At 46.4% G+C, this 57,671-nt stretch carries 53 protein-coding genes and 3 pseudogenes; 26 read left to right on the top strand and 30 right to left on the bottom strand.

The genetic code is table 11. The features are described 5' to 3' along the window. Positions 1 to 83 precede the first annotated feature (83 nt). The 7 genes and pseudogenes from QT984_RS07780 to QT984_RS07750 all read left to right on the top strand — a co-directional run. The gene (locus tag QT984_RS07780; protein ID WP_333051803.1) at positions 84 to 305 is read left to right on the top strand and encodes a hypothetical protein; all 222 of its coding nucleotides are present in this window, start codon (positions 84 to 86) and stop codon (positions 303 to 305) included. Between the two features lie 147 nt (positions 306 to 452). Next, positions 453 to 770 (top strand): hypothetical protein, encoded by a 318-nt coding sequence (locus QT984_RS07775; protein WP_333051805.1) that lies wholly within the window; start codon positions 453 to 455, stop codon positions 768 to 770. A 116-nt stretch (positions 771 to 886) separates the two neighbouring features. After that, complete coding sequence (gene mtnA, locus QT984_RS07770) at positions 887 to 1,948, top strand: S-methyl-5-thioribose-1-phosphate isomerase (RefSeq protein WP_333231236.1); 1,062 nt, start codon at positions 887 to 889, stop codon at positions 1,946 to 1,948. 37 nt (positions 1,949 to 1,985) lie between these two features. Next, positions 1,986 to 2,474 (top strand): type IV pilin-like G/H family protein, encoded by a 489-nt coding sequence (locus QT984_RS07765; RefSeq protein WP_333051811.1) that lies wholly within the window; start codon positions 1,986 to 1,988, stop codon positions 2,472 to 2,474. A 3-nt stretch (positions 2,475 to 2,477) separates the two neighbouring features. Continuing rightward, entirely contained in the window at positions 2,478 to 3,332 is an 855-nt protein-coding gene (locus QT984_RS07760; RefSeq protein ID WP_333051814.1) for a rhodanese-like domain-containing protein, read from the top strand. A 216-nt stretch (positions 3,333 to 3,548) separates the two neighbouring features. Continuing rightward, positions 3,549 to 4,005: pseudogene (locus QT984_RS07755) on the top strand (transposase family protein); the annotation flags it as partial. Between the two features lie 126 nt (positions 4,006 to 4,131). Continuing rightward, positions 4,132 to 4,795, top strand: a pseudogene (locus QT984_RS07750) (ISAs1 family transposase); the annotation flags it as partial. An 80-nt stretch (positions 4,796 to 4,875) separates the two neighbouring features. Here QT984_RS07750 and QT984_RS07745 read toward each other — a convergent pair. Together QT984_RS07745 and QT984_RS07740 are read right to left on the bottom strand one after the other, a co-directional pair. Continuing rightward, the gene (locus QT984_RS07745; protein ID WP_333058643.1) at positions 4,876 to 5,838 is read right to left on the bottom strand and encodes a glycosyltransferase family 2 protein; all 963 of its coding nucleotides are present in this window, start codon (positions 5,836 to 5,838) and stop codon (positions 4,876 to 4,878) included. A gap of 53 nt (positions 5,839 to 5,891) precedes the next feature. After that, complete coding sequence (locus QT984_RS07740) at positions 5,892 to 6,041, bottom strand: hypothetical protein (protein WP_333240769.1); 150 nt, start codon at positions 6,039 to 6,041, stop codon at positions 5,892 to 5,894. A gap of 82 nt (positions 6,042 to 6,123) precedes the next feature. On the opposite strand from QT984_RS07740, the gene QT984_RS07735 reads away from it, so the two are divergent. Beyond that, positions 6,124 to 6,747 carry a TenA family protein gene (locus tag QT984_RS07735; protein ID WP_333058642.1) on the top strand — a complete coding sequence of 208 codons (624 nt, stop codon included), beginning with the start codon at positions 6,124 to 6,126 and terminating at the stop codon, positions 6,745 to 6,747. Between the two features lie 38 nt (positions 6,748 to 6,785). Here the strand turns inward: QT984_RS07735 and QT984_RS07730 are convergent, their stop codons facing one another. Both QT984_RS07730 and QT984_RS07725 read right to left on the bottom strand, forming a co-directional pair. Further along, a complete protein-coding gene (locus QT984_RS07730; RefSeq protein ID WP_333318583.1) occupies positions 6,786 to 6,941 on the bottom strand; it encodes a hypothetical protein in 156 nt (51 codons plus the stop codon). A 515-nt stretch (positions 6,942 to 7,456) separates the two neighbouring features. Continuing rightward, the gene (locus QT984_RS07725; protein ID WP_333057454.1) at positions 7,457 to 8,749 is read right to left on the bottom strand and encodes a pentapeptide repeat-containing protein; all 1,293 of its coding nucleotides are present in this window, start codon (positions 8,747 to 8,749) and stop codon (positions 7,457 to 7,459) included. A gap of 119 nt (positions 8,750 to 8,868) precedes the next feature. On the opposite strand from QT984_RS07725, the pseudogene QT984_RS07720 reads away from it, so the two are divergent. After that, positions 8,869 to 9,324, top strand: a pseudogene (locus QT984_RS07720) (aspartyl protease). A 469-nt stretch (positions 9,325 to 9,793) separates the two neighbouring features. Here QT984_RS07720 and QT984_RS07715 read toward each other — a convergent pair. Both QT984_RS07715 and QT984_RS07710 read right to left on the bottom strand, forming a co-directional pair. Further along, on the bottom strand, positions 9,794 to 10,306 hold the full coding sequence (locus QT984_RS07715; protein WP_333057456.1) for a DUF1648 domain-containing protein: 513 nt from the start codon (positions 10,304 to 10,306) through the stop codon (positions 9,794 to 9,796). A gap of 20 nt (positions 10,307 to 10,326) precedes the next feature. After that, on the bottom strand, positions 10,327 to 11,550 hold the full coding sequence (locus tag QT984_RS07710) for an RNA-guided endonuclease TnpB family protein (protein WP_333057457.1): 1,224 nt from the start codon (positions 11,548 to 11,550) through the stop codon (positions 10,327 to 10,329). A 242-nt stretch (positions 11,551 to 11,792) separates the two neighbouring features. On the opposite strand from QT984_RS07710, the gene def reads away from it, so the two are divergent. The 3 genes from def to QT984_RS07695 all read left to right on the top strand — a co-directional run bounded on the left by def (position 11,793) and on the right by QT984_RS07695 (position 14,068). After that, positions 11,793 to 12,353, top strand: a complete 561-nt coding sequence (gene def, locus QT984_RS07705; RefSeq protein WP_333057458.1) for a peptide deformylase — start codon at positions 11,793 to 11,795, stop codon at positions 12,351 to 12,353. Further along, a complete protein-coding gene (locus tag QT984_RS07700) occupies positions 12,353 to 12,553 on the top strand; it encodes a hypothetical protein (protein WP_199292547.1) in 201 nt (66 codons plus the stop codon). The genes def and QT984_RS07700 overlap by 1 nt, the downstream gene beginning before the upstream one ends. Before the next feature lie 177 nt (positions 12,554 to 12,730). After that, positions 12,731 to 14,068 (top strand): PrsW family glutamic-type intramembrane protease, encoded by a 1,338-nt coding sequence (locus QT984_RS07695; protein ID WP_333234155.1) that lies wholly within the window; start codon positions 12,731 to 12,733, stop codon positions 14,066 to 14,068. 36 nt (positions 14,069 to 14,104) lie between these two features. Here QT984_RS07695 and QT984_RS07690 read toward each other — a convergent pair whose 3' ends face one another. Continuing rightward, positions 14,105 to 14,788 carry a PEP-CTERM sorting domain-containing protein gene (locus QT984_RS07690; RefSeq protein WP_333211481.1) on the bottom strand — a complete coding sequence of 228 codons (684 nt, stop codon included), beginning with the start codon at positions 14,786 to 14,788 and terminating at the stop codon, positions 14,105 to 14,107. A gap of 511 nt (positions 14,789 to 15,299) precedes the next feature. On the opposite strand from QT984_RS07690, the gene QT984_RS07685 reads away from it, so the two are divergent. Continuing rightward, entirely contained in the window at positions 15,300 to 16,352 is a 1,053-nt protein-coding gene (locus tag QT984_RS07685; RefSeq protein ID WP_333057462.1) for a Gfo/Idh/MocA family oxidoreductase, read from the top strand. A 575-nt stretch (positions 16,353 to 16,927) separates the two neighbouring features. Here the strand turns inward: QT984_RS07685 and QT984_RS07680 are convergent. Then, on the bottom strand, positions 16,928 to 17,923 hold the full coding sequence (locus QT984_RS07680) for a GDSL-type esterase/lipase family protein (RefSeq protein WP_333057463.1): 996 nt from the start codon (positions 17,921 to 17,923) through the stop codon (positions 16,928 to 16,930). A gap of 521 nt (positions 17,924 to 18,444) precedes the next feature. Here QT984_RS07680 and btpA point away from each other — a divergent pair. The 4 genes from btpA to QT984_RS07660 all read left to right on the top strand — a co-directional run bounded on the left by btpA (position 18,445) and on the right by QT984_RS07660 (position 24,159). Then, positions 18,445 to 19,332, top strand: a complete 888-nt coding sequence (btpA, locus tag QT984_RS07675; protein WP_333057464.1) for a photosystem I biogenesis protein BtpA — start codon at positions 18,445 to 18,447, stop codon at positions 19,330 to 19,332. 93 nt (positions 19,333 to 19,425) lie between these two features. Next, positions 19,426 to 20,349: a vitamin K epoxide reductase family protein gene (locus QT984_RS07670; protein ID WP_333057495.1), complete on the top strand. Its 924-nt coding sequence runs from the start codon at positions 19,426 to 19,428 to the stop codon at positions 20,347 to 20,349. A 653-nt stretch (positions 20,350 to 21,002) separates the two neighbouring features. Beyond that, positions 21,003 to 23,138, top strand: a complete 2,136-nt coding sequence (locus QT984_RS07665) for a CHASE2 domain-containing protein (RefSeq protein WP_333234156.1) — start codon at positions 21,003 to 21,005, stop codon at positions 23,136 to 23,138. A 760-nt stretch (positions 23,139 to 23,898) separates the two neighbouring features. Next, positions 23,899 to 24,159: a hypothetical protein gene (locus QT984_RS07660; protein ID WP_333243778.1), complete on the top strand. Its 261-nt coding sequence runs from the start codon at positions 23,899 to 23,901 to the stop codon at positions 24,157 to 24,159. Between the two features lie 21 nt (positions 24,160 to 24,180). Here the strand turns inward: QT984_RS07660 and nadB are convergent, their stop codons facing one another. The 4 genes from nadB to QT984_RS07640 all read right to left on the bottom strand — a co-directional run bounded on the left by nadB (position 24,181) and on the right by QT984_RS07640 (position 28,137). Beyond that, positions 24,181 to 25,833, bottom strand: coding sequence for an L-aspartate oxidase (gene nadB / locus QT984_RS07655; RefSeq protein WP_333057468.1), 1,653 nt, complete (start codon positions 25,831 to 25,833; stop codon positions 24,181 to 24,183). Between the two features lie 308 nt (positions 25,834 to 26,141). Then, complete coding sequence (psbU, locus tag QT984_RS07650; protein ID WP_333057469.1) at positions 26,142 to 26,576, bottom strand: photosystem II complex extrinsic protein PsbU; 435 nt, start codon at positions 26,574 to 26,576, stop codon at positions 26,142 to 26,144. Positions 26,577 to 26,831: 255 nt separating this feature from the next. Further along, on the bottom strand, positions 26,832 to 27,818 hold the full coding sequence (locus QT984_RS07645; RefSeq protein WP_333057470.1) for an adenylate/guanylate cyclase domain-containing protein: 987 nt from the start codon (positions 27,816 to 27,818) through the stop codon (positions 26,832 to 26,834). Positions 27,819 to 27,906: 88 nt separating this feature from the next. Further along, positions 27,907 to 28,137 carry a hypothetical protein gene (locus tag QT984_RS07640; RefSeq protein ID WP_333057471.1) on the bottom strand — a complete coding sequence of 77 codons (231 nt, stop codon included), beginning with the start codon at positions 28,135 to 28,137 and terminating at the stop codon, positions 27,907 to 27,909. A 194-nt stretch (positions 28,138 to 28,331) separates the two neighbouring features. Here QT984_RS07640 and hisF point away from each other — a divergent pair, with 194 nt between their 5' ends. Then, positions 28,332 to 29,123 (top strand): imidazole glycerol phosphate synthase subunit HisF, encoded by a 792-nt coding sequence (gene hisF, locus QT984_RS07635; protein WP_333057472.1) that lies wholly within the window; start codon positions 28,332 to 28,334, stop codon positions 29,121 to 29,123. 433 nt (positions 29,124 to 29,556) lie between these two features. Beyond that, complete coding sequence (locus tag QT984_RS07630; RefSeq protein WP_333057473.1) at positions 29,557 to 29,898, top strand: low temperature-induced protein; 342 nt, start codon at positions 29,557 to 29,559, stop codon at positions 29,896 to 29,898. 161 nt (positions 29,899 to 30,059) lie between these two features. Here the strand turns inward: QT984_RS07630 and QT984_RS07625 are convergent, their stop codons facing one another. Next, entirely contained in the window at positions 30,060 to 31,076 is a 1,017-nt protein-coding gene (locus QT984_RS07625; RefSeq protein WP_333211490.1) for a sulfate/molybdate ABC transporter ATP-binding protein, read from the bottom strand. Between the two features lie 590 nt (positions 31,077 to 31,666). Here QT984_RS07625 and argC point away from each other — a divergent pair. Beyond that, positions 31,667 to 32,725, top strand: coding sequence for an N-acetyl-gamma-glutamyl-phosphate reductase (gene argC / locus QT984_RS07620; protein ID WP_333057475.1), 1,059 nt, complete (start codon positions 31,667 to 31,669; stop codon positions 32,723 to 32,725). 232 nt (positions 32,726 to 32,957) lie between these two features. On the opposite strand, the gene eno is transcribed toward argC, so the two are convergent. The 3 genes from eno to QT984_RS07605 all read right to left on the bottom strand — a co-directional run bounded on the left by eno (position 32,958) and on the right by QT984_RS07605 (position 36,621). Next, entirely contained in the window at positions 32,958 to 34,238 is a 1,281-nt protein-coding gene (eno, locus tag QT984_RS07615) for a phosphopyruvate hydratase (protein ID WP_445243062.1), read from the bottom strand. A 286-nt stretch (positions 34,239 to 34,524) separates the two neighbouring features. After that, positions 34,525 to 35,985, bottom strand: coding sequence for an IS200/IS605 family accessory protein TnpB-related protein (locus tag QT984_RS07610; RefSeq protein WP_333373701.1), 1,461 nt, complete (start codon positions 35,983 to 35,985; stop codon positions 34,525 to 34,527). 36 nt (positions 35,986 to 36,021) lie between these two features. Continuing rightward, entirely contained in the window at positions 36,022 to 36,621 is a 600-nt protein-coding gene (locus QT984_RS07605) for an IS607 family transposase (RefSeq protein ID WP_333274915.1), read from the bottom strand. A 150-nt stretch (positions 36,622 to 36,771) separates the two neighbouring features. Between QT984_RS07605 and QT984_RS07600 the strand changes: the two genes are divergently transcribed. Further along, positions 36,772 to 37,686, top strand: a complete 915-nt coding sequence (locus QT984_RS07600; protein WP_333373698.1) for a calcium-binding protein — start codon at positions 36,772 to 36,774, stop codon at positions 37,684 to 37,686. A gap of 152 nt (positions 37,687 to 37,838) precedes the next feature. Here the strand turns inward: QT984_RS07600 and QT984_RS07595 are convergent, their stop codons facing one another. From QT984_RS07595 to QT984_RS07585, 3 genes are all read right to left on the bottom strand, one after another. Then, positions 37,839 to 38,489: a nucleoside triphosphate pyrophosphatase gene (locus QT984_RS07595; RefSeq protein ID WP_333057479.1), complete on the bottom strand. Its 651-nt coding sequence runs from the start codon at positions 38,487 to 38,489 to the stop codon at positions 37,839 to 37,841. Between the two features lie 124 nt (positions 38,490 to 38,613). Continuing rightward, a complete protein-coding gene (psbP, locus tag QT984_RS07590) occupies positions 38,614 to 39,153 on the bottom strand; it encodes a photosystem II reaction center PsbP (RefSeq protein ID WP_333057481.1) in 540 nt (179 codons plus the stop codon). A gap of 143 nt (positions 39,154 to 39,296) precedes the next feature. Beyond that, entirely contained in the window at positions 39,297 to 39,509 is a 213-nt protein-coding gene (locus QT984_RS07585) for a high light inducible protein (protein WP_190659021.1), read from the bottom strand. 327 nt (positions 39,510 to 39,836) lie between these two features. Between QT984_RS07585 and QT984_RS07580 the strand changes: the two genes are divergently transcribed. Next, complete coding sequence (locus QT984_RS07580) at positions 39,837 to 40,448, top strand: hypothetical protein (RefSeq protein WP_333057483.1); 612 nt, start codon at positions 39,837 to 39,839, stop codon at positions 40,446 to 40,448. A gap of 263 nt (positions 40,449 to 40,711) precedes the next feature. Here the strand turns inward: QT984_RS07580 and larB are convergent, their stop codons facing one another. The 6 genes from larB to trmD all read right to left on the bottom strand — a co-directional run bounded on the left by larB (position 40,712) and on the right by trmD (position 46,309). Then, positions 40,712 to 41,515, bottom strand: coding sequence for a nickel pincer cofactor biosynthesis protein LarB (gene larB / locus QT984_RS07575; RefSeq protein ID WP_333057484.1), 804 nt, complete (start codon positions 41,513 to 41,515; stop codon positions 40,712 to 40,714). A 165-nt stretch (positions 41,516 to 41,680) separates the two neighbouring features. Next, positions 41,681 to 43,441, bottom strand: coding sequence for an ABC transporter substrate-binding protein (locus QT984_RS07570; protein WP_333057485.1), 1,761 nt, complete (start codon positions 43,439 to 43,441; stop codon positions 41,681 to 41,683). A gap of 40 nt (positions 43,442 to 43,481) precedes the next feature. After that, the gene (locus QT984_RS07565; protein WP_333057486.1) at positions 43,482 to 44,087 is read right to left on the bottom strand and encodes a PIN domain-containing protein; all 606 of its coding nucleotides are present in this window, start codon (positions 44,085 to 44,087) and stop codon (positions 43,482 to 43,484) included. Next, complete coding sequence (locus QT984_RS07560) at positions 44,062 to 44,580, bottom strand: hypothetical protein (RefSeq protein ID WP_333057487.1); 519 nt, start codon at positions 44,578 to 44,580, stop codon at positions 44,062 to 44,064. The genes QT984_RS07565 and QT984_RS07560 overlap by 26 nt, the downstream gene beginning before the upstream one ends. 33 nt (positions 44,581 to 44,613) lie before the next feature. Beyond that, positions 44,614 to 45,093, bottom strand: coding sequence for a 2-C-methyl-D-erythritol 2,4-cyclodiphosphate synthase (ispF, locus tag QT984_RS07555; RefSeq protein ID WP_333057497.1), 480 nt, complete (start codon positions 45,091 to 45,093; stop codon positions 44,614 to 44,616). A gap of 520 nt (positions 45,094 to 45,613) precedes the next feature. Continuing rightward, a complete protein-coding gene (gene trmD, locus QT984_RS07550) occupies positions 45,614 to 46,309 on the bottom strand; it encodes a tRNA (guanosine(37)-N1)-methyltransferase TrmD (protein WP_333057488.1) in 696 nt (231 codons plus the stop codon). 332 nt (positions 46,310 to 46,641) lie between these two features. Here trmD and QT984_RS07545 point away from each other — a divergent pair, with 332 nt between their 5' ends. Beyond that, the gene (locus QT984_RS07545; protein ID WP_333057489.1) at positions 46,642 to 47,535 is read left to right on the top strand and encodes a cyanophycinase; all 894 of its coding nucleotides are present in this window, start codon (positions 46,642 to 46,644) and stop codon (positions 47,533 to 47,535) included. A 335-nt stretch (positions 47,536 to 47,870) separates the two neighbouring features. After that, positions 47,871 to 50,591 (top strand): cyanophycin synthetase, encoded by a 2,721-nt coding sequence (gene cphA, locus QT984_RS07540; RefSeq protein WP_333057490.1) that lies wholly within the window; start codon positions 47,871 to 47,873, stop codon positions 50,589 to 50,591. A 104-nt stretch (positions 50,592 to 50,695) separates the two neighbouring features. On the opposite strand, the gene QT984_RS07535 is transcribed toward cphA, so the two are convergent. Together QT984_RS07535 and QT984_RS07530 are read right to left on the bottom strand one after the other, a co-directional pair. Further along, on the bottom strand, positions 50,696 to 50,857 hold the full coding sequence (locus QT984_RS07535; RefSeq protein ID WP_293247374.1) for a type II toxin-antitoxin system HicA family toxin: 162 nt from the start codon (positions 50,855 to 50,857) through the stop codon (positions 50,696 to 50,698). A gap of 20 nt (positions 50,858 to 50,877) precedes the next feature. Next, entirely contained in the window at positions 50,878 to 51,114 is a 237-nt protein-coding gene (locus QT984_RS07530) for a type II toxin-antitoxin system HicB family antitoxin (RefSeq protein ID WP_333057498.1), read from the bottom strand. Between the two features lie 367 nt (positions 51,115 to 51,481). Here QT984_RS07530 and QT984_RS07525 point away from each other — a divergent pair, with 367 nt between their 5' ends. After that, positions 51,482 to 54,904, top strand: a complete 3,423-nt coding sequence (locus tag QT984_RS07525) for a DNA methyltransferase (RefSeq protein ID WP_333373695.1) — start codon at positions 51,482 to 51,484, stop codon at positions 54,902 to 54,904. Positions 54,905 to 54,921: 17 nt separating this feature from the next. On the opposite strand, the gene QT984_RS07520 is transcribed toward QT984_RS07525, so the two are convergent. The 3 genes from QT984_RS07520 to cbiE form a co-directional block, all read right to left on the bottom strand. After that, positions 54,922 to 55,347: a type II toxin-antitoxin system VapC family toxin gene (locus tag QT984_RS07520; protein ID WP_333057492.1), complete on the bottom strand. Its 426-nt coding sequence runs from the start codon at positions 55,345 to 55,347 to the stop codon at positions 54,922 to 54,924. Further along, on the bottom strand, positions 55,344 to 55,730 hold the full coding sequence (locus tag QT984_RS07515) for a DUF433 domain-containing protein (RefSeq protein ID WP_333057493.1): 387 nt from the start codon (positions 55,728 to 55,730) through the stop codon (positions 55,344 to 55,346). The genes QT984_RS07520 and QT984_RS07515 overlap by 4 nt, the downstream gene beginning before the upstream one ends. A gap of 288 nt (positions 55,731 to 56,018) precedes the next feature. After that, positions 56,019 to 57,287, bottom strand: a complete 1,269-nt coding sequence (gene cbiE, locus QT984_RS07510; protein WP_445243061.1) for a precorrin-6y C5,15-methyltransferase (decarboxylating) subunit CbiE — start codon at positions 57,285 to 57,287, stop codon at positions 56,019 to 56,021. A gap of 79 nt (positions 57,288 to 57,366) precedes the next feature. Here cbiE and QT984_RS07505 point away from each other — a divergent pair, with 79 nt between their 5' ends. After that, complete coding sequence (locus QT984_RS07505) at positions 57,367 to 57,597, top strand: hypothetical protein (RefSeq protein ID WP_333107821.1); 231 nt, start codon at positions 57,367 to 57,369, stop codon at positions 57,595 to 57,597. Positions 57,598 to 57,671 lie beyond the last annotated feature (74 nt).

The raw sequence follows: 57,671 nt of genomic DNA, 5'->3' as shown, positions 1-57,671 counted from the left end.
AAACTATCGAGCGATAAACTCAGAAATCAAGGGGGTATCCAATAGGAAACCAAAACACAACTAATTTGAGGATAAATAATACCATGTTAATCAAACACAAGCAACTAAAAGACATCGCGAATTGGATGAAAGTAGAACATCCAGCGGAGTTACCTGAAGTGCTGCAAGGTATCTTTTTTATGGACGGGAATGTTTTACCAGACGATTGTTTGACGATGTACAGTTCAGACTGGAATGCTGACGAACGGACGTTATTGCTGCGCGTTTTTGACCAGGAATTTCTTCATGTGGTACCCGCCACGTGATTTATCCGTGGAATCAATCCAAAATCGAAAATCAAAAATCCTCAAGCCCTCGCATTTATCCGTGGGCTCAATCTAAAATCTAAAATCTAAAATCTAAAATCGATTGACCCTGTTATCTGGACATTTCATTCATCAATGGCGGGACGGATGTTAATTTATTTAGTCAAATTTTCTCGCTTCAGCTACTTGTTCCGATTCTCGGATGCAACTTTGCAGCACGGGCACATTACGCCGATAGTGTTTGGATTCTCTGTGCCGCAGTGGCTTGTAGATTTTTTGATCGATCGAGATCCAAACACTCCGAATGGAGATATCTGGCATCGCACAAACTCGTTTTTCGGCAGACCTGCTGACAATGGATATATACTTCGCAGGGTTGTAGACAAAGATGGCAATTACACCTCAGCGTTTCCAGATATGCTGTCTAAAGTGGAGAGTGATTGTTTGATCGTTGCCCAAGAGTGAAACTATTTAGGAAAACTACAAAACCCGCTTAATTAGGCGGGTTTTGTCGATCGAAGTGGCGGGAATAGTCGCCTTCATGGCATCATAGAAACTTGTCCCTCACATAATTGAAATAGATGACCCCTCAAAACTCCCCTGTTTCCCCCGTCACTTGGATGGAAGACCGAGTTCTGCTAATTGACCAAAACCGACTCCCGAAAGAATACGGTGTAGTCGAAATTAGCCGCTACGAAGATATGGCTGAGGCGATTAAAACTATGATAGTCCGAGGTGCTCCGGCGATCGGGGTTGCAGCAGCCTACGGGATGTATTTGGGGGCGCGAGAAATCGAAACGGGCGATCGTACCGAGTTTTTAACTAAACTAGAACAAGTTGGGGAGTTATTGGGTTCCACTCGTCCCACAGCAGTTAATTTGTTTTGGGCAATATCGCGAATGCTCAAAACAGCAAATCAAACTAGCGGTTCCGTCGAACAAATCCAAAAAAGTTTGTTAGAAATGGCCAAAACCATTCAAGCAGAAGACTTGCAAACTTGTAAAGATATCGGCGACAAAGGTTTAGAAGTTCTGCCAGCTACACCCGAAAAATTGAACTTACTAACTCACTGCAATGCAGGTGCATTAGCAACAGCCGGCTACGGAACTGCTTTAGGTGTATTTCGTTCTGCTTGGCGAGAAGGAAGACTTGGAAGAGTTTTTGCAGACGAAACTCGGCCCCGTCTCCAAGGTGCAAAACTGACCACTTGGGAATGCGTGCAAGAAGGAATTCCTGTCACATTAATAGCTGACAATATGGCCGCCCACTGCATGAAAGTCGGAATGATTCACGCAGTAGTTGTCGGTGCAGACAGAATTGCTGCTAACGGCGACGCCGCCAATAAAATTGGCACTTACAGTTTAGCAATTGTTGCCAAAGCTCACAACGTTCCTTTCTTTGTTGCCGCGCCTCTGTCCACAATTGATTTTGAACTTTCCGACGGCAGCCAAATCCCCATTGAAGAACGCGATCCAGTTGAAATGTATCAAGTTGGAACTACGCGAATTTGTCCTGTGGGAGTTGAATTTTACAATCCCGCTTTTGACGTAACTCCGGCGGAGTTAATATCGGGAATAATCACAGAACACGGTACGGTTGCTCCTGGGGCGTTGAAACAGTTTCAGGCAAAACAATTAGTTTAATTATATGTTTCTCAACTGCTCATTCCACCGGGTATCTGTGAAATTAAGCAGGATTTATAGCAGCCGCAACTGGCAGCTCAAAGTTGCGATCGCAGCTCTAACTCTGCCAGTTGTTTTCAGTCCAGTCTCCGAAGCTCAAGTTTCACAAACGCTTAAAGCTAAGGAATTACAAGCGAAAAACTTTGTGGGTTCGATGAATAAAGCCCAGCAAGTTTACTATGCAGAAAAAGCAGGCTTTACCAGTTCAGTTTCCAATCTATTGGTTTATCTCGGTCTCCAATTTAAACCTAACTCAGCCAATTACACCTACTCGATCGGCATGGTGAAAAAAGGTGCTGTATTTAACTACGGAGTATCGAAGCAAGCTAATCTCAAAAGTGTTGTGGGGGGAGTGTTTTTGGTGGCAAACAAGACCCAAACAATCTTGTGTATAAATGCTGCTCCTGGCAAGACTAAACCAGCTAATCCAACTAATACCAAAGGGGTTTTAGCCTGCGGTGCTAATACAGCCAAAGTTACTCAATAAATTATGTCTAATTTACTGGGTAATTTACCAAATAACTGGATAGTAAATGCAGCTTTAGCTAAGCAATTACTGGAACAAGAAGCTACTTTACTAGATGCTCGCGCACCTATTTTAAAGTGGTTTTGCCGTCTCCCACCAGCTATTCCCGTAACTTGGCAGGAATTTTCGCGATCGGACTTTCCCCACAAGGGAAAAATTATCGAAAATAACACAGTTTTAACTCAAAAACTGCAAGCAATTGGTATTTGTCAAGACAAACCTGTCATAGTCGTTGCCGATGCGGTGAAAGGGTGGGGCGAAGACGGGCGAATTGTTTGGATGTTGCGGAGTTTGGGACACGAAAAAGCAGTTTTTGTCGATGGAGGATATCGAGCTTTAATCAAAGCTGGAATTAATCGATTAAAAGCAGCAAACAATCCACCAAAAACAGGAGATTTGGTAATATCTCGCCTCTCGAATTGGGAAATTCAGCGGGATGAATTGAAAGCTATTTTAGGAGATGAGAATTTAGTCATTATTGACGCCAGAGAGCCGCGAGAATATGCAGGTAAAACGCCTTACGGAGAAAAGCGGGGCGGCCACATTCCCGGTGCGGTTCACCTCTATTACAAACAGTTAATGGATCGACAAGGAAAACTGCTGGATCGTGGGGAAATTGTCGCTATTTTGCAGCAAAAAGGAGTTTCGCAATCAACTCAAATTGTGAGTTATTGCTCCGGGGGAATTCGCTCCGCATGGTTGACTTGTGTCTTGACAAATGTGGGGTTTAATGCTAAGAATTATGCAGGTTCAATGTGGGAATGGTCGGCTTCGCCTGCAGATAGCTATCCCCTGAAAAAAATTAAAACTAGCAATTAGAAATTAGTCGTAGGGTATGTCAGTCGTAGGGCCCTAGCGTGCGTCAGAAGAGAGTCTCTCAATTATCGATAAAAGCAGGGTAAGCTCATCTAATTTGGTATAAATTGTACTTGACAAAAAGCCGCCAATAGGAGCTATATCTGTGCACCGAACTCAAACCTATAATCAAGTTTGAATCTTAACAAAGTCAATCAAGTTGAAACGGAGTCAAAGACAATGACAAAGGGTTTTGCACCTATATTGAAACTCGCTGTAAAATCTCAAGCCAAAAGAGCAGAAAAACGACATTTAACACATCTGGGCGACATCCAAGCCAATTTATTGAATTATGTAGCAGAAATCCCGGACCCCAGAGTTCAAAGAACCCAAAAACACTCATTAAAAGATATTTTAGTAATCTCTATTTTAGCAGTCATTGGCGGTGCCGAAGGTTGGGAAGACATGGAAAATTATGGCATCGCTAAACAGTAATGGTTAGAGGAATTTCTCGAATTACCCAATGGTAAGCTGTGGAGTATTTAAACCACTAACGAGGCCAGTAGGGTGCGTCAACCGTAATCAAGGCGTAAAAGCTTTGCATTTGGTCACGGCTTGGGCAAGTGAACAGCGTTTAGTTTTAGGGCAAGTTAAAGTTGAGGATCATTCCAACGAGATTACGGCAATTCCGGCACTCTTAGGAATGAGAATTAAATAACTTCCACAAGTTTGTGGGATGGGCGTCCCGCCCGTCATGAGTGGACGGGCGGGACGCCCATCCCACAATAACAATTAAAATTGTAAGTTATTTAATTCGCGATCCTTAGAGTTATTAGACCTGACCGGGGCTGACGTTAACATTGATGCGATGGGAACTCAAACCGAGATTGTGAAACAAATTCGCCACAAAAAAGCTGATTATATTGTATCTCTTAAAGCTAATCACCCCACTTTACATTCTCAGGTTAAAGAAGGGTTTGATACCAGAAGAGCTAATAACTTTGAAGGCATTAAAGTTAGTTATAACCAACAGATTGAAAAGGGACAAAATAGCACTGAAAAACGTTATGTTTTGGCTGTTCCTTTAGAGGCTTTCGGTGGTCTTTATCAACAAGACCAGTGGTCGGGACTGCAAACCATCGTCATTATTGAAAGAATCCGCCATCTTTGGAACAAAACGACTCATGAAGTCCAATTTTATCTAACTTCTCTGCCTGCGGATGCTCAACTTCTTGGTCGTGCCATTCGTCAACATTGGACTATTGAAAACCAAGTTCATTGCACTTTAGATGTCACGTTCCATGAGGATCAATGTCGGATTCGTTAAGGTTATAGTCAAGAGTAATTTGACCATCTTGAGACGGATGGCACTTAACGCTCTTAATCAGGAGAAAACATTGCAGCGTAGTCTTCGTCAAAAAATCAAACAGGCTGCTATGAATAATGATTATATGATGACTGTTCTCAACTCCTTTTGTCAAGCTTGATTGAGATGCTCTTACCCTGCTTAAATTATCTCATAAATTAGATAATTTAGGCACGATGAGTTAACCGATGTTTGCTAAAATTATTTTGGCGATCGGTGTCGATCGCCAAAACCAGCAACTTCTGCCAGCGTATAAAGCGGGCGGCCCTTCACCTCCTCATAAATACGCCCTATATACTGACCCAAAATCCCAATACTCACCAACTGCACCGCACCCAAAAAGAAAACAGCCATCATCACAATTGTCAAACCCGTTAAGGCAGAACTTGGATAAAAAAGCCGCCAATACAAAATTAAAAAAGCCATTAACACAGATATAAATGCAGCAAATAACCCCATATAAATCGAAAGTCTGAGGGGAACTTTTGAAAAAGATACTAAACCATTCATCGCCAAACTTAAAGATTTTCTGAAGGTATACTTAACCTCGCCAGCAAAACGCGGATCGCGTTCAAACTTAACCGCCGTTTGTTTAAAACCAATCCAAGCCCGCAGTCCCCGAATGTAACGATTGCGTTCTGGCATGGCGTTGAGTACATCCACCACGCACCTATCCATCAAACAAAAATCTCCGGTATCTATCGGAATATCAACATCAGCAAGATGGCGCAAAATGCGATAATACATATAAGCCGGCAACCGCTTAAACCAACCTTCTTGACGGCGTTGAGTGCGTTGAGCGTAAACAACTTGATAGCCCTGCTGCCACCGTTCTACCATATCTATAATTAGCTCTGGCGGGTCTTGTAAATCGCCGTCCATGATGACTACGACTTGACCGCTAGAAAAGTTTAAACCAGCAGTTACAGCTATTTGATGACCGAAATTGCGGGCCAAACTGAGGTAACAAATTCGCGCGTCTTTTTCGTGCAATTCTCGCAAAAGTTCGAGAGAGCGATCGCGACTGCCATCATTGATTAAAATTAATTCTACTGGGCCGTCCATTCGATCCATCACGGCACTAATTCGCCGATACAATTCCGCGAGATTTTCTTCTTCGTTATAGATAGGAATTACCAAGGAATACTTAGGTGTATCGTTCATTGCAGTTTCTGTTTAAAAATCGGCTTTTCAACCGTTAAATCAAAAGTTTCTTTTTACCCAAACACGCGGGCTGCTTCACAAGAGAGGTTCGGCACGTAATTTCGCTCTTTGAGCCAGACAACAGCAGCCCCCAAAATAGCCGCATACCAAAACTTATCTATTTTCTTAAATACGAAAAATAAAAGATACCATAAGAATGACACACGCCCAGCTCAAACATCTGTTATCATAGATGTTTAGTCAGACTATAAAAATTACAATCATAACCCATCGATTCAAAATTGCATGACAAATTCCAATTATCTTTGGCAAGCAAATCAAGACTTAAGCGAAGCTTGTCTGCAACATCCCTTTGTCAGAGGCATTGCTGACGGCAGCCTCCCCCAAAATAGTTTTGCATATTACGTTGCACAAGACGCATTTTTTCTGGGAGCCTTCGCTCGCGCTTATAGTATCGCTGCGGCAAAAGCACCCGACTGGGAGGGGTTTGAAATTCTCCACAATCTCGGTAGTGGCGTTTTAGAAGAACTTCGTTTGCATCAAGGATATGCAGCCAAATGGGGTGTAAACTTGCAAGAGGCAAAACCGGGAATCGCTACCCGCCGCTACACAGATTTTTTATTAGCGACAGCCTGGGGGAGTGGTGTAGGTTTGACAGTAGCCGCCATGACTCCTTGCTTGCGGTTGTATGCTTTTTTGGGACAGCAGCTAGCTAAACCTAATATACCGGAACACGCCTTTAGCGACTGGATTTCGACCTATAGCAGCTCGGATTTTGAGATTTTAGCAAAACGGCTGGAAAGTTTGGTCGATCGCTACGCCGAAGCTACGCCGGAAGTAGAAGCAACCTATCGCTACGCTATGCTATGCGAAAGAGACTTTTTTCAGGCAGCTTGGGAAATAGAGTAAATTAAGTTTGTGCAAAAAATATGGAAAACTATCTTAAGCTACCTACACGCAGTAAATTTAACAGCCATGTACAGCAGGAATGTAGCCAATACTGTCATAACAGCATATCCCCAACGAGGGTGACTACTCAACACTAAACCGAGTCCGATGGAGAGCGATACAATGCCGTAAGCGTAGCGATGAAGCGATTGCATAACACTGGAGTTGAGCAGTAGCGCTAAAGAGCAAAAGCCGAAATAGACGACTGTAATGCTCAGCCTTTTTCGCCCATACCACAACAAATAGCTACCGCCCAAATCAGAGCAACTTTACTAACAGCTTGCAACCACCAATAATGCAAGCAAAAATGCCCAACTATTAATGAGTATCCCTGCTAATTTTACTTGCATTCCAAAAGTCGTGAAGCCGCGCATAAGCAAAGGAAACAGCGGATAAAAAGCCCCAGAATGCTGATGCCCATCATCTGCATAGCTGTAGCCTAAATTAGCGATTTATATGTGCCATTTACCGTCCCATCAGGAAGCATATAGCAGCGACAAAAATGAATTATTCCCGGCTTTTGGATCGCTCCAAGCGCGGAATTACTTCTAACCCTAAATCAGTATTTGTCATTGCTAAAACAGCGAAAGACTGTAGATTTAAAATTAAAGTGTAGTCCGCTGCCGAGCGATCGCCAAATATATACGTAAGTACAGCCGTACAGCTAATTTTAACGTCCGAGTTTATTGGGAATCCCTTCGCAGCCGCCGGGAATAGTCTCTCTCGACTTCGAGCCGCACCAAGCGCAGCAGTAATAGCGCTGATCCTCCGACAGCCGCTTGACACCGGTGAAATCAACACGTTCCACTACAGCGCCAGTATGTTCGCCTGTTTGATAGTTGGGAAATTCGGTACGGCTGCGGGGGGATGCAGTTTGTGCCGAGCCGTAGAATAATGCGGCGGCTCTCATGTCAGCGCGAGCGAGATTGGCGTCGTACAAGACAGCGCGCGAGAGGTTGGCTTTCACTAAATCGCACTTGCTGAGATTGGCGCGGACGAGGTTGGCTTCGCTCAAATCCGTCCACCGCAAATCGGTGCCAGCCAGGTCAGCACCCGCTAACATGACATTGAGATCGATAACGCGGATACCGTGATCTCTATCTTCAGCGTAGCCGCCGTCGCCGTCAAGGATGGGGCGGCCTAAAAGCCGATCGCGCTTCAGCGGAGTAACCAATCTCGACTGCGACAAAAACCGCAGAATTTTAGCTTTACCTTCAGCATCTACACTGCTCATAATCGCAGCGGTGCGGCCTTCTGCGATCGCCCTTTCCTGCGGCCAGTCTTCCAAAAACCCTTGTTCGTCAAGGGCTAAGTCGGAAACCCCTTGAAAATAAGCATCGATCGTTTGCTGCTGCGTAATTCGATTTTGCTGAATAGTCAAATCTTTCGAGATCACGTACTGCCGCCAAGCCACATAAACGCCCAAAATTGCGATCAAAATTTGGCCCAAAGCGCCGATCAACTCGCCGAGAGCGCCGATGGCGTCCCAGTTGATTTGGATGTTGCGGCTTCCCGGTTCAGTATTACTACCGCTGAGCATCAGCAAGCCAACAATCCCAGCTAAAAGACCAAAGCAAGCGACGATCAGCGTGCGCCAAGTTGGCGGAATTACCTGTACCCAGATTTTGCCCCAACTCGGCCACATTAGCCGCAGCGATATGCCGATCGCACCGACGGCGCCAATTAAGCCCAGCCAAATGTTGTCATTGGCGAGCCCAAAAATCATCGCTGCGATCAACCCCAGCGTCAGCACTGACCCCGACTTCTCAGTAGTCGTTTGTTCCGGCTGCTGCGACAAAAAAACCTTGCGAGTAGGAGGCGGCGGCACCGGTTTTTCCGGTTCAGCAGTAACGACGATTGTCCCTGATTCTGGTGGCACAGTAGGGCTCGCACCGTTCTGACTTTCTACAGTCACGTTAGACTCAGGGCGATTGGGTTGAGAAGAGTTGTTTTCTGGTGTCATGCGTTGAGGCAAATTCTAATTTTAGCCGGTCACTAAAACGATTTTAACTAACCAAGCAGGATTCTAGATAATATTACAATATAAATCTCCACTAATTACACTCAAACAGGTAACATAATATGACACTGGTGCTGCCTAATCTGCAAGAAAAACAAAGGGGTCAAGTTGTTACAACAATCGCCGTCACGAATCGCATCGATCTAGTTATGGCTGAACGGGGATTTATTTTTGCTGAGGAAGTTCGCTCTGTTACCCTCGATAACGTTGTTGTCGATACTGGAGCAACTCTGCTTTCCTTGCCCGCTCCCATTATTAGCCAACTAGGTTTAAGACTCGTAGGAGAAAGAGATGTAGAAACATCGGCTGGCATCACAAAAAGTCGAATTTTTGCAGGAGTTCAAATTATTGTAGAGGGGAGAGAAGGCAGATTTGATTGTTGAGAATTGCCCGAAGGCGTTTCTGCTGTTTTGTTGGGCGTGATTCCAATGGAAGAACTAGGGTTAGAACCAGATTTGAAAAATCGACAGTTGCGAGTATTGCCGATGAACAATCAGCAAACATATCTGATGGGTTAGTTGAGATGCGTTTACCGTAGCACAAACCTCTCACCTGTGATTCCTATCATGTCCAGTCAATCGATTTTAGATTTTAGATTTTAGATTTTAGAATTGAAGGATTGAAGTATTGAAGTATTGAAGTATTGAAGTATTGAAGTATCGATTTTAGATTTTAAATTTTAAATTTTAAATTTTAGAATTGAAGTATTTACCTACGGATAAATTCGGGGAGGGAAGTTTATCGGCTACAGGTTTTTTATTTCTCCACGGATGAATCCGGGGGCTTGTATCCTGGATGCTTTCGGTCAATTAGCCACAATCAAAAATGTTTGTATTTAGGACTAAAATTTTGATAAAAAATTGAGTAATAAATTCCTCATTACCAAGTAATTTTCTTTGTTTTTGATATAAGAGATATTATTAATATCGGTAAAAAAATGACAAAACAACATGGTTTTTGGGTAAATACAAGTGTTTTGCCCTACATCTAGCGAGCAGAATAAGCCTTGAGCAAATACACGCCTACCGTCGAAAAAATCAAAACAACTAACCCTAAAAGTAACTCGATACTAAACCTTTGAGCATTGCCCAAAGCGACAAGAATTTGCTGCCGCACCACAAACGCCAACAGCCAGCAAATCTCCGCCTTCAGCCAAACCAAAAGGCCTCGCGCCAACAGATATTGGCGGTGAGCGTTCTCAGAAGTAATCCGTACCGGATAATTAAAAGTATGCGGATAGCGCGATATTGCAGTTAAAACCGCAAAAATAATGGCAGCCACAGCCGGCACGATCCAAATCGTTACCTTGTCGCCCCAAGCATCAGCCAGCCCCCCCAAGCCGAAATGAATCGGAATTCGATCGGGCAAAACCGCCCAAAACTTGACGATGAGCAAAACAGCCAGCAAAAGCGCGATCGCACCTAAAAGCTCTACCGCCACTAAAACGGGCGAAAGTCCCAGAGAAATAATCGGCCGTTGGTTTGGTGCGTTTCCAGTCATGGCTACGTGAACTACCCACACTAAATCGAAACGATTATAGTGTGGGCTTCTAACATCACAGAGGAATGCCTCAGAACAGACTTGCGTCCCATCTTTGGTCTTACTTCCCCTCCGTTAGCAAAAACGGCTGCTCCATCCGTCTGTAATATCCTGATGCCTTCCGCTCTAATGTTTGTTGCGGCGTTACCATCACGGTCATGACGAGTACCGCAATTAGGACAAGTCCACTCCCTAACATCAAGCGGTAACTTATCAATCTGGTAATAGCAATTAGAGCAGAGCTTGGAGCTGGGGAACCAGCGGTCAGTCTCAACCAACTTGCCACCTTTTTTCTCTAGCTTGTAAGCTAGGAAATTGATAAAGATTCCCCATCCCACATCAGATATGGCTTTAGCTAAATTGTGATTGCGTACCATGCCTTTGACATTAAGATTCTCTACTACGACAACTTGGTTTTCATTGACGAGCTTTCGCGAAAGCTTATGTAGAAAATCCTGACGGGATTTAGTTACCCGTTCGTACACTTTAGCTACCGTCTTTTTAGCTTGGTTCCTTGAATTACTTCCTTTCTGTTTTTTAGCTAGCTTTTGTTGCTTGCGTTTGAGGTTTTTCTCGTGTTTGGCTAGATGCTTAGGGCGATCATACTTAGAGACTTTGCAGCCATTGCTCGTAATAGCAAAATGAGTCAATCCCAAGTCAATTCCAATTACTTTGCCGACCGTTGAAACAGTCGGATTGTCGCCTTCACTCTCCGTCAATATTGAGGCAAAGTATTTCCCAGAAGGATTTAAACTAACCGTAACGGTTTTGATTTTTCCTTCTATGTTCCTGTGCAACTTGGCTTTAACTTTGCCGACCTTGCCAGGAAACTGAACAAACCCATCAAGTACCTTGACATTTTGAGGATACTGAATCGATTGCTTATCATGCTTTGACTTGTAGCGCGGGAACCTAGCACGACCTGCAAAAAAGTTTTTATAGGCGGTTGTGAGGTGGAGCGTTGTTGCTTGCAAAACTTGGCTGTAACATTCAGACAACCAAAGTGTTTCTTCGGCTTTCTTGAGTTTTGGTAAAAAGGCATTGAGTGCTGACTGACCAAGGCTTTTACCCGTTTCTTTATAAGTCTCAATTGACTTATTTAGACCATAGTTCCACCACCATCTGGCACAGCCAAAGTGCTGAGACAGTAGAGCTTGTTGCTCTAATGTTGGATAAAGTCGAACCTTGATGGCAGTATGCAGCATCTCATTACCTCCTTACTGTATTATACACATTCCAGTAAAATATCTACAAAAATAAAGATTTGGAGATTTCCGTACCTACAATCTCCCTGCCTTTCATCCCGCCCCTAAACTGGGTACAGTTATAGCGGGGGACTTCCCAGCAAGGAGTTAAAATTAGATTAATATTGAAAATAATAGTATTGGTTCCAATTTCATTCCCCAACAGCTTTCGTTGGGGGTTTCCAAACATCCCGCGAGGTTCTATGACGGTTCAGGTCTTGATTGAAAAGAAAAAGTTAGAAAAACCGCCCCTAACAATACACACATTAGGCGATCGCGTCCTGCGGCAGCCAGCCAAGCGCGTCAAAAGCGTCGATGCAGAAATTCGGCAGCTAGTCCGAGAAATGCTGCAAACCATGTACAGTGCGGATGGTATCGGTTTGGCCGCCCCCCAAGTCGGAGTCCACAAACAAGTAATCGTGCTCGACTGCGACCCGGAAAACCCTGCCACACCCCCAATGGTTTTGATCAACCCCACCATCAAAAGTAGCAGCGGCGATATCTGCATCTTGCAAGAAGGGTGTTTGAGCATTCCGGGAGTTTATTTAGAAGTCAAACGCCCAGAAGTCATTGAAGTCTCCTACCGCGACGAATACGGCCGCCCACAAACCCTGATAGCAACAGACTTACTGTCGAGAGCAATTCAGCACGAAATGGATCACCTCAACGGAGTGCTGTTTGTAGACAGAGTAGAAAACAAGCTCGCACTGAATGAAGCATTAGTCAAGCAGAAATTTTCGCCAAAGGCAGTAAAATCAGTATGATGGCAGGAACTCCGAAAAGTGGTTTACTATTAGCTCTTTCGTGCATCACTGCGATCGCGGCAGTCGGCTCAATTTTTGAGCTCTCATCGGGAGAAGCTCAGCTTGGCAATTTAGTCACGGGCATCATCCTCGCCCTGAGCGTACCGCTAACTGGCATATTTTTCTATGCAGCCGTTCAGGATGCCAGGGCAAATCTATAAGCAGAGTTATTAGTCATTAGTCATTAGTCAGCAGTTATTAGTAATTAGTAATTAGTAATTAGTCAGCAGCTAACAACCAATAACTGTGGAATAAAGACTGCTCAAAAATAACATCAGCTAACAGCTCGCGAGCTCATGATTAATGACTAATGACTAATGACTAATGACTCATAACTCATGACTAATGAAATCGGATTTCTGCGACAAGTGCCAGCCCAAGACGCTGTGGGAACCCCAGTATCCAAGTACCAACTTTCTGAAGAAGGGGAATTGGTTATCGGACGCGATCGCAATTGTCAAATAACTTTAGAGTCGATCGCCCACGGCATGGTTTCCCGTCGCCACGCCATGATCCGTCCCCTAACCCAGGGTACTTTGACGAGATGGGAAATTTGCGACCTTAACAGCGCTAACGGAACTTATATCAACGGAAAAAAGCTCTCTGGCTGCCAAACTTTAGAAACAGGCGATCGCATCAGTCTCGGTCTTGACGGCCCTGAATTTATATTTGAATCTCCCGTCACCCCTTACCAAAATCAACCCGGATTAAGCTCACCACAAACGGGCAATTTTGCTGGTATCGAAAAAGACGCTCTCACTTTAACTCAATTATTCCCGATCGCCTCCACGGGCAAACAATTAAGCCAAAAAGCTTACTTATATCCAGGTATCGCCACAGTTATTGTTGTCGTTTCGATGTTTGTCGCCGTTGGCAATTCCGCAGCATTCAACTTGCTGCTGTCAGCTTACCTCGCCGGTGCGGCTTACTACTTTATCTATCAACTGTGTGGCAAACACAAGCCTTGGTGGGTATTGCTTGGTTCGGCTTTAGCTACAGTCCTGATTGTGATCAGCCCCTTATTAATTGGATTTATATTAGTATTTAGAGAAATTTTGCCCGGCCGTCTGCCAATCGAAGGCGAAACAATCAGTTTTTTGCCTTTTTTGACCAGAATGTTTTTCGGGGCGGGTCTAATGGAAGAATTGCTGAAAGCCCTGCCCGTTTTGGGAGCAATGTTGCTGGGAAATTGGCTGAAAAATCCGTGGCGCGATCGAATCGGCGTGTGGGAACCTTTAGACGGAATTCTGTTAGGAAGTGCCTCAGCAGTCGGCTTTACACTGTTAGAAACTCTGGGACAGTACGTTCCCAATGTCATCCAAAATGTCACTCTGCAAGCAGGGCCCGACGCCGGACAATTAGTAGGATTGCAGTTGCTAATTCCCCGGATTTTGGGTTCCGCCGCCGGACATATGGCTTACAGCGGCTATTTGGGATATTTTATCGGTTTGAGCGCCCTCAAACCCAGGAAGCGGTGGCAAATTTTGGGCGTAGGTTATTTCAGTGCTTCGGCACTTCACGCTTTGTGGAATGCGTCGGGAGCAGCCAGCGTACTTTTGCTGGCGTTGGTGGGAGTTTTGTCCTATGCGTTTTTGGTAGCTGCGATTTTGAAAGCCAGAGCTCTGTCTCCGAATCGAGAGCAAAATTTTGCCACGAGAATATTTTCTGAAAAGTGACTGCTGACTGGTTAATTGTTGAGGTGCGATCGCACTTCAAACTGCCATTTTTTTCTTGTGTTTTAACCAGCTTAAACCTGCCAATGCTAAAGCTGTCCCCCCAGCAGTGAGAGGTTCGGGAACAGGTTCGGGTTCGGTATTCACTAAAGTGTAAGAAACCTCGGCATTGGGGGAGATATATCTAGAGTATATAACATAGCTGTCGGTGACGATCGATCCATCGTCTATATATGATTGATAGTTCACCTGTCTGTGTACTACCTCCCTACTCCACGAGCCAGAGGTAACTCCGATAGACCAATATGCCCTGCCCTCAACCCTCAAGAAAAAAGGCCCTCCTGGTTCGTCTGGAGGACTGATATAGTCTCTTATCGCACCGTCGCCGCCGCTGGCTTGCACTCCGAGAAACTGCCCTTCACGAAATACAGCTCGAACCCCTGCCAAATTATCATATTCTTTTGTGCTTCCCAACTCGGGAAAAGTAAAACCGTACATTCTTCCCTCGGAAACTGTCCCCTCGGAAATTCCTTCAATGTCTATTCCTGTAAGCAAGGAGTTATCCACCTTTAAAAAACCGCTACCTTGACCGTCAAAATTGATATTGTAGGTGAGTACGGCGGCTTGTGCTTTGTCTACTCCTGCTAATGACACCGCTGAAAACAAACTTAAAATTGTGCTAGCGATCGCACTTCCTAATCTGGGTCTTAGTTTTTGACACATTGTTTTTTTTATTAGGCTTTAGGTAAGTCTAGTTTATGGTAGTGAGCGATCGCCCGTAATTATCCCCATTCTTAAAGTAAATTTTTTTGAATTCAAAGATTGCGGAATGTAAATAACCGAACTAATACGGATGCGTCATCTGTTGTATTTGTATAATTTCTGACTTTCACTATTACTTTTGAACACAAACCAGAAAAATGTTTGATCGTAATCGCCAAATATTCCGACGGGTTTGTGTTGTTGTTGCTATGCTGCCGACGATCGTCCCGATACATATACACACTTAATAAAATTTGTCAATACGCAATTTCCAGATATTTTACCCCAGTATTCTCTCCTTGTGTATGATTCGCTTCTGCTTAATTGCCCGATGCGATAATCGCAACTGAACTTAGAAATTCTTCACAAATAGTTTGACTGTGGTACTATCTGGATGGCTGTGAGTAGCTGAGGGAAGCCAAGGGGCTTGATTCCTGTGGTGGTGGAGGAGAATCCAGGAGTGCTAGATAGGATGTCATTGGGATACGCAAACGTTTTCGGCCAGCGAAGTCAACCTGAACCCCTCCGCATTGGGGTGATTGGGGTTGGCAATATGGGCCAGCATCACACGCGAGTTCTGAGCTTGCTAAAAGATATCGAACTCGTCGGTGTTGCCGACATAAATGTAGAGCGGGGAATAGATGTAGCAAGCAAATACCGGGTTCGCTTCTTTGAAGACTACCGAGATTTGCTCGCCCACGTAGATGCAGTTTGCGTCGCCGTTCCAACTCGCCTGCATCACCCTGTGGGGATGTCTTGTCTCCAAGCGGGTGTTCACGTTTTAATTGAAAAGCCGATCGCGGCTAGCATTGCCGAAGCCGAATCTTTGGTCAACGCGGCTGCTGAGGCCCACCGGATTTTACAAGTGGGTCACATCGAGCGCTTCAATCCAGCTTTTCAGGAACTCGGCAAAGTGCTGAAAACTGAAGAGTTACTGGCATTGGAAGCTCACCGGATGAGTCCCTATTCCCAGCGGGCTAACGACGTATCGGTAGTTTTGGATTTAATGATCCACGACATCGACTTGCTCCTGGAATTGGCAGATTCCCAAGTAGTGAAGCTGACGGCCAGCGGCAGCAGGGCATCAGATTCAGGTTATTTAGACTACGTGACAGCGACGTTGAACTTTGCTAACGGCATTGTCGCCACCCTGACTGCCAGTAAGGTGACGCACCGCAAACTCCGTTCAATCGTGGCTCACTGCAAAAATTCTCTGACAGAGGCAGATTTTCTCAACAACGAAATCTTGATTCACCGGCAAACAACCGCCAATTATGTGACGGATTACGGTCAGGTGCTTTACCGTCAAGATGGGTTGATCGAGAAAGTTTACACCAGCAATATTGAACCGCTCCACGCAGAATTGGAGCATTTTATTAATTGCGTGCGGGGTGGAAATCAGCCTTCTGTGGGAGGAGAACAAGCTCTCAAAGCTCTGCGGCTTGCCAGTTCGATCGAGCAAATGGCTCTCGACGGTCAAGCTTGGTATCCGAAAGAGCTAGAGTCTACTTTGCAAGTTAGCTAAATCGAGACAAATCTTGTCGTTTCCGGGTGCTTTTACAGTTTGGGTTTGTTGTTTGTTGAAGAGAATAACTGTTCCCATGCAACCGGATTCGATGTCAGCCGATTTGACATTTGAGACGGGGGCGCGAGCATTTCGGCGAGCGCGAGCATCGAGCCGCGCTCACTCGATTCGCGCGAGCGTCGAAGGATTTTAGACTTTAGATTGACTCTGCAGATGAATCTGGGGGCTTGAACTAAGGTTTAAATTTTTTTGCTCTCCACAACACGAGTCGGGGGCAATTGTCCGTCTTGAGGTGAGGTTAGGATTTATCAGAAAATTCGGTTGAAAACCCTGTCCTTGTAGGACGGCTTTTTTCCATTGTTAAGTAAAATAACAAATCCATCTTAACAAATGAAGATGGTAGAATAACCAAATCAGACAAGATGTAAAAACCTACCCCCGGACTGGGGGAAAGTCTACGCCCAAAACATTTTTGAGGAGATATGACTACGCACTCTTTTGTGCCCAGAGTAGTCAGCCTGGGAACCCTAGCTATAGGGATATTAAGACTGAAATGTCTTAAGAATCCCCGTGCCTTAAGGCCGGAGAGTGTCAAGCCAAAAAAGAGCGGCTATTTGACGACTGATGGTTTTGCTAACTAGCTGATTTCCTTGAGGGCTCAGGTGAATGCTGTCTCGATACAAAGTGGGAAATTCGGCCGCACAATTGAAAATGGGAAGAAAATCTATGTAAGTAATTTTCTCTGTTTCTACGAGTTCGGCGAGACGCGCTCTAGCTTTGACTTCCCAGTCGCGAGGGCCCGGGCAGCCGAGTTCGCCCCGCTTGGGCGTGACGGCTAGCAAAAACTCAATGTTGGCGGATACAGCTATTTTCTGGATTTGGCGAATAGCCTCTAAGTTGCAGCCTACTACATCGCCGCTTGTGGCTCCTGGTGCTGCCAATTGGGGAGTCGGCACAGCAGGTAGCAGATAGCGGCTCAATAACTCTAGGGTAGCCGATCGGGGTTTGCGATCCGGGTAAGAGCGATCGCGCCCCACAACCAGATCGCAAGGAGCCGATGCAAACAAATCGTCCGTATTGAGCAGCAAAACCAAAGCCTTTGCCCCAAAAACACCGAACCGCTTGGCGTAAGCAAGTTGATTCCTCGGCCCCCAAGAATTGGCTGAGGCGTTGAGAACTTCAAAATTTAAATAGTTGACTTGTGAACCTAATTGTGCATCGCTCGCCAGATGCTGTACTTGCAGTCTCAAATTCCGAGCCATAATTTCCGAGATCGTATCTGTCTGATGTGTCCACCAACCGCCGTTGGCGACAGAATCTCCCAACAGCAAGACGCGCAGAGTTTCTGGAGGGGCGATCGGGGCGATCGCTCCAGTACGCATCGAATACTCGTTAATCTCAATCCGGTTGCCCAAGCGACGCACCTTCTGGTTGGGCGCCAACAAATAGCCGCACTCGGCATCGGCAATATAAATCAAGGGATTACCAAAACCCAGCAGCACCCGCAGCAGCACTTCGATTGCCGCCCCCAATCCGGAGGTGACAGCCAAAATTATGAGAACAACTTTCACCACTTAACCTCGATAGAGAAGGAAAAACCCCTGCCGACACCAAGGTATAAAAAAGAATGCAACTGCAGTCAAGCTTTCAACCCCGATTGTAGTCAGCAGATTTTAGATTAAAGATTAAAGATTAAAGCATTGACCGAAAGCATCCAGGATACAAGCCCCCGGATTCATTCCGAAAGCAGACTCAGGACCCAGAAATAAAAAACCTGTATCCGATAAACAAGGGCCCGAATTTATCTCGCGCAAGTCAATGCTTCAATTCTTTAATCTAAAATCTAAAATCTAAAATCTAAAATCGATTGACTCCTGTCTACAAGCAAGTATCCGTCTTTGAGTGAGGTGAGGTCGCCTTTGTAAAATCTAAAATCTAAAATCTAAAATCTAAACTGTTATGGCTGCGGGCTTTGAGCAACTTGGCGACCCGATTAAGTCAACCGAATCGCCCCCGTCGATATAGAATTCTAGAATATACCGTCAAAATCCGCCGTCAGCCGTCAGTGAACTTGGTGGTTTCAGGAAAATCCGTGGACTTAAAACAAATATTCAAAACGCCGAATCCCATAATCGGTGTCGTACATTTACAGCCTTTGCCAACTTCTCCCCGCTGGGGCGGAAACCTCAAAGCTATTATCGGAAGAGCCGAGCAAGAGGCTACAGCGCTGGCTTCTGGTGGCGCAAACGGTATCATTGTCGAGAACTTTTTCGACGCTCCTTTTGCCAAAGACAGCGTAGATCCGGCTGTGGTAAGTGCCATGACTCTGGTAGTTGAGAGGCTAACAAATCTCGTGACGCTGCCGATCGGCGTTAACGTGCTGCGAAACGACGCCCACAGCGCGATCGCCATCGCCTCCTGCACAGGAGCTCAATTCATCCGCGTCAACGTCCTCAACGGCATCATGGCTACAGACCAAGGCTTAATTGAAGGCCAAGCTCACCAGCTACTGCGCTACCGCCGGGAATTGGGCAGCGATGTCAAAATATTAGCAGACGTGTTAGTCAAGCACGGGCGACCCCTAGGCAGCCCCAACTTGACCACAGCCGTCCAAGAGACGATCGGGCGCGCTTTAGCCGACGCCGTAATCCTTTCCGGCTGGACAACTGGTAGCCCTCCCAATCTCGAAGACTTAGAACTCGCGAGTGCTGCTGCTGCTGGAATTCCAGTTTTCATCGGCAGCGGCGCCTCGTGGGAAAACATTTCCACCCTCATGCAGGCCGCTGACGGCGTAATCGTATCGAGTTCCCTGAAACGAAACGGCCGCATCGAGCAGCCCATCGATCCGATCCGCGTCAGTCAGTTTGTAGAAGCTGCCCGTCGCAGCTTGTCACAGAAAGAGCCCGAACAGGAAAATAGAGATGCTAATGGCTCAAGAGGGCCCACACCGGAACCGGGCAAAGTCACAAGTAAAACGTAAAATAGGAATTGTTGACTGTTGGCAGTAGTCATCAGTCATCAGTCATCAGTCATCAGTCAACAATTCCCAATTCCCAAATTACCAAATCAAAAAATGATTCGCCGACGTTCAACCCCTTGGATTCATCGCTGGTCTCGGACTGTGATGGCAGCGATCGCAGCCATAGGCGTCGTAGAAACGGCCTATCTCACGATCGCTAAATTCACCAATGGCTCGGTCATTTGTCCCACCAGCGGCTGCGACAAAGTTCTTAACAGTCCCTACGCCACAGTCTTTGGTACAGTGCCTTTAAGTTTGTTAGGCTGTCTGGCTTACCTGAGCATAGCAATCCTGGCATTGGCTCCCAAAGCTGTAAATCCCGCCACCAAGAAAGGACTGCACTCTCAACTAGAAAACAAAACTTGGCAAGCGCTATTTATCATCACCGCTGCGATGGTAATTTTCAGCAGCTATTTGATGTATTTGATGGCTTTTGAAATTCAGGAACTGTGCATTTACTGCGTCACTTCTGCCTTATTTGCGCTGTCGCTGTTTGTACTGGTGCTAGTCGGGCGCGAGTGGGAAGATATCGGGCAGTTGGTGTTTACAGGCATTTTGGTGGCAATGGTGAGTTCGATCGGCGCCTTGGGACTTTATAACAGCGTCAAATCACCTCCTCCTATTGTCTCTACCCCCGGACTTGCACCCCCTGCCGTCACTACCACCTCCGGCCCGGCCGAAATGGCTTTGGCCCGCCACCTCCGACAAATCGGCGCTAAAGAGTACGGCGCTTACTGGTGTCCCCACTGCCACGACCAAAAAATGCTGTTCGGCAAAGAAGCAGCCAAAATAATTGATTATTTTGAATGCGATCCCAGGGGGCAAAATTCCCGCGCCCAAATTTGCCAAGCGGCGGCTGCGAATGTTAAAGGTTTCCCCACTTGGGAGATTAATGGTCAGTTTTATGCAGGGACACAATCTTTGGATAAACTCGCTGATTTATCGGGTTACACCGGCCCCCGCACCTTTCAAAACTGACAGGAAAGTTGGAGATTATAGATGACAGATTTTAGATTGATTGGCCGGAAATATCCTGGTTTTTAACTTAGTTTATCGTTGGCTCCTGCGGCGAAATTAATCTAAAATCTCGCATCTATAATCAATAAAAAAATAGTAAAAATTAGTTACAACGAAAAACTTTAAAACAATTTGTGGCTCTCTAAGCTGTTCGGCATTTAAAGGGCTTGCGTAAGGTGCGTCAGCATCTAAGGTTTTCGGTTTCAGCGTAAGGGTTATAGCTGACGCACCCTACTAGCCTCGTTACTGGTTTAAATGCTCCACAGCTTAGTATTTAGAGCAGCGAATAAATACTAGAACTTTTACACAAAAACGCCAGAAACCGGGTTTCTGCTTCCAGAATGATTGTTGAAATGACATATTTTGGTGGCGAAACCCGGTTTCTGCTGTTGCAGCCCGATCGCACCGAAAAACTAAAAAATTGGATAATCTAAAATCTAAAATCGACTCGCTCGCACCGAAAAACCAAAAAATTGGATAATCTAAAATTTAAAATCTAAAATCTAAAATCGACTCGCTCGCACCGAAAAACCAAAAAATTGGATAATCTAAAATCTAAAATCTAAAATCGACTCGCCCCGGAGATGTAAAACCTATACGTAGTAGTAGTTTAGATGCTCACAGGGCGAAGCCCAAATCCCCAAAATATGCTAGAAACTATCAAAAAATGGGTCGATCGAGAACGCCGAGTATTGATTACTGCGAGTGCCGTTGCTAGTACGGTCATTTTAATGCGCTGGTTCGGATGTTTTCAGGTGTGGGAATGGGCTGCTTTCGACCAATTTGTGCGCTGGCGGCCGGCCGAACCCATTGACTCGCGCATCGTCATTGTAGAAATTAAGGAAGCTGACTTGCAAAAATACGGCTACCCAATTTCGGATGCTGTCTTGGCCCAATTGCTGCAAAAATTGCACGCTGGCAAGCCGCGGGCGATCGGCCTCGACATTTACCGAGATTTGCCAACTCAACCGGGTAACGCCGAATTGCTCAAAACTTTTAAAACTATTCCCAACTTAATCGGCATTGAATTGATGCCAGACGAAACCAGGTTGGGAGTTCGCCCACCTCCGGTACTTGAGGCGCTAGATCGAATTGGTTTCAACAACGTTGTCATCGACGCTGACTCAAAAGTGCGGCGAACTTTGCTCTACGCTTGGCCCGGAGACGGCAAAACTCATCAAAGTTTCGCACTCAGACTGGCTTTGCTTTACCTCAAAAGCGAAGGGATTTCGCCTCAACCAGCAAGAGTCAATCCTACATACTTGCAGTTAGGCAAGGGGGTTTTTCGGCCTTTTCAACCGAATGACGGTGCTTACGTTCGATCGGACAGCCGTGGCTATCAAATTTTGACCAACCTGCGCGGCCCACGAGGCAGTTTTCGCACTGCATCGATGAGCGATGTGTTATCTGGCACCGTACCTGCTGATTTTGTACGATCGCGCATTGTCTTGATCGGCTCAAATGCCCCCAGCCTCAAAGACTTTTACCAAAATTCTTACAGTTCCGGTTGGTTTAGTCCTCCCCAACAAATACCGGGAGTCGAGCTTCAGGCTCATTTCTTGAGCCAAATTTTGAGTGCAGCCATCGACGGGCGCGGGGGTATCAATGTCTGGCCAGAGGCTGCGGAGTTGCTGTGGATTTTGCTGTGGTCTTGGGCGGGAGCAAATGTGAGTTGGAATTTGCGATCGCTTGGTCGATCGGCTTACTGTTTATTAAGTATCTGTCTAGGTCTGAGTGCCAGTTTATACTTGGTATTTTTAGCCGGTTGGTGGCTACCGTTAATTCCTCCAATCGTCAGTCTTGTGGGTTCTGGTGCTGCTGTTGTGGGTTATCTGGCTCACTTGCAAGAAGAATTAAAACGGTCTAAAGAATTTTTACAATCGCTAATCGATACAATTCCCGACCCAATTTTTGTCAAAGATAGAAATCACCGCTGCGTAGTTTTGAATCAGGCATATTGTCGGTTTATTGGCTATCCTTTAGAAATTTTAACTTGCCGAACCGATTACGATTTATTTCCCCAAGCCGAAGCCGAGATATTTTGGCAGGAAAACGAATTAGTATTTCAAACTCACCAGCCGCGAGAAAATGAAGAATATTTTACTGACGCTCACGGAATTACGCATCTAATTGCGACTAAAAGATCCCTGCATAAAGATGCTGCAGGCAACCTATTTTTAGTCGGAGCAATCAGAGATATTACCGAGCGCCAACTTCGGCAAAATGCCCTAGAACAAAAAAATGCTGAGCTCAGCCACCAAGCTTATCACGATGCTCTTACCGGTTTGCCCAACCGCCAAATGTTCTACGAATGCTTGCATCAGTCTCTAGAAATAGCCTCCAGCAATCAGGAATTGGTAGCTTTACTGTTTTTAGATTTAGATGGATTTAAGTCAATCAACGACACTCTCGGACACAATGTGGGCGATTTACTCTTAAAAAAAGTTGCCAGTCGGCTCAAAAAATGCTTGCGCGGCAGCGATACAATCTCGCGGTTGGGCGGCGACGAGTTCACAGTCATTTTGCCCGTAATTCCCGGCCGTGAGGAAGCTGCGAAAGTAGCTGAAAAAATTTGCGACGCCATTATGCAGCCTTTTATGTTAGAAGAACATACAGTTTCTGTAACTACAAGTATTGGCATTAGTTTATATCCCATTGACGGTCAAGAGCCAGAGATTTTAGTTAAGAATGCCGATGTTGCGATGTATCGTGCTAAGGAACGCGGGAAAAATCAATATCACTTTTATTAATTAAGACCAGTTAAAAACATAATACAACTGTAGGTAAATTCCCCACCCCGATATTGATAAGTCATTTATAATTATTCAATTTTTTTATCTAAAATCTCAATTACTTCAGACAAAATTTGAGCAATTTTAGGTCTCAAACCTTAATTGGGCAGTGAGGGAGATACAGCATATTCGGTGGTTCGTGAAGTACACTATAAAGCTCTATTGTTGGTACATTGTTATGTAGGGTGCGGATCTGCTCATGTTTAATGAAACTTGCAGATTGACTGGTGGCGACGCACCGATGCTTACGACCCTTGTTGTGTGTACCGCATATACATGGAATATGCTGTATTATTTCAGGCGTCCCCTGTGCAGCTAACTTCAGGAAAATAGCTTGTTGATCGAGCCTTAAACCGTAAGCTTTCTAAGCTTTTTGAAACCGTTCAAAAAAATGTTTTAAGTAGTGAAATCTCACATCTCAAATCACATAAATTTAAAGTCTCTAATCTGTCATCTGTCATTAGATAGATTTACCCCAAGATAAAACTTATGAGAGCAACTTGCCGTCTCATCTGAATGTTACAAAATATTAAAATCAATCACAACCTGAAACCAAATTCAAATCGCCAAAAGCCTTAATGTAAAAAAAATTATGTAAACTTACGAAAGTTAATTAAAGTAAATGTAAAGACATCAGTGGAAATACGGAAATTGATAGATATAATAGGTGGTACACACGTGGATCTATTGCGGTGATTGGAATAAGGCGGTGAATACTATGCGTACTTTGATTCAGCTCACAACAACGGCAACCCTGGCGGTCTGCCTGCAAGTGAATATAGTCGGCACCGCCAATGCGGCTCGACTTGCCAGCAACTCAGCTAGCAATTTCACAAAAGCCCGTAGCGCGGGCAAGATCCCGACGCCATTGACCCCCAGATTTGGGACAGTGACATCAACCTCTAGGTTTGGAAATCTCCAAAAATACGAACCAACCCCGAACGGGAACCCCGAAAGTGACGGTACGGGAACGCGCTGACCCCAAATTTTTAATAAATTTTTAATCTTCTATTCGCGGAGATTTGTACCAATTGGATTGGTTAATTAAAGTATGGCTGCACCAATCCGGATCGGTGAGGGGATAGTCCACTCGGTAATGACCGCCGCGACTTTCGGTGCGAAACGCAGCACTTTTGACAATTAAATAGCCGATATCCAATAAATTCCCAACTTCTCCCCAATTTCGCAAAATCGAGCTATTCTCCGTCTCAGTAGGGGAAAAATCAATAATTTGTCCGGGCCGTAAATTATCAAGCGTTTGACTCAAAGGCAAGGAAGCAAATTCTTGCCGCCAAATCTCAAGTTGGACGATCGCACTTTCCAAATCCCGCTGTCCCCGGCAAATGCCCGCACTCTGCCACACCAAATTCCGCAATTCAACCCGCAACCTTTCGATCGCCTCAATGTCCTGTTCAGAAATCGATTTATCCCAGATTTCCCCCGCATCTAACTCATCTGTGAGTGTTTTGGGCCTTCCATCTTCTAGCTGCAAAAGTCCCATCTGCGCCCCAAAAACCAGACATTCCAGCAGCGAATTGCTCGCCAACCGATTAGCACCGTGTACCCCCGTGCTCGCAGTTTCTCCCACCGCGTACAAACCCGGAATCGAAGTTTGGTTGAACTTGTCAGCCACAATCCCTCCCATCCAGTAATGGGCCGCGGGCGTCACCGGCACCGGTTCGGAAAAAATATCAATTCCCCAGTCAGCGCACACTTGAATAATATTGGGAAACCTGTAGCGCAGTCGATCGACCGCAATCGGGCGCAAATCCAGCCAAACATGAGGTTCCCCCGTTTTTTGTAAGTGGCGGAAAATAGCGCGACTGACAACATCCCTAGGGGCGAGTTCCCCGCTGGGGTGAGAGTCAAAAGCAAAGCGATATCCCTTACTGTCAACCAAATGAGCTCCTTCTCCCCGCACCGCTTCGCTAATGAGAAACCGAGGCGCGCCCGCTGTGCTCAGCGCCGTCGGGTGAAACTGCACAAATTCTAAATCTCGCAGCAGCGCCCCGGCGCGCCACGCAATTGCCACCCCGTCCCCGGTACTTACCGACGGATTGGTCGTTTGAGCAAAAACCTGTCCGCCGCCGCCTGTCGCCAGCACCACGGCTTTAGCTTGCAGCCACTTGACTTGTGAGCCGCAAATCGAGCTAATCCCCTGACACCGCCCGGTTTTGTCTAGCCACAGACTCAAAGCAAAGGCAGGAGATACGAGTTGAATGTTTTTGCGGCTTAATACTTTTGCTGTCAGCGTACCGATCACGGCTTTGCCCGTAGTGTCGGCGGCGTGGAGCACTCGGCGGCGGGAGTGGGCTGCTTCTAGGGTGAGGGCTAAATCTGGGCCGGTGCGATCGAATGCAACGCCCATTTTCACCAGGGAGTCGATGCAAGCACCAGCTTCCTCGACTAAAAATTTCACCGCCTCCAAATCGCAAAGACCGGCTCCTGCAGCCAGTGTATCCTGAACGTGCAGCGCTGCGGAATCTTCAGGGGCGATCGCCGCAGCAATCCCTCCTTGAGCCCAATCGCTTGCAGAAACAGGTAGGGTATTTTTATTGATCAAGCCCACCTGTAAATGCTCTGGCAGGCAGAGTGCTGTGTACAAACCCGCCGCGCCAGCACCTATTACCAATACGTCAAATTTGTCAGTCATAAGTCTGCCGCCAGTCAATTTTAGATTTTAGATTTTAGATTTTAGAATTGAGTCTACAGATGAATCTGGGGACTTGAACTAATGTCAGTCAAGGGATTTTAGATTTTAGATTTTAGATTTTAGATGAATCAGGGGAACCCGCTTATTTCAATCTAGCGAATTTGGGTCGGCTTTTGCCGAATGGTGGTTGAAAGTAAGTCTTGAGAAATTAAAGGCAGAAGTCATCAGCCTATAGAAAAAAAATCTTTTCTTTCTGCCAAATGCCTTCTGCCCAATGACTTCTGCCTTCAAATGAGACCCGCTGCTACCTAGTCGTAGAGACCATTATTCAACCGGTTGTCTCCTTCAATAAAGACTGATTCAACATCAGTTACGGTGAATTTGTCCATGTTAGCTTGCAGCAGTTTTTTCTGAGCTTCCGTCAAGTCTGAAATATTGAGTACGTCCTCAACATTTTCGTAAGGAGCATTCTTAATAATTAGTCGAGCTAAAGTGGGATACAACCCTCGAAATTCCCGAAAGTCCCGGACGGCGCTGTTGTTCAAATCAAGTTTTTTGCCGTATTCTGTGGCAAGCTTCTCATCGGCGCGATTGGTTCTAGCCGGAGCTTCAACAGCTAGGAGCGAGGATGATGGCAAGACGATACGGCTTAATGACGCCGCGATCGCGCTTTGGTCTCCAGCCCATGCAAAGCAGCCCAGCACTAAGCCCAATACTGCCAATAGACGACCCAATCGTTTCATGAAGTTTTGTCTCCCAATTTCATACACAGCATTTATGTAGAGACTACCATTTTGCTTATGCAGTTTTTCAGATAAATCCGCAATAGGTAGAGGGCTGTTATAAACTTTCCCTTGGGGTATTGACAAAGCAGATTATATATGATAATAGGTGAGTTTTAAGCATCGCAGACAAGTTTATAAAAGGCACTCCAAATTAAAAACTCGGACTGCGATTTTAAGGGGTTAATTTTTGCCCCGCACCCACTTTTCTAGCTATCAAGAACTTTTTCCTTTCGTTTTGAGAAAAGCGTTCAAGTCAGCATAAGTACCGCCGTAAGTCACGGTGGGATGGTCGTAACCCTTTAAAGCAACGGTGTGCTGCTCGAAAGCGCCCTGGGCCCCTAATTGCGTCAGATATTTGTAGGTAGTTTCTCCCACAGCGATATCCTTGCCGATTTGCTTGGTGCAAGATTCCAGGCGAAATGCTGCGTTTACAGTATCTCCCAAGGCAGTATAGTCCGATCGGTCGCTGCTGCCAGAATTTCCCACCATTGCATAACCGGTATTGATGCCGGCCCCGACTCGCAAAGGAAAAGGCAGGGGGTAACGGCTGCTGAGTTCGTCTGTTGCCTTGTGCAGTTCGCTCAAAGCTTGGCAAATCCGCATCATTTCCTCGCTGCTGACACCGCTGGTTTTGTGGAACCAGACTGCCATGATGGCATCGCCGATGTATTTGTCCACCCAACTGCCGTGTTCGCGAATGATCTGTCCTGCTTTGCGGAACCAATTGCCGATGACTTCCGAGAGGAGGGTTTCGTCTAGCTGCCTAGTCAAAACTGTAAAGTCTCGGATGTCCATTACCATGACGCTAATCAGGCTACGCACCGTCAAAGTCGCCGTAAAATCTTCAGAGTCTGTCTCGTGTATTGGATCGTGTCGGTGGCCGGCGCTTGGGTTGTAGAAGTCCAATTCGGTTTGACCGAAAATAATCCGATCGCCATTTCTGAGAGTGACAGGAATACTGACCCGCCGCCCGTTGACAAAGGAACCATTGCGGCTGCCCAAGTCGATCAGGTAGAACTCTCCTGTCTCCATTTGCTGTAACATCGCGTGATTACGGGAAATCCAGCGATCTGTCAGTACAAAATTATTGTCATCGCTCCGCCCTACTGTCCAGCAATTGCTGCCGGAGAGCGGCAAGTAGCGATTGCCGCTTTTCTCTGTACGAAGTACCAAATGTGGATTGGCTTGCAAAGTCACCACAGCCCTAAAAACGACATCAAGTCAACCGGTTTGAGGTTTTAAACTTTAAATTTTAACTTTACCGCGCGGCTTATGACTGAGATTGCTGCTAAAAAACCTCAAATCGGCCGTTCTCTAATCTAAAATTGTTTAGTCGATCGTCGATGCACCAAACCATACAGGATTGCCGAACCACAATTCGATCGCCAGCAAAGGTAGTTATGGTTCGATCATAAGCGAAATTGTCATATTTTTCACCCCACAGTTCTATCTGGGGAGTTAAATTTGGTGCTTTTTTGCTGAAAATATAACTATCTACCAATATTCTACCTAATGTCACGGCTCTCACTGCCCGCCAAATTTTATTTAGACTAACGGGGCATAAAAAACTGAAAAATGGCTCTCCGGCTCCGATCGAGAATTGTTAAACACAAGGTATCTTTAAGATTTGTTGCTTAACTTCGGGTTTTTGAAGATATCAACAAAGCCTTTTCCTCGCTGCGGCGGTCAATAAGTTGGAAATACGAGAATTTTATGTTGTCGAAAAGAATTTTGCCTTGTTTGGATGTGAAAGCCGGTCGCGTGGTCAAAGGTGTCAATTTTGTCAACCTTAAGGATGCTGGCGATCCGGTAGAAATGGCTCAGGTTTACAACGATGCCGGTGCTGACGAGTTGGTGTTTCTGGACATTACGGCGACTCACGAAGACCGGAATATTATGATCGATGTGGTGTACCGCACGGCCGATCGAGTATTTATCCCTTTGACGGTGGGCGGCGGCATCCAATCCTTAGACACCATTAAAAGTTTGTTGAGGGCGGGCGCTGATAAGGTGAGTATTAATTCGGCGGCGGTGCGCGATCCGAGTTTAATTGACAAAGCCAGCGATCGATTTGGTAATCAGTGCATTGTAGTGGCGATCGACGCTCGCAAACGGCAAGACGCAGATCGTCCTGGTTGGGACGTGTACGTGCGCGGAGGGCGAGAAAATACCGGCAAAGATGCGATCGCCTGGGCAAAGGAAGCCGAACAGCGCGGCGCCGGCGAAATTCTGGTGACAAGCATGGACTCGGACGGCACTCAAGCCGGTTACGATTTGGAATTAACTCGCAGCATTGCCGAAATGGTCGAAATTCCCGTCATTGCTTCCGGCGGCGCCGGCAACTGCCACCACATCTACGAAGCCGTGACTGAGGGGAAAGCAGAAGCTGCACTGCTAGCTTCCCTGCTGCATTACGGGCAACTCAGTGTAGGAGAAATTAAAACTTATCTAGCAAAATTTCAAGTTCCCGTGCGACAGCAGCAGCCATTAGTTATTAGTCATTAGTCAGTGGATAGTCGATCGCATCTCATATCTTGCAACATTTTTAACAAACCGCTCTGCGGGTTCACTCCAGCGCCCTCTCACGTTGCAAAGAGGCTAAATAAATCCGCCCCCACCCCACGATAAAACCAGTTACTGACATTGATACTGCTATGTGAGGCGCATCCGAAGGCACTTATAGAGAATTTTTTTGATTCTACACAAGTGCCTTCTACATAAATCTCTTGGGGCGATCGACTCCTGTCAACTAGAAATATTCCCTGAGAAGGATTTCAAATCCCAGCTTTTTCAGCTAAATATAATATGTTAGCTCAATTTGAAAGAAAGCAACGGTTGCTCTTCTCAAACTTGAGTTAAAGATTGTGCAGAATTTGAGTGAGCTTCAGCCTGTTAACAATCTTAGCGATCAAAACTTCTAAAAACGGAGAAATTTTGTATGTCTTTTATCAGCTTTAACTTCCCTGCCAAGCGTTTAGTCCGCAGTTTAATAGCTGTTTGTTTTTGTGCTTTGATGTTTGTTTCTAATGCTTTCCCCGCTTTTGCCGTTACTAGCAGCCCCACCAAAGGTGAAGACCAACTTTTAGGAATTGAAAAAGAATCTCAAGAAGCTGTACTGAAAAAACCAATGTCCTTGGAAGAAACTCAAGAAAAAGCCAGCAAAGGGCCTAACGAAGTTCAGGGAGACGCTGACATTGAAAAAATGAAAAATCCTTCCAATACACAAGCTACATCCTTTGAGCAACAAGTCAAAAAAGCTGTCAGTAAAATTAAAGACTAACTCAGCGCGCAGTAGTCAGCGGACAGTTGTCAGTAAAAAAGATTAGGGACAGGCCGCGGTGCGGTGTCCCTAATCTTTTTTTTGAAGAGACACCGCACCGGGCCACATCGTTTGAAAGGCAGTATCCAATCTAAATTTAGCTTGAGTTTTCAGAATTGCTCTTAGATGGAATAAAAAAGTGGAAAGGACTTGGCATCTTTCGGCTTTACGAACACTCTTTGCTGGGGCTGCAAGTTCAAGCTATCGAATCTTTCTCTAGTCAAATTAGCGTTTACTACTTGACCGTCATCTAAGGTTAATTCTACCTGAATTTCCCATCCCAAATGAATCAAGCGACTGATTCTTGCAGGCACTGTTGCACTATTTTCTGTAGTTTCAATTACTACGTCGTGAGGGCGCAAGAAAATCTCTGGGTTGGCTGAGTCAAAGCCGTTGTCTTGAAACATTCTGGAACTACTGGGCAATACATTGACTGGCCCGATAAAACTCATTACGAAGGCACTAGCGGGATGGTCGTAAATTTCTGCGGGTGTGCCGACTTGTTCGATTTTACCTTTATTCATGACTGTAATTCGATCGGCAACTTCCATCGCTTCTTCTTGATCGTGCGTCACAAAGACTGTGGTAACGTGAACTTCGTCGTGCAGTCGCCGCAACCAAGCGCGCAAGTCTTTGCGAACTTTGGCATCGAGAGCTCCAAAAGGTTCGTCTAGCAATAACACTTTCGGTTCCACAGCTAGGGCTCTGGCGAGGGCCACCCGCTGCCGTTGGCCCCCTGAAAGTTGCGACGGGTATCTATCGCCCAATCCTGCCAATTGCACTAAATTCAACAATTCTTCTACCCGCGATTTGACTTTCGCGGGTGGTGTTTTCTGAATTTGCAGCCCGAAAGCGATGTTTTTTCGCACTGTCATGTGCTTGAATAGCGCGTAGTGCTGAAACACGAAGCCAATTTTGCGGTCTTGGACGCTAGTATTGGTGGCATCTTGGCCTGTCAGCCAGATTTTGCCGGAGTCGGGCATTTCTAAACCCGCAATCAGTCGCAGCAGTGTAGACTTGCCGGAACCAGACGGGCCCAGCAATGCGACTAGGGAACCCGATTCAATTTCTAAGCTGACTCGATCGAGTGCTTGGAAACTGCCAAACTGTTTTGATACGTTGTCTACAACTATGCCCATGGTAGGAAGAAAGAAGAGGGAAGAGGCAGGATACAGGAAGCAAGAGGCAAGAGGCAAGAGGGAAAAATGTGAATCTCCGGTTTGTGGATAGGTTAAGGTTAGTTTTTTTATAGCACGATCGCACATCAGTTTGTTAATTTTAGGGTTTTGGCGATCGGTCAGTCGATTTTAGATTTTAGATTTTAGATTTTAGATTTACTTGCAGCGCAGTGAATCTGGAAGATGGAACTTTGGTCTAAAATTTTGAGTTCTCCAGGGCTTTGTATGGGTTTTGGGCGGTGTCAATCGATTGCGCGATTTGAGATTTGAGATTTTAGATTAAAGGATTGAAGCATTGACTTGCGCGAGATAAATCCGGGGGCTTGTGTATTGGATACAGGTTTTTGTATTTCTGGGTCCTGAGTCTGCGCGTTGGAATGAATCACGTGGCGGGTATCCTGGATGCTTTCGGTCAAACAGCCGAAAATTAACAAAAATGCACCTCCAAAACAAAAAAACACAATTCTTTGCCACCAAAGTTGACGTTTGGTACTACAATGCAGCAAAAGTTCAAGCGTTTTTGACTTCAACGGCTGAGGGGATAAAGGAAAATGGGAGATGTTGGACGTGTGCCTGTAGGAATTATCGGCGCTTCAGGGTACGGCGGCGTGCAACTTGTGCGACTGCTGGCGGATCACCCGGCGGCTGAAGTAGTTTATTTGGGCGGGGATAGCAGTGCAGGAAAACCTTATTCCAGCCTTTACCCGCATCTGACTAACTGCATTGATTTGACAGTAGAGGCGATCGACCTAGACCAAATAGCGGCAAAATGCGAAGTTGTGTTTCTGTCGCTGCCGAACGGTTTAGCTTGCAAAATGGCACCGACGCTGATAGAAAAAGGCTGCAAAGTCTTGGATTTGTCGGCTGACTACAGATTTGAAAATCTGGAAACTTACAAAGCTTGGTACGGGGGCGAGCGATCGGACTCTGCTTTAGCTGCAACGGCTGTTTACGGTTTGCCAGAATTGTATCGCGATCGAATTAAAGACGCTCAGTTAGTAGGCTGTGCCGGCTGCTACGTCACTGCTAGTTTATTAGCCCTGGCACCTTTGCTCAAACAAGGTCTGATTGTGCCAGAAACAGCAATTATCGACGCCAAATCCGGTGCTTCGGGAGGGGGCCGCAAAGCCGAAGTTAATCTGTTGTTGGCTGAAGCAGAGGGTTCTCTGGGCGCTTACGGCGTTGGGCGCCACCGCCACACGCCAGAAATCGAGCAAATTTGCAGCGATTTAGCGGGACACGATATTAAAGTTCAGTTTACTCCCCACCTAATTCCGATGGTGCGGGGAATTCTGGCGACTGTGTACGCAACTTTGCGCGATCCGGGTTTGGTGCGGGAAGATTTAATCACGATTTTCAGCGCTTTTTACCGCAATTCTCCTTGGGTAAAAGTGTTACCGGCTGGAGTTTATCCGCAAACAAAATGGGCTTGCGGCACAAATCTCTGTTACATCGGTGTGGAAGTCGATCCGCGTACTGACAGGGTGATTGTGCTGTCGGCGATCGACAATTTAATTAAGGGCCAAGCCGGTCAAGGCATCCAGTGCATGAACTTGATGATGGGCTGGGAAGAAACTTTGGGTTTGCCACAATTGGCTTTCTATCCTTAATTGGTAATTGGTAATTGGATCGGGGCGGGTTTACGAGATGATTGGTTTTTAGGCAATTATTGTTTGTAAAACCCGCCCCTTGTATCCACACGATCTAAGTTTTCGATGCTCGATGCCCATCCGATTTTAGATTTCTGATTGTTAATTTTAGATTCAAGTTACTAATCAATTCTTCAATTCTTCAATTCTTCAATCTAAAATCTAAAATTGTCAGATGCCCGATTACCAAGTGTTATTTAGGCCCGTAACCGATCGATCCTGCATAAATTGCCCGATCGCCCAATTGGTCTTCAATCCGCAATAAACGGTTATATTTAGCCACCCGTTCGCTGCGACACAAAGAACCAGTCTTGATTTGGCCGGCGCGAGTCGCTACCGCTAAATCGGCAATGGTGGTATCTTCAGTTTCACCGGAACGGTGGCTGATGATCGATCGATAGCTGTTCCGTTTGCCCAGGTCGATCGTATCCAAAGTCTCTGTCAAAGAACCAATTTGATTCAGCTTAATCAAAATCGAATTGCTAGCTTTCAAATCAATTCCTTTTTGCAGCCGCGTGCGATTAGTAACAAACAAATCGTCACCAACCAATTGAACTTTGCTGCCCATTTTCTGTGTCAGCGCTACCCAACTGTCCCAATCGTCTTCATGCAAACCATCTTCAATCGACACAATGGGATATTGACTGGCCAAACCATCCAAATAATCGATTAATTCTGCCGGCGAATGAGCCACACCGTCGTAAGTGTACTGCCCATCTTTGTAAAATTCGCTAGCAGCAACATCCAAAGCCAAAGCAACTTGTTCACCCGGTTTGTAGCCAGCTTTTTCAATAGCTGCAATCAACAAATCCAAAGCTGCTTGATTGGATTTAAGATTAGGCGCAAAACCGCCTTCATCACCCACACCAGTCAGCAAACCCTCAGCTTTTAAGACTTTACTCAAGGATTCAAATACCTCTGCACCCCAGCGTAAAGCTTCTTTAAAAGAAGGCGCACCCACAGGGACAATCATAAATTCTTGAATGTCCACATTATTGTTAGCGTGAGATCCCCCGTTGATCACGTTCATCAAAGGCACGGGCAAAACGTTCGCCAAGGGCCCGCCCAAGTAGCGGTAAAGGGGGAGTCCTAAAGTCTCGGCGGCCGCCTTTGCTGTGGCTAAGGAGACTCCGAGAATCGCATTGGCGCCGAGGTGGGATTTGTTCGGGGAACCGTCCAAGTCAATCATGGTTTTGTCTACCAGCGCTTGGTCGATCGCATCTAGATTAGCCAAAGCGGGGGCAATTTTGTGTTCGACGTTAGCGACGGCTTTTAGGACTCCTTTGCCACCATAACGGCTTTTGTCGTCGTCGCGGAGTTCGTGGGCTTCAAAAGAGCCTGTAGACGCGCCGCTGGGGACTTGGGCGAGCCCCACAACACCGTTGGCTAGGTAAACTTCCGCTTCGATGGTGGGGCGTCCACGGGAGTCGAGGATTTCTCTGGCTTGAATAGATTCGATCGCAGTGTCTAGCATATTAATTATTCCTGACTTAACTCAAGGTTTCATGACAATTAGCAGTCTCTGGGTTTTCCCACGCTGACTGCTGACGGGTAATAGAGTACGCGATCCCCAGAATTATTGGTACACAGTTCAAAATATTTGCGGATTTGGACGAGCCGAGCGGTGTCAATAACCGAGGCTTGTTGAATAACAGCTCCGGCAAGTTTGACAGTAATTTGATTGTTTTAACCGCTTTAAAAAACCTAGGCAAACCTGGGTAAGCTCAGCGGTATAAGTTTGAAACGTTCTTTCTTAGCGCCTACGCTTCCTCGACATCGAGGTTGACCAAGAAACTCCAGTTAGAAACGGTATAATAATCACAGCGACGTGATATTACACCGGAACGTTTGATTTTTTTATTCAGTTGGTTCCACTCGCTCCAAACGTGCTTTTCCGAGTTCACCTCAGAATAGGCGGTTAAGGAGCGAGGTATTTTTTCACTTAGTCGCATAGCTCGGCGAGCAATCACCAGCGCGGCAGATTCGTCGCTAGCTAAGCCATACATTCTCAGATATTTTACCAAGCCGATAATGCTCGAATATGCTGGGTTAACTGTAATTAACTCAACTCCACGATTCGACAAAATAGGATTGAGTTGCTTGTAAAATTCACTGTACGCCCAACTCGACAACATTCGAGAATATTTTCTACCTTTCTCTCCTAAAGATTCCTTTTTTGTGGAGAAATCAAGTTCTTCACAAACTACGGGACATTCAAATTCCGCAGCCTTTGCTGCTAGTTGCAGGCAAACTTTAACAATTTGAGCCTGTTGCTTGCCGTTCGGCAATCCCATCTGCAATGGAATCTGCCCTTTGGCTTTGAGGTTTCCTTGAAGATCAACATAAGCCCACCCAATAGAACCGGGATTCATATCGATACCGATACAACCGTACATCCTACTTCTAGAAACTTGATTAACAGGATTTGGGGTAAACTGCACAGCAATAACCCACTTTCCGTTTTTGCGGTAGAAGTGCCAGGTCTTAGCCCCGCATTCTGGCTGCCTATTTATCTTGCGATTGAAATCACCGACCTCGGAAGATACAGTTTTCCCGAATCGCGACTCCAAGCATTTGGGGACTCTAAAAGTTATTTTATTTCCATTCCACTGAGAGACTTGATTGCCGAAAGATTCATCCTTGGAACCGACAACAAAGATATCGCCGTAAGGGACGAAGACTTTGAATGGCTTAGTTTTTAAGTATTCGAGTCTATTCGTTAGTAGGGTTAGTCTACGTTTCTTGTTGTGTATTTGAAATCGTACATTCTGCCAATTAGTGGATTTGTTATCGAGCGAACAGGCGATAGGGAAATTGCAGCCCGTCTTTGAGTTATGCCATTTTTTCTTGGCATAAAATTTACGAGCCAATACTAATTTGCGCTCCGCTTTCTTGAGCCATACGCTAAGAGACTTAATCTTTCCTTCAAGAGTTTTTATGTGTAAAATCCTATGCTCTTTGCCCGCGTCTACACGACCTTTGGCAGAACTAATTACACCGTTTGCGTGACGTTTATTGATGCCGTAGGTTTGCTGTAAGTGCGTGTTCCACTCGGACTTCTTGAATTCCGCATTCAAGAGTAAGTGGTTGACTGTTTCAATGCTTGCAGCCCTGAAGATTGGGGCGTAAGCTTCCAAGAACATCTCAAAATCTGTAAATCCAATCTCGTTAAGTTCATCTGCCGGTGTGGGCAAGCCTTTGCAGTACGTTATGGTAGCCATTGATTCGACCTCTCAATGCGGTTGTATCTTAGTATATTAATCGCTTTGCAGAGATTTTGCAAGTTTTTCGATAAGTTTTTTATTTGGGCTCGACCTAGAGCCGTACAGTCGAGCAGAAAATACGGTAATAATTTCTAAAACGTCGCTGGCAAGGTCTTCTTCAAAGGTTGTGTCTTCTTTTTTGTTCAAAATTACCACTTCTACTTCGTGATATTCGCAGAGGGAAAAAATAAGTTCAGATCCAAACCTTAGTAGCCTATCTTTGTGGGTAATTACAAGTCGAACCACTTCGCCGTCTAAGATGGTAGAGATTAGCTTTGTTAGTCCTTTTTTGCGGTAATTCATTCCACTACCTAAATCTCTAATGACTTCATATTCCCAGCCAAAAGACTGACAGTAGCCAGACAAGACAGCATCCTGTCTGTCAAGATCGGCTTTTTGATCGTGACTGGAGACTCTGGCATAAGCAAGTGTCTTTCCTGTTTTTTGTTCAACAAAGTCGGAAAGACGATATCGCCTGTGTCCGCCATCTGTCCGCACGGACTCTAGTTTTCCCTCTTTTTCCCAGCGTCGTATTGTGTCAACGCTGACCGCCTTGAGTTCTGCCAATTCACCAATGCTAATCAGTCTGTTCATTAATTTACCGAGAATCTGGTTCCTAAATCCTAGGTAAATCTAGGTAAATTGTCAACTGCCGTTAACCCCAGATTCCCGCAGATTTCTTAATTGGAGCCTTTGTTAAAATCAGAATGTCAACAAAGTCAATCAAAAAAGGACAAAATTAGGATGTTAGAAACAAATCTCGGAGAAATTAGAGCATTAGCTGAAAATTTAGACCCAATTATTGCCGATCCCCCAAACATCAAATTACTCACAGGGCCATTGCCAAATCCAGCCAGCGACCCCAACTTTTTTGACTTAACTCCCAATGACGACGTAGTTCAATTAGCAAATGGAATTCTGCGGAATACTCCCGGAGGTTTGCGGGCTTTAGCGGGTAACGATTTTGTCAGAGGTTCCGGTGGTGCGGAACTGATGAACGGTAACAGCGGCACAGATACTTTAATCGGGGGTTGTGGCAGCGATACTATTCGCGGCGGCCAAGATTTTGACATTCTTTATGGAGAATGTGGCAGCGATTTTGTCAGCGGAGATCAAGATAATGACTACGTTTATGGAGGCACGGCAAATGACTTTATTCGCGGCGGTAAAGGGAATGATGCTTTAGTAGGAGATAGTGGAAATGATACTATAATAGGTGATGCTGGAATTGATAGACTTTGGGGAAGTGAAGGCGCAGATTTGTTTGTCCTCCGCACAGAAGTGGGAGCCACTTCGGGGGAAATTGGTTCGCTGCAACCGCCTCCTAGCGGCAATTTTGATGTTGATGAAGTGACTGCAGATTTTATTCTCGATTACAATCCGGCTGAAGGTGATGTAATTGGATTGGCGTCTGGATTGACGCAAAATGATATTGTTTTGAGCGAAAGGTTTTTAACAATTGGTGATGCCAGAGATTATGACAGCAGCGGGCCTTTTCCTCCGGGAATTCCTCGAACTCTGGATTTTAGAATTTTAAATACTAAGGCGACGGTGATTCGGGAAGCTAGCAGCGGCAATATCTTGGGTTTGGTGAAGGATGTTTCGCCGAGTCAACTTCAGTTTACCTCTGTGTCTGACGGGACGATCGCCCTTGGATAATCCGCACCCTACAATAGACATCTCCAAAATATAAACTCAAGGGCGGGCGAGACGCCCACCCCACAAAACAAACTTTCTTGTGGGGTGGGCGTCTCGCCCGCCAACCCGATGTGCATAAGCCGGGTAATTTGTTTGTTGGAGGTGTCTAATCTTTAAGATTGCCAGAAATCCGCCACATCATATCCCATTTCGGTGAGCATTTGCCGCAGCAGAGGTAAGCTCAAACCAATCACATTCGTGTGGCATCCTTCGATTTGTTCCACAAAAAAGCCGCCTTTACCTTCCAGTGCAAAACAGCCTGCACATTGCAAGGGCTCTCCGGTAGCGACGTAAGCCGCAATTTGGCGCGAGGTAACTTCCGCAAAATGAACTTTTGTAACTTGACAGCGAATGCTCGATCGAGACATTGCCTCATCCAAGTCATCGAATCTAGTATCAATTAAAGCATGACCCGTATACAGTTCGCCCACCTTACCGCGCATTTTCTGCCAGCGCGAGATTGCTTCCTCCGCATCCTTGGGTTTGCCGTGAATTTCGCCATCTATGAGCAAAATTGAATCGCATCCCAACACCAAACACGCTTTGGGATTGGGGATTTGGGGGTGAGAATTAGCCAGTAAAAACTTAGCTACAGCCTCAGCTTTTCCCTCTGCTAACACCTGCACTAAATTAGTGGCATCTTTCATTTGTATTTGCCCTTCATCAAAGTCGCTGGGGCAAATCACAGCTTGAATGCCAGCATTTTCTAGCAGGCGGCGGCGGGCTGGAGAAGCTGAAGCTAATACAAAATTTGGAATTTTCATAAGTTAAGAAGGAAGAAGGAAGAGATGAGAAGGAAGAAGGAAGAAGAAAGAAAAATCAACTAAAATATTCCTCATCTCCAATGACCTGCGCCCTATTCCCCATTCCCAACTACTTTTTAACCTACTAATAAACAGAGAAAGATTTAACAACTTTCTCAAAAGCTTCTTTTACCTTTGGCCAGCGTTCTTCGGTAGTGGAAACGTTAAGGGTAAAAAGTTTGCCGCGGCTGACTGCTACACTCGCTAAGTTGTGGCGTTCTTGGTTTGGCAACTTAACGGCGTATTCTAAAATGTAATAGTTTTTCGATCGCGATTCACGAGCTTCTGCATTGACTAATTCAGCTTCGCGGCCCGAATCAGCCGGGGCGATCGCACTTTTGCTGAGCTTGTATCCCACATCCGTCGGCGATCCCAAATCCGCCAGAGTTTTGTCCTTTGCGACTGGACTGATTACCACGCTAACGTTCTCGGTTTGCTGAATCAAATCGCGGAACACCACATCGGGCCCGTTAGAAACCGCGATCGGCAGCCAGCCGTTAGGATAGAGAAATTGATAGCCATCGCCAGTATCAACGTAGCTTTTGAGTCCGGTGACTTTAGACACACAACCTGTCAAGGTGAGGCTTAGAACCACCAGAAGTATTGCCGCAATTCGTTTGAGCATTCTTTTTACGGGTAGGGTAACAGTAAAATATTTAATTTTAATTGTCTCACCAAACCTTGCCCCTAAAAATAGTTAAGCTATGGATCGCTGTTTGTGTAACGCCAGCGATCCATAGCCAGATAGTTTAATTGTTAACAAAATCATTACAGGTGAGTCAGCCAGCTAATCAGCCCGTGCTTGGTCGAAACTTCTAAAGCCAAGAGAGAAACAAAGCCAATCATGGCAAGGCGGCCGTTTAAGCGTTCTGCGTAGGGGGTAAAGCCGGTGCGGGGTTCGTCATCGACGTATACTTGCGGCTCGATCGCAAAATTGTTCATTTTGCCTTGGTCGTCCAGCATTAAGCCTCTGTTACTCATGTTTTTTTTCCTAAATGGTTTTTAGTGTACTGTAACTAAATGTAACAGACTTGTGAAGATATGTAAAGGATTGTGAGAATTTTTTTTTAAATACCCCGATCTGACACCAGTTTATAAAAAAACTGCAACTGTAGGCAAGCTCTAAACCCTTATCTAGTCAGTCTTTCCCAATTCTCAAATCTAAAATCTAAAATCTAACAATGGTATGACTGTGGGTAGACTCTGGGCCCCAGAGGGGGGAGGATAGAGTGGAGAGGCACAAAAGTCGATGGTGTATGGCAAATCCAGTCTGGGTTTGACGAAAATTGTGGAACGGAGGAAAAATTTATGCGGGCCAGTCTGGAAATGCGGTGGTTTTATAGCGGTGCACTGCCAAAATCAATCAATCAATGGTTTGGAAGCGAGAGTCTCGGCACGTATCTTTCGCCTCCCGAAGAGCGGGAAGACATATATTTGCTAGTACCAAGCTGCGACTACTTAGGAGTGAAGCTACGTGGGAAAACCTTGGAGGTAAAGTGGCGTCAGGGAGAGTTGGGGACAATGCCCTTCGGCAACCGCTGGGAAGGCAAAGCCGAAAAGTGGCTGAAGTGGGTTTGTGCGGACACGATGGCGCCGATACCGGCGGATATTTTGGCGACAGGAAAGTGGGTGGGAGTCAAGAAAAAGCGAGCGCAGCGTCTTTACCACGTTTCGGAGTCGGGTGCGGTAATGTCAGTGCCAGTAGAAGCCCCCATTCCTCAAGGTTGCACCGTGGAACTTACTCAGTTGAACATTAACGGCAGCGCGTGGTGGACTTTGGGATTTGAAGCATTTGGCAGCGAAAGTTCTTTGACAGAAAACCTGCAAACAGTAGCTAGTTGGACTAGCAAGAGTTATCAGGCGCAAAAGTTAAAAGCTGAGGATTCATCTGCTTATCCGGTTTGGCTGGCTAGCAAGTAATATTAAACCCGGCTTTAATAATACCTCCTGTATTTTTTAGTCGCCCTCTGCTGGGACGAGAGTTTGTGTAGATGCGGTTTCAAGAGTCTGATGGAAGGGGTTTCTAACTATAGCGCGAGCGGTCTTCGCGAGGGGGGCGCTCGCACTGCACTCGAAAAATTACAGCAGATTTCAGGTAAATGAAGAACAAAGAAACCTGTTTGGAGTAGGGGCAATGCCAAGAGAACCCTCCCTGATTCAGGATTTCAGTTCAAAACTCAAAACTATTCCCCCTCTCTCCGATTCTCCTCCTCTTTCATTTTCCCCACTCGGCCAGCACTTCTGAGAATTTGACAAGCTAAAATTGCCGCCCCAAACCCGTTATCAATATTCACCACACCCACACCAGCCGCACAAGAATTGAGCATAGTTAAAAGAGGAGCAATCCCGCCAAAACTCGCGCCGTAACCCACACTCGTCGGCACAGCAATCACCGGACAATCTGCCAAACCCGCAACCACACTCGCCAAAGCACCTTCCATACCCGCAACAGCAATCAACACATCAGCATCAGCAATCACGTGCCGGTTGCTCAGCAAGCGGTGAATGCCGGCAACTCCGACATCCCACAAACGTCGCACCTGAAAACCGCAAAGTTCCGCAGTAATTGCCGCTTCTTCCGCTACAGGCAAATCCGCCGTTCCCGCACTGATAATAGTCACAGTACCCGGATGCTGCGGAGTTGGGGAATTAGGAGAAATTGCACAAATTCGAGCCTTTTGGTAGTAGCACAAATCGGGTATTTTTTGTTGCAATTGCTCGAAAACTTCCGGTTCGATTCGTGTCGCCATCACCGCCGAATTTCGCCCGCGCATCGCCTCGATAATCTCAACAATTTGGTCGGGCGTTTTCCCTGGGCCCCAGATTACTTCAGGAAAACCGGTTCTTAAAGTGCGGTGGTGGTCAATTTTGGCAAAATCGCCGACTTGTTCAAAGTCAAAATGCTTTAATTTATCTAAAGCGGCGATCGGACTAATATCGCCAGTGGCAACTGATTCGAGTAACTGCTGTAAAATTTTAGGTTCCATAAACTAATAACAAATGACTGCTAACTAATGACCTGCCCAAAAACGGATACAAGCCCCCAACTTAAATCGCGATGGCACAATTTTAGACTCTTGTTCAAGTTCCCAGATTCATCTTTAGACTAAATGAAATCTAAAATCTAAAATCTAAAATCTAAAATCGACTGACTATTCTGTTATTTTCAACTCGTACAAATTCCAGAAAGCACCGCCGAGGGCACTGTAGCGAATTCCCGAAACGCGATCGCGCACCGCCTCAAAAGTCAGCGGATTTACCATATAAACAAAAGGCACTTGTTCCGCTATAATCCGCTGCGCCTCCCCATAAATTTCCTTGCGCTTCGCCTCATCAAGCTCCTGAGAAGCTTTCACGTAAAGGTCATCGATTTTCTGCTCCCAGTCGTAAACTTGCCAACCCTGAATCGGCGGTTCTCCGGCTTGCGGGCCTTGGTTGAAACTGTGCAGTGTGCCGTTAACAGACCAAATATTGTAGCCGCTGTGCGGTTCAGTACCTCCCGTAAAACCGCCGAGGTAAGTATCCCAATTCCGCGTCAATCGCAGCTTTTCCACATAAGTGTTAAAACTCAGGAACTGCGTATCAATTTGCATCCCCAGTTTGCCCAAGTCTTGCTTAATTTGCGTTGCCATTTGTTCCCGAACTTTTTTACCTGCCGCCATCAACAAAGTAAATCGCACCTTGTTGCCTTCAGCATCCAACAATTCTTCGTTACTATTATACTTGAATCCAGCACTTAACAGTAACTCTTTGGCTTTTTGTCGATCGTAACTGTAAGTTTTCAATCCCTGTTCTGGGGACAGGTAGAACGGGCTTTGCGCCGGAATTGGGGAATGCAGCGGCGCGCCCAGTCCGCGATAGATATTGTTAGTCATGGCGGATCGGTTGATGCCGTAGGCGATCGCCTGCCTAAATTCCTTACTCGCAAACCAGCGAGACTTAACCGGGTCTACAAACGGCTGATTTTGAGCATTGCGCCCCTTATTCAGATTGAAACACATAAACACGCTGCCAGTATCTGGGCCGCCGTTAAAGACCGTATATTGGCCGCGTTTTTCCTCCCGTTTCAGCAGCGGAAACACTTCCGGCTCCACATTCAGAGTATCCAAATCGCCCGATCGAAAATTCAGCAGTTGATTATCTGTATTTTCGATAATTTGCCAAACAATTTGCTGGATGTAAGGTTGAGAATTTCCCTCTGCATCTTGGCGCCAAAAATAGGGATTTCGTTCCAAAACCACGCGCTGATTGGGAGTGTAGCTCAGCATTCGATATTGACCATTTCCGACAATTTTTTTAGGATCAGTATCCGTGCCCCAAGTAGTCAGGAATTTAGGATTACCATCTGCATCTGTATTTTCGACAGCTTCCTGTAAAATATGAGCTGGTAAAATTGGGATTCCCCCAGCATATCTAATAAATGGAGCAAAGGGTTCTGCAACGGAAAATTCAACGCGGCGGCTGTCAAGTTTTTTAACTTTTGGGAATTCGCGACTCATGCCAACTCTCAGAGTATCTTTCAAACCGCTAGGAATTTTGTCATTGAAATAAATCTTTTCATAGCTGAAGATAATGTCATCAGTAGTCATCGGTTGGCCGTCCGACCATTTCAAGCCCTCTCGCAGGGTAAAGACAATCTTTTTGCCATCTTTAGACACTTCCCAGGACTCGGCTAAACCGGGTTCTAGCTGCGATGTCAAGCCGTTTTCGTTGATCAATCCCTCGTACATATAGCCAAAGACGCTGTATGCAGATTGATTTAGCGGGTAGTTAAAGGTAGCTGGGCCGCTGGGGGTGGGAACGATGAGTCTGTTTACTAAGTTCGATCGCACCGGAGTGCACGCAGACATAGTTATAGTGGCAATTGCGGCCAGTAAAATCACGAGCCAGCGCAGTCTTGAATGTACCATCATAGAAATTTTCATAACTTTTAACTATACCATTTCAGTGCAACTACGACTGAGACTGTAGCCAACCGAGAAAATCTTCCGTGACCGAGAAATACTTCATTATTCCTACTTCCCGCAAAGCATCTCGAACTTTCGGCAGACCAAATTCTTTTGTATTATTGCTCAAAAATACCTTAACTTCATTAGGATGTAAGTGTGCGTGATTCAAGATGCAGTGCAGAATCAAATTGTCTGTCGGGTCTTCTTCAATAAAAATTGAATTCAAACTTTCTCGAAGTATGCCTGCTGTTAATGGGAGCATTTCTATCTTTATAGCCAACAAATCAAGAGCAGCAAAAAGACGTGCATTAATATCATTGAGCAACACCTCATTCTCATTGAGAGATTCCTCTAAGTGGAAGACAAGAGACTGGGCAGAGGGTGAAGTTTTATCTCGCTTTAGCTGACTGATTTGTTTTTCCATTTCACCTAAAAAACGGTTTCGTCGCTTGATTTCGTCTTCTAAAGCCGAAAGTGATTCCATGCAGCAAATACTTGGTATTGCTATGTTGACTGATGTCGGTACACTCACCAACAAGTTGTTAGCGTCTGGATCGCGTCCCGTAGCAATGCTCATCAGAAAGTTAGTCTCGATATATAAAATTGCCACCAATTTCTACCCCTGATTTTGTCGTCCCACCTGCTAGCAGCGGCAGCAAGCCGATTTTTGCTATCTGTTCTGACGCGGTGGGAATCTCAGACTTCCAATTATAAGCTAAGTCGCGCAGCCATGCTTCAACCAGTCTAGTTAGGTATCGCTTAAAGATCCGTTTGCTGCCAAATTCCGGCTCATAATGGCGAAGTATTTCACCAGTGTTTAGAGAACAAACAGGTTCAGATAAGTTTACTCCGTCCCATTTGAAAATCAGAATTTGTTCGGTGTCAACAAACATCGCATAGGGAATGAGTGTGCGCTGCTCGGATATCTTCGCTAACGCAGCTTTCATCCAAGATATCATGTAGTCAGCAATCCTTTGCTTTGCTGCTGGTTCTTGAGCTTCAATAATTTTAACTTCGATTAGCACGACTACCCGATCGTCCTTATCCAATGCGATAATATCCGCGTCAATGGGTAACTCTAAATCCAAGGTTTCAGTTTGCATGGTTTTGGTCTTCCTAAAACGTAGATTAAAGTTCTATTTTAGCACTAACAAAACTACAGCGTAAGCTGCGATTCCTTCTTCTCTCCCAACGGGGCCTAGCTTTTCGTTGGTAGTAGCTTTGATGCCGATTTGGTCTGGTTTCAATTGTAGGACAGCAGAAAGCCGATCGCGCATTTGCTCAATATGCGGTTTCAGCTTTGGACGTTCTGCCACCACCACCGAATCAATATTGCCGATTTCCCAGCCTTTATCTAATATTAACTGATTGACTTGTGCCAGCAATACGAGACTATCCGCACCCTTCCATTTCGGGTCAGTTGGCGGGAAATACAGCCCGATATCTCCTAAACTGAGAGCTCCGAGCATCGCGTCCATGATAGCGTGGGTAAGTACGTCGGCGTCGCTGTGGCCGAGTAAGCCTAATTCGTGGGGAATATTGACACCGCCTAGGATGAGAGGACGATCGGGAACTAAGCAGTGAATGTCGTAGCCATTGCCGATGCGGATGTTCATGTAAAAGGAAGGTTGGGTAAGTATAGTAGAAGACAATTATTTCATATTTTCAGGGAGATAAGTGAATTTATTTTTTAAGGCAGAGCCGAGTGTTAAATATTTTTTTTTGCTGATTTCCTTAGCAGCTATGGCAATCCTAAAGCTTGTGGAGGGGAGAGAAGGGTTAATGCTGGAAACGCTAGAAAATTATGGGGACTTCTCGATGAGTGCTCTCCTGAACTCAAAGACTTACAAACGCGAATCCAAAATTTATTAGGCTCTTAAATATACGAGATTTACGCATCAAGACCAAAGAAACCGGGTTTTTTACCGAATCTGTGGACTACCACGAAGTATTACCGCAAAAAACCCGGTTTCTGACCATGAATTTCAAAGGTGGTATCCGCCACGTGATTTATCCGTGGAATCAATCCCAAATCGAAAATCAAAAATCCTTGCGTCCCCCGCATTTATCTCGCGCAAGTCAATCGAAAATCGAAAATCTAAAATCGATTGACCACTCGTGCGATCGCCCTTTCTCCTATTCTTCCCTCTCCTGCAACCACCGATCGTACAAATCCAGCCTGCGCGATCGAGTTCTTTCAATTTGCTGTTCCCTGCGCCAGCGAGCAATTTCTGCGTGATTACCAGACAGCAACACGTCGGGCACCTTCAATCCCCGAAAATCCGCCGGTCGAGTGTACTGCGGATAATCCAAAAGTCCGTCCTCAAAACTCTCAAACTTTAGCGAATCTTCCTTGGCCACAGTTCCCCGCAGCAATCGCAAAACCCCATTAATCAAAGCCAAAGCTGGAATTTCGCCTCCCGTGAGAACAAAGTCGCCCAACGATACCTCGCGAGTGACTAAATGCAGGACTCGATCGTCCACACCTTCATAATGACCGCAAATCAATACCAACTGATCGCGATCGGCAGCCAACTCCCGAAACATCGCCTGCTGCATCGGTTCCCCCTGGGGAGTCAGCAAAATCACCTCCCGCCGTGGCAAAACCGGCAGCGACTCCACCGCAGCAAAAATCGGTTCCGGTTTCATCAGCATCCCCACTCCGCCCCCGTAAGGCTCATCATCGACTCGCTGGTGCTTGTCTGTGGTAAAATCGCGGGGATTGACAAAATTCACCTCAGCAATCTTTTTAGCTAAGGCTTTGCCCATCAGTCCCGACTCTAGGGGAGCCCGGAAAAATTCTGGAAATAGGGTAACAACGTCAAATCGCACAATTATTGGAATTTCATTGATACATCACCTCTAGTTTGACCTTTAGGGGGAGTTCAGTTTTCAGTAATTGCTTTATTCTTTATAATTTCTTATAATTTCTGAAAATTTTGGCAAGTTAAATTCTCTTCCTTTGTCGGCGGGCCGGTTTTGTACAAAAATAATCTGTTTTTCATGACAGCGACTGCAAGTAAACTCGCCCCCAAACAACTGCGGGATCGCGCGATCGCCGATCGCACCTCGCTGGCACCAAAAAATATTTATTCTTAAAAAGCCCCATTCTACCCACAGCCACGGCAAAATTGAATTTCACATCCAACAGAGGAAGACACACCATGCAGCAGTTGACATCTCAAGCCCTTGAACACAATATTCCCCCGCGCACAAAAACCTCGATTATGGTCATCGGGGGAGCCGAAGACAAAGTTCACGGGCGAGAGATTCTGAACACCTTTTTTTGCCGTGCTGGGGGTGCAAACGCTCGGCTGGCGATCGTTCCGTGCGCTTCGCGAGATCCCGAAGGAATTAGCAACCGCTACCGCACAATATTTGACGAAATGGGCGTTAGCGCAGTCAAAGTAGTAGACATCCGCGAACGCGAACAAGGCGAAAACCCCGTCTGGAAAGATTACTTAGAAGACTGTACGGGCGTATTCATCACAGGGGGCGACCAACTGCGGCTTTGTGGGCTCCTGGCGGACACCCCGCTGATGGAGAAAATTCGCAAAGAAACTCTCGAAGGCAAGATTACCCTCGCTGGCACCAGCGCGGGTGCTGCGGTGATGGGATATCACATGATTGCAGGCGGTGGGAGTGGCGCCCCGCCGAACCGCTCTTTAGTAGACATGGCAAACGGACTTAACATTATTCCTGAGATCATCGTAGACCAGCATTTTCACAACCGCAATCGCATGGCTCGCTTGCTGTCGGCTGTGGCTTGTCATCCCGATCGCATCGCTATTGGTATTGACGAAGACACCTGCGCCTTGTTTGAGGGAGACGATACTATGAAAATTCTCGGTAAAGGCACTGTGACTATTGTTGATTCTAGGGAAAATTTTTATACCAATGAATCTATGGTAGGAGCGACAGAACCCTTAAGTCTGTTCAATATGCGCTTGCACGTTCTGTGTCACGGAGATTGCTACAATATGCCCCAAGGCAAACCCATGCCATCGGGAGCGTGTTCCGAGTCTGGCTGGCCCCCCGAATGCCGCACAGCCAACTAAGGTAGAACATCTCTTGTCATTGATTCGGCAGAAATTAGGCGGCATTCCGGCCGAATCATGGATACAACAATAGAATAGATGCCGAAGCAGCCACGGTCTGACCCCAGGAGACCGAACCACAGAAAATTCTAGCTTCAGGCTTTGAGTTTTTGCTAGCCATGTACCTGTAGTTTTTAGCCGATCGCAGGGGCATGAATTTTAAATTGGGTAGCCCATAACTGGAAATTCACTCCCAAACTGTTCGCAGCGAACAGTCGATCGAGCAATCTAGATCGAAATTGAATAAATGCTCCAATTATCTATAAGATTTCGCGCCCCATACCCCTCTAACTGCCATGAAAATACTTAAAATCCAGACATTACGCGGCCCCAACTACTGGAGCATCAGACGCCAGAAACTCGTCCTGATGCGTCTGGATTTAGAGGAGTGGGCAGATAAAACCACAGCGGAAATTCCTGGATTCTATGAAGGGTTGATCGCCGCACTTCCGAGTTTGAACGACCATCACTGTTCTCCAGGCCATCAGGGAGGATTCCTGCAACGGGTCAGAGAAGGCACAATGATGGGACACGTAATCGAACACGTCGCCCTCGAACTTCAGGAAATGGCAGGAATGCCGGTCGGGTTCGGCCGTACCCGCGAGACTGCGACCCCAGGTATTTACCAAGTAGTAATCGAGTATCAAAACGAACAAGCCGGTCGCTATGCAGCCCGGGCGGGCGTGCGGATGTGCCAAAGTATTGCCGATACAGGCACTTATCCAGCAGCCGAATTAGTCCAAGATTTGAGAGACCTCAAAGAGTTTGCTGCGTCGGCGGCCCTGGGGCCGAGCACGGAAACACTGATTAAGGAAGCAGAAGCGCGCGGCATTCCTTGGATACCTTTGAGCGCCCGGTTTATGATTCAACTCGGCTACGGGGTTCACCAAAAGCGGATTCAGGCAACTCTGAGCAACCGGACGGGAGTTTTGGGGGTAGAACTTGCCTGTGACAAGGAAGGTACCAAAAATATCCTCGCCAGCGCCGGCGTGCCGGTTCCCAGAGGGACGGTGATTCATTATTTGGACGAATTGCGCGGGGCGATCGAAGATGTCGGCGGTTTTCCGATCGTCCTCAAACCCCTAGACGGCAACCACGGCCGCGGCATTACGATCGACATCAATTCCTGGGAAGCAGCAGAAGAAGCCTACGACTTAGCCAGCGCAGCATCAAAAACAAAAAGCGTCATTGTCGAGCGCTATTACGTCGGCCGCGATCACCGAGTATTGGTAGTCAACGGGCAAGTCATAGCAGTCGCAGAACGAGTACCCGCTAACGTCGTAGGTAACGGCAAGTCTACAGTAGAACAGCTTATTGAAGAAGTAAACCGCGACCCGCAGCGAGGAGACGGACACGACAACGTGCTCACCCGGATCACGATCGACAAATTGTCCCTGGATTTGCTGCAAAAACAAGGATACGCGATGGACTCCGTAGTGCCCGCCGGCGAAAGAGTATTTTTGCGCGCGACAGCAAACTTGAGTACCGGTGGCATTGCAGTCGATCGCACCGACGAAATCCACCCAGAAAACGTCTGGCTGTTTTCCAGAGTCGCCAAAATTATCGGTTTGGACATCGCCGGCATTGACGTAGTAACTCCCGACATTTCCCAACCCCTGCGCGATGTCAACGGCGTCATCGTCGAAGTCAACGCAGCACCGGGTTTCAGAATGCACGTCGCCCCAAGTCAAGGTTTACCCCGCAACGTCGCCGGCGCCGTCTTCGATATGCTATTCCCCTCGCCTCAACCCAGCCGGGTGCCAATTTTAGCGGTAACGGGAACCAACGGCAAAACGACAACCACTCGCCTGCTAGCCCACATTGTCAAGCAGACAGGTCAGATTACCGGCTATACAACTACCGACGGCACTTACATCGGCGATTATTTGGTCGAAACCGGAGACAATACCGGGCCCCAGAGTGCTCAATTGATTTTGTCCGATCCGACGGTGGAAGTGGCCGTGTTGGAAACTGCCAGAGGCGGAATTTTGCGATCGGGCCTCGGCTTCGATCAGTGCGATGTCGGCGTCGTCTTGAACGTCGCAGCCGATCACTTGGGCATTGGCGACATCGACACCGTGGAACAACTGGCCAAACTCAAGAGCGTCCTCGTCGAGTCGGTAATGCCCAAAGGCTATGCAGTTTTGAATGCAGACGACCCGCTAGTATCACAAATGGCGCAGCGTGTCAAGGCTCAAATTGCATATTTTTCCATGAACCCGGACAACGAACTGGTTGCCAAACATACCGCGGCGGGCGGGCTGGCAGCGATTTACGAAAATGGGTACTTGTCGATCTTAAAAGGCGATTGGACGCTGAGAATTGAGCAGGCTGTGAACGTGCCGCTGACGATGGGCGGGCGCGCGCCGTTTATGATTGCTAATGCTTTAGCAGCTTGTTTGGCGGCTTTTGCCCAAGGATTGAAAATAGAAGATATTCGCGCTGCTTTGTCAAGCTTCCAAGCATCCGTCGGTCAAACTCCCGGAAGGATGAATTTGTTTAATTTGGGCACCTATCACGCTTTACTCGACTACGCCCACAACCCCCACAGCTACAAAGCTTTGGGCAGTTTCGTGCTGAATTGGCCGGGACGGCGGATCGGGGTAGTAGGTGCCCCCGGAGACCGGCGAGATGAAGATTTTGTCACGCTGGGCAAACTTTCGGCCGAGATGTTCGATCGTATCATTGTCAAAGAAGATATTGACAGGCGCGGCCGAGAACCCGGTGTTGTGGCAAAGTTAATTTGCCAGGGAATTGCCGAGGCGATTTCTGCCGGAACCGCAAACAAATCTCAAGTTGAATACGAGTTGATTCTCGACGAAACAACGGCCGTTAACAAGGCTTTAGACGAGGCGCCGGCCGGCAGTTTGGTAGTAATTTTACCTGAAGGTGTCAACAAAGCTTTGAGTTTAATTGAAGCCCGGAAACCGATTAAGGAATCTGTGGAAGTGCAAAATGGTTTAGATCGATCGAAGTCACAGGAAAGTTTAAAACCGACCGTTGTGAATCAAGGCTAAACTCTTAAGTCTCATTTAATTAATAGGTTGGGTTACTTGTGTTAAACCCAACCTATTTGTTTGAGAAATTACGTAATTCCTGATTTTTATGGAACCTGCTATACTTAAGAAAAACTTTGTAAATCTTCCTCAGATAGCTGAGCTATTTTCATTAAGGCTCTCAAGGTTCCAACTTTCAAATCTTGATTTCGGTGAACAGGAATTGACAAAATTTGTTCTAGTTCCGGGTTTTCATAGATATGATGACTGCCGGTAACTCTTTTCAAAACCCAACCTTTATGCTCTACTATTTTGCAAAGTCGCTTGCCAGAAATAGATTTCCTACAGCAATTTCCACAACTCTATCTGTGGAGGCAATTGCTTCACGACTATTAGCAACTTCGAGCCAACCTTCAATAGCATCTTTTAAATTAATTATTACTTCTTCTATCGTTTCTCCTTCGGTAATGCAGCCGGGAAGCGCTGGAACTTCTGCCCAATAGCCACCTTCTTCTGCAGGATGTACGATCGCTCTAATTTTCATAGATTTATTGAGGTATTTTTGAAGCACTAAAGCCATAAAAACCGGGTTGCCAAGCAAAATCTTCGTTGTGAACGATCGACTTTAAGGCAGAAACCGGGTTTTTGACTCCGCCTGTATCTAGGAATATCGTCAAGTATATTATAGCAAATATCAATAGTAAAGCGTCCTAACCGCCTGGTTGCTATAAGCTGTTCTACATTTAAACTGTGTGTCAAAAATCAATAAAACTCTTGTGGGACGGGCTTCTAGCCTATCCCGATTTTCCAATTTAAATGCGTAACAGCTTAAAGCAAAATCGCAAGATAAATCGAAAATTCAAACCGATCTAATTATAGAATCAGGAAAAAGCAAGCAACAGGGTTGAAACATGAATGAAGCCGATCGCACGCGAGTCGAAACATTCATCACACGCTGGGCAGGTTCTAGCGGTAACGAACGGGCAAACTACCAGTTGTTTTTTGCCGAAATGTGCGATGCGCTGGGAGTCGATCGCCCTTTTGATAAAGGCAGAATTCCCAACGATCCCTACTGCTTTGATAAGGATGTCAAAATTTTTCACCCCAGCGGCAAAGTAACTCCGGGGTTTGTTGATTTTTACAAAGCCGATCATTTTTTAATCGAGGCAAAACAGGGCGGAACAACGAGCAAAAAAGGAACGGCAAAGCGGGGGACAAATACCTATTTGCGAGAGATGGAAAAAGCGTTTGTGCAGGCAGTTGCCTATACCCGCAGTCTCAGCAGCAAACCGCCCTTTTTGTTAACTTGCGATATTGGCGATCATTTTGAATTATGGATGGGTTTTAGCGGGGATTATGGCGGCTATGGGGCGCGGCGAGAAATTGGGCTAATTGAGTTGCAGAAAGCCGATGTTTTCGATTTGTTTGTGGATATTTTTAGCAATCCGCAGCAGCGCAATCCAGAGAAAATTGCAGCGCGGGTGACGCGGGAAGTAGCGGCGGATTTGGCAGAGTTGGCGAAGCGGATGGAGGGGAATGTCGATCCGCAGCAAGTCGCGCAGTTTTTGATGCGCTGTATTTTCACCATGTTTGCTGAGGATGTGGGGTTGTTGAAAGAACATTTGTTTACGCAGGCGCTGGAAACGCGATGGATTCTCAATCCGAAGACGTTTAAGCCGGAGGTAGAGGCGCTGTGGGAGGCGATGAATGAGGGGACGAGTTTTGGTTTTCATGGCAAACTGTTGCGGTTTAATGGGGGATTGTTTGCGGAGTCGCAGGCGTTTGCGTTGACAAAGGCGCAGTTGGAAGTTTTGTTGCAGGCGGCGAAGCGGGATTGGTGCAAAGTGGAACCGGCGATTTTTGGGACGTTGTTGGAAAGGGCGCTGGATTCTAGGCAACGGAGTAAGTTGGGGGCTCATTATACGCCGCGATCCTATGTGGAAAGGTTGGTAAAGCCTGTGGTGATGGAACCTTTGGGCGATCGCTGGATTGCGGTACAAGCGGAGGTTAAACAGTTGCTCAACGCGGGAGAATCGGAACCGACTGCAAATCAAAGGAAAAAGGCGATATCAGTTTTAGAGGCATTTCTGACGGAGTTACAACAGGTGAAGATTCTCGATCCGGCGTGCGGATCTGGTAATTTCCTGTATGTGACATTGGATTTGTTGAAGGGGTTGGAATCGGAGGTGTTGCGACGCTTGGAGGATGTCACCGGATCGGCGCAGTTGCTGTTAGATATTGCTCAAGTTAATCCGAGTCAGTTTTTGGGAATTGAGATCAATCCTAGGGCGGCGGCGATCGCAGATTTGGTGATTTGGATTGGGTATTTGCAGTGGCATTTTCGGCGGTTTGGCGACATTCCGCCGATCGAACCTGTGTTGCGCGAGTACAACAATATTGAATGCCGGGATGCCGTGTTGGCCTATGACGGGAGGGAACCGGATGTGGATGCGGCGGGGAAGGTGAGAACTCGCTGGGGCGGAAGGATGATTAAAAGTCCGGTGACGGGGGAAGATATTCCCGATCCTACAGACAAAGTAACGATTTATCGGTATTTAAATCCGAGGGCGGCCCAGTGGCAAAAGGCAGATTATATTGTCTCGAATCCGCCGTTTATTGGGAATAAGAGAATGCGTGAGAGCCTTGATGACGGGTATGTTGAATGCTTGAGGAAGACTTACCAAAACTTGTCAGATACGGTTGACTTTGTAATGTACTGGTGGGAGAAGGCAGCAAATCTTGCCAAGTCGAAGAAAATTCAAAGGTTTGGCTTTATTACAACAAATAGTATTGTTCAATCATTCAATAGGAAAGTTCTAGACCATTATGTCGGCGATAAACAAATATCTCTTTACTTTGCTATTGCCGATCATCCTTGGACAGATAGTAAAGATGGTGCTGCTGTACGTATTGCTATGACTGTCGTGACACCCGAACCGTCAATTTCAGGCTTTTTGATGAAAGTCAAGTATGAATCTCAGGGAGAAAATGAAAATGAAATTTTAAAATTTGAGGTATTTAAGGGATTGATTAATTCTGATTTGACTGTTGGCCGTGATACAGTCAAAATGAAACCGTTAAAATCAAATGATGGCATCTCATTTCAGGGTGTTATTCCATTAGGCACAGGGTTTAGAATTGAAGAACATGATTTCCAACAGCTTGATTTAGACAAGCAGAATTTGCCGTCAGTCATCAGATCGTATGCGATTGGGAGAGATTTAGTTCAAAGTTTTCAGAAAAAGTGGATTATTGATTTTTTCGGTCTATCTAAAGATGAAGCCTCTCAACAGTTTCCTCTATTATTCCAAAGGCTTCTAACAACAGTTAAGCCATTTCGAGATCAGCAAAATAGAAAATCAAATCGGGAGAATTGGTGGCTTTTTGGCGAGAAAAGACCAGGATTAAGAAAAGCTGTCAACAATTTGAATCGATTTATTGTCACGCCAGACACTTCTAAATTTAAGCCATTCTTTTTTGTTGATAGTGATGTTTTGCCGGATGTTCAGCTTTACACAGTCGCATCAGATGATGCCTGGATTTTAGGGATTTTAGAATCCTTAGTACATCAAAAATGGCTTAAAAAGATTGCACCGCGAATGGGCAAGGGAAATGATTTGCGATGGAAACCGTCAATTGTCTTCGACCCCTTCCCCTTCCCCACTCCCACCGATACCCAAAAACAAACCATCCGCGAACTCGGAGAACGCCTCGACAGCCACCGCAAACGAGTCCAAACCACTCACCCCGAAGTCACCATCACCGGGATGTACAACCTCCTCGAAAAACTCCGCCAAGGCGAACCCCTCGACGACAAAGACAAAGCCTTCAAGCAAAAAGCCCTAGTCTCCACCCTCAAACAAATCCACGACGAACTCGATGCCGCCGTATTTGCCGCCTATGGTTGGGAACCCACCCTCACCGACGACCAAATCCTGGAAAACCTCGTCACCCTCAACGCCCAACGCGCCGAGGAAGAACGCAACGGACTGATTCGCTGGCTACGTCCCGACTACCAAGCCCCCGGCGAAACCTACGTGCAACCATCCCTTGCAGGTATCACCACTGGAACCGAAACCTCGATCGCCCCCACGGAACAACAACCCTTCCCCAAAACCCTCAAAGAGCAACTTTGGGCCATCCGCGACTTATTCCGCACCCAAAGCGGCGAATGGACAGCCGCCCAAGTCACCGCCCATTTCAAAGCAGCCAGCCGCAAACAAAAAGTCATTCTCGACTGTTTAGAAAGCCTCGAAGATTTGGGGATTTTGCTCAGTCATAATGAAGGTGGCATGACTTTCTGGCATCTCGCAGAAGTTGGAAATGCCACATAAGCTGGGCTTGGCAATTGTTATGTCCAATCCTCCAAAACCAGTCCTGGCACTTGTGCAAAATCTTGTCGATTTCGCGTCACTAAAATTGAGTTATTAACCAAAGCAATGGACGCAATCCGCAAGTCTTGTGTCCCAATTCGTATTCCCTGACGGCGCAGCGCCAAATATTGCTCGCAAGCTGATTCGGTAAAATCCAGAACGAGAAAATCGTTGAGAAATTTAACAGCCGATCTCAAACCCACATAAGCCCAAGTTAAGTGTTGCTTCTGTCCGGGTTGCGAAGCTTGACGAATTGCATTGAACCAGCCCTGAATCAATTCCTCAACATTGATGACAGTAATAGCAACATCCCTGGTATGGAGAGCTTCAAAACGTTGCAATATGAGTGGATTAGAGTGTTGCAGCAGTGTGATATGGTCGGTATCGAGAATATATTGAGTCATAGGGTCTCAGACTCAGGAAAATCGATATCGGCATTTCGATCGTGGCGATATGCTTCAACATATTTCGTGACTTCATTCAGCAACGGATTACATCTCAAAAGAGGTGAAACATTCAACATCGGACGCGCCTCATACCAAGCAATCCGATCGTCAATTTCTGGCTGATTATCCAGATAAAAGCTAATGGCATCAAACACTTGAGCCGCCGTCACGAGTTGAAGTAACTTCTGTGGGATTTCTTCAGGCTTTATTCCCGATTTCCAAAACACCACAATATCCCGTACAGTAACTTGAGTGTCTGCAATAATCGGTTCCCCCTGCAAAACTTCAGGATTGCGGGTGACATAGCGAGAAATTCTTGTAGGAGACAGCGAACTGGTCATAACGACCTCATCAAAAAATGTAAACCAGCTTTCATCTTAGCATAGTGGACAGAAGACGCCTATCGGGTATTCTATATTGCTAGATTTGAAGAAGCTATTACGTTTTCGCCGTGTTTATAACTGCTTCATTCACTTAGATATCAAAGATGGAAATAGAGCGATCGCCTTTTACCTTTTGACTTACGCATGGGGGCCGGTGAAACCGGGTTTTTTGGCTGAGAATACGCGTGACAGCCCGCAGATTTCGTCAAAAACCCGGTTTCTTCGATCGCGCCTGGGTAAGTCCTTTTACCCCTTAACTACCGCCCACTGAGTCACCGGCGCAAGCGGCTTCCAACCCTGAAAAGAACCGATCGCCCCTACTCGCTGAATCCCAATTCTAATGAGTTCCCCGCCATAACGATCGTGCCATTGCAAAACTTTAAACTCGCTCTCAACTGTCACCGCATTAACAACTAATCGGCCGCCTTCACCTAAAGCATTCCAGCAAGTTTCCAGCACAGCTTCTGCGGTGACACCGCCGCCGATGAAAATAGCATTCGGTTGAGGCAAATTTGTCAGGGCTTCCGGCGCTGATCCCGCCACAATTTCGAGTTCGGGAACGCCGAAAGTCGAGGCATTTTCGGCGATGTATTGCAGTCGAGTTGGGTGGCGTTCGATCGCGATCGCCCTGCACCGAGGATGACTCCGCATCCATTCGATCGCGATCGAACCGCAGCCCGCCCCCACATCCCAAAGCAACTCTCCGGGAATCGGTGCTAACGTTGACAGAGTAACGGCTCGAACCTCCCGCTTGGTAAGTTGTCCGTCGTGGCGATAAGCAGCATCCGGCAAACCCGCAGTTCGGGGGAGGATAAGAGTTTGTCGATCGGCTGCAACTGCGATCGCGATCGTGTTCAAATCAGCCAAATCCGCTGCATTCCAGGCTGCTGCGACCCCCTCGCTCCGACGTTCCGATCCCGATCCCATCCGCTCGAACACAGTCATCAAACTGCTACCAAACCCCCGCTGTGTCAACAATTGTGCCACCTTTCCCGGCGTGTGTCTGTCAGCGCTCAACACCAGCAAGCGCGCCCCCGGCGAGAAAGCAAGGGCGATCGATGCGATCGGGCGATTTGTCAAACTGAAAGTCTCAACTTGGGCTAATGGCCAACCCAAACGGGCGCAAGCAAGACTAAAAGCCGATGCCGCCGGAATTACAGTCATTTCCGAAATGGGAATCTGGCGCGACAGCGTGACGCCGATGCCGTGACACATGGGATCGCCGCTTGCGAGCACGCACACAGACTGTCCCCGGCGGCGGATGATTTGATCGACTGTTGCTTGTAGGGGCGAAGCCCAAACCAATTTTTCGCGGGTGTCGTCGGTTGGTAGCATTGCGAGGTGACGGGCACCGCCGACAACGACTTGAGATTGAGAGAGGAGGGTAAAGGCGATCGCACTCAATCCCGAAAGTCCGTCTTCGCCAATCCCCACCACCGAAAGCCATTTGTGCATTGCACCCTTACTGCTAATCTCGTTTCCGGCTGCATTGGAATCATCAAACTCGATCGTCATCACTCATTAGTTATTAGTTATTAGTTATTAGTTATTAGTCGTTAATCATATTATGTCCGCTCGAACAACCAGAATAAAATTGGTTTATAGTGAGGACGGAAGTCCTCATAAAACTCGCTCGGACTTCCGTCCTCACTACAAAAGTTATAACGGTTATTTTACCAGACTAGATAGGGAGCATCTCAGTTTTGCTTTTACTCTGGGTGCGATCGTCCCCCTCGCTATATGTATATACTGTGCTGTGCGGGATGCTCGCACTCCAAAAAAACGGTTTTTACTCGCAGCACAGATGCTCCCACTAGATATGTGATATCAAATCCGGTAGCATCGTCCTGTATTCATCTCTGTATTCTCTCCCTCTGCGTTCTCTGCGCCCTCTGCGGT

It is taken from the genome of Microcoleus sp. Z1_B2, assembly GCF_036700325.1.
In the GTDB taxonomy this organism is placed as follows: domain Bacteria; phylum Cyanobacteriota; class Cyanobacteriia; order Cyanobacteriales; family Microcoleaceae; genus Microcoleus.
The sequence above is the reverse complement of the archived record's forward strand: the minus strand, read 5'-3'. Positions and strand labels throughout refer to the sequence as shown.

Excerpts from the sequence above, each read along its gene's own strand:
- def (WP_333057458.1), top strand. The coding sequence starts at position 11,793 with ATGACGGTTCAGGTCTTGATTGAAAAGAAAAAGTTAGAAAAACCGCCC.
- QT984_RS07520 (WP_333057492.1), bottom strand. The coding sequence starts at position 55,347 with ATGACTCAATATATTCTCGATACCGACCATATCACACTGCTGCAACAC.
- ispF (WP_333057497.1), bottom strand. The coding sequence starts at position 45,093 with ATGAACATCCGCATCGGCAATGGCTACGACATTCACTGCTTAGTTCCC.
- hisF (WP_333057472.1), top strand. The coding sequence starts at position 28,332 with ATGTTGTCGAAAAGAATTTTGCCTTGTTTGGATGTGAAAGCCGGTCGC.
- QT984_RS07525 (WP_333373695.1), top strand. The coding sequence starts at position 51,482 with ATGAATGAAGCCGATCGCACGCGAGTCGAAACATTCATCACACGCTGG.
- QT984_RS07700 (WP_199292547.1), top strand. The coding sequence starts at position 12,353 with ATGGCAGGAACTCCGAAAAGTGGTTTACTATTAGCTCTTTCGTGCATC.
- QT984_RS07665 (WP_333234156.1), top strand. The coding sequence starts at position 21,003 with ATGCTCACAGGGCGAAGCCCAAATCCCCAAAATATGCTAGAAACTATC.
- QT984_RS07690 (WP_333211481.1), bottom strand. The coding sequence starts at position 14,788 with ATGTGTCAAAAACTAAGACCCAGATTAGGAAGTGCGATCGCTAGCACA.
- QT984_RS07735 (WP_333058642.1), top strand. The coding sequence starts at position 6,124 with ATGACAAATTCCAATTATCTTTGGCAAGCAAATCAAGACTTAAGCGAA.
- QT984_RS07670 (WP_333057495.1), top strand. The coding sequence starts at position 19,426 with ATGATTCGCCGACGTTCAACCCCTTGGATTCATCGCTGGTCTCGGACT.
- QT984_RS07775 (WP_333051805.1), top strand. The coding sequence starts at position 453 with ATGTTAATTTATTTAGTCAAATTTTCTCGCTTCAGCTACTTGTTCCGA.
- QT984_RS07745 (WP_333058643.1), bottom strand. The coding sequence starts at position 5,838 with ATGAACGATACACCTAAGTATTCCTTGGTAATTCCTATCTATAACGAA.
- QT984_RS07715 (WP_333057456.1), bottom strand. The coding sequence starts at position 10,306 with ATGACTGGAAACGCACCAAACCAACGGCCGATTATTTCTCTGGGACTT.
- argC (WP_333057475.1), top strand. The coding sequence starts at position 31,667 with ATGGGAGATGTTGGACGTGTGCCTGTAGGAATTATCGGCGCTTCAGGG.
- psbP (WP_333057481.1), bottom strand. The coding sequence starts at position 39,153 with ATGCTCAAACGAATTGCGGCAATACTTCTGGTGGTTCTAAGCCTCACC.
- nadB (WP_333057468.1), bottom strand. The coding sequence starts at position 25,833 with ATGACTGACAAATTTGACGTATTGGTAATAGGTGCTGGCGCGGCGGGT.
- QT984_RS07660 (WP_333243778.1), top strand. The coding sequence starts at position 23,899 with ATGCGTACTTTGATTCAGCTCACAACAACGGCAACCCTGGCGGTCTGC.
- QT984_RS07780 (WP_333051803.1), top strand. The coding sequence starts at position 84 with ATGTTAATCAAACACAAGCAACTAAAAGACATCGCGAATTGGATGAAA.
- larB (WP_333057484.1), bottom strand. The coding sequence starts at position 41,515 with ATGGAACCTAAAATTTTACAGCAGTTACTCGAATCAGTTGCCACTGGC.
- QT984_RS07585 (WP_190659021.1), bottom strand. The coding sequence starts at position 39,509 with ATGAGTAACAGAGGCTTAATGCTGGACGACCAAGGCAAAATGAACAAT.
- mtnA (WP_333231236.1), top strand. The coding sequence starts at position 887 with ATGACCCCTCAAAACTCCCCTGTTTCCCCCGTCACTTGGATGGAAGAC.
- QT984_RS07570 (WP_333057485.1), bottom strand. The coding sequence starts at position 43,441 with ATGATGGTACATTCAAGACTGCGCTGGCTCGTGATTTTACTGGCCGCA.
- QT984_RS07725 (WP_333057454.1), bottom strand. The coding sequence starts at position 8,749 with ATGACACCAGAAAACAACTCTTCTCAACCCAATCGCCCTGAGTCTAAC.
- QT984_RS07625 (WP_333211490.1), bottom strand. The coding sequence starts at position 31,076 with ATGGGCATAGTTGTAGACAACGTATCAAAACAGTTTGGCAGTTTCCAA.
- QT984_RS07630 (WP_333057473.1), top strand. The coding sequence starts at position 29,557 with ATGTCTTTTATCAGCTTTAACTTCCCTGCCAAGCGTTTAGTCCGCAGT.
- QT984_RS07760 (WP_333051814.1), top strand. The coding sequence starts at position 2,478 with ATGTCTAATTTACTGGGTAATTTACCAAATAACTGGATAGTAAATGCA.
- QT984_RS07610 (WP_333373701.1), bottom strand. The coding sequence starts at position 35,985 with ATGGCTACCATAACGTACTGCAAAGGCTTGCCCACACCGGCAGATGAA.
- psbU (WP_333057469.1), bottom strand. The coding sequence starts at position 26,576 with ATGAAACGATTGGGTCGTCTATTGGCAGTATTGGGCTTAGTGCTGGGC.
- QT984_RS07530 (WP_333057498.1), bottom strand. The coding sequence starts at position 51,114 with ATGAAAATTAGAGCGATCGTACATCCTGCAGAAGAAGGTGGCTATTGG.
- QT984_RS07560 (WP_333057487.1), bottom strand. The coding sequence starts at position 44,580 with ATGCAAACTGAAACCTTGGATTTAGAGTTACCCATTGACGCGGATATT.
- QT984_RS07685 (WP_333057462.1), top strand. The coding sequence starts at position 15,300 with ATGTCATTGGGATACGCAAACGTTTTCGGCCAGCGAAGTCAACCTGAA.
- cphA (WP_333057490.1), top strand. The coding sequence starts at position 47,871 with ATGAAAATACTTAAAATCCAGACATTACGCGGCCCCAACTACTGGAGC.
- QT984_RS07710 (WP_333057457.1), bottom strand. The coding sequence starts at position 11,550 with ATGCTGCATACTGCCATCAAGGTTCGACTTTATCCAACATTAGAGCAA.
- cbiE (WP_445243061.1), bottom strand. The coding sequence starts at position 57,287 with ATGACGATCGAGTTTGATGATTCCAATGCAGCCGGAAACGAGATTAGC.
- QT984_RS07580 (WP_333057483.1), top strand. The coding sequence starts at position 39,837 with ATGCGGGCCAGTCTGGAAATGCGGTGGTTTTATAGCGGTGCACTGCCA.
- eno (WP_445243062.1), bottom strand. The coding sequence starts at position 34,238 with ATGCTAGACACTGCGATCGAATCTATTCAAGCCAGAGAAATCCTCGAC.
- QT984_RS07695 (WP_333234155.1), top strand. The coding sequence starts at position 12,731 with ATGACTAATGAAATCGGATTTCTGCGACAAGTGCCAGCCCAAGACGCT.
- QT984_RS07605 (WP_333274915.1), bottom strand. The coding sequence starts at position 36,621 with ATGAACAGACTGATTAGCATTGGTGAATTGGCAGAACTCAAGGCGGTC.
- QT984_RS07515 (WP_333057493.1), bottom strand. The coding sequence starts at position 55,730 with ATGACCAGTTCGCTGTCTCCTACAAGAATTTCTCGCTATGTCACCCGC.
- QT984_RS07730 (WP_333318583.1), bottom strand. The coding sequence starts at position 6,941 with ATGCAATCGCTTCATCGCTACGCTTACGGCATTGTATCGCTCTCCATC.
- QT984_RS07545 (WP_333057489.1), top strand. The coding sequence starts at position 46,642 with ATGCAGCAGTTGACATCTCAAGCCCTTGAACACAATATTCCCCCGCGC.
- QT984_RS07595 (WP_333057479.1), bottom strand. The coding sequence starts at position 38,489 with ATGAAAATTCCAAATTTTGTATTAGCTTCAGCTTCTCCAGCCCGCCGC.
- QT984_RS07600 (WP_333373698.1), top strand. The coding sequence starts at position 36,772 with ATGTTAGAAACAAATCTCGGAGAAATTAGAGCATTAGCTGAAAATTTA.